Annotated in this window: 39 protein-coding genes and 2 pseudogenes; 12 read left to right on the top strand and 29 right to left on the bottom strand. The window is 71.9% G+C overall.

What is annotated here, in order from left to right; all coding sequences use genetic code 11:
* Positions 1 to 161: 161 nt before the first annotated feature.
* The 5 genes from ACWDAK_RS32575 to ACWDAK_RS32595 all read right to left on the bottom strand — a co-directional run bounded on the left by ACWDAK_RS32575 (position 162) and on the right by ACWDAK_RS32595 (position 3,906).
* Entirely contained in the window at positions 162 to 713 is a 552-nt protein-coding gene (locus ACWDAK_RS32575; RefSeq protein WP_344640414.1) for a YciI family protein, read from the bottom strand.
* Positions 714 to 1,090: 377 nt separating this feature from the next.
* The gene (locus ACWDAK_RS32580; protein ID WP_344640416.1) at positions 1,091 to 1,723 is read right to left on the bottom strand and encodes a hypothetical protein; all 633 of its coding nucleotides are present in this window, start codon (positions 1,721 to 1,723) and stop codon (positions 1,091 to 1,093) included.
* A gap of 345 nt (positions 1,724 to 2,068) precedes the next feature.
* Positions 2,069 to 2,434 (bottom strand): hypothetical protein, encoded by a 366-nt coding sequence (locus ACWDAK_RS32585; RefSeq protein ID WP_344640417.1) that lies wholly within the window; start codon positions 2,432 to 2,434, stop codon positions 2,069 to 2,071.
* A gap of 372 nt (positions 2,435 to 2,806) precedes the next feature.
* Positions 2,807 to 3,565: an MBL fold metallo-hydrolase gene (locus tag ACWDAK_RS32590; protein ID WP_427395545.1), complete on the bottom strand. Its 759-nt coding sequence runs from the start codon at positions 3,563 to 3,565 to the stop codon at positions 2,807 to 2,809.
* A 5-nt stretch (positions 3,566 to 3,570) separates the two neighbouring features.
* Positions 3,571 to 3,906 (bottom strand): hypothetical protein, encoded by a 336-nt coding sequence (locus ACWDAK_RS32595; protein WP_449806525.1) that lies wholly within the window; start codon positions 3,904 to 3,906, stop codon positions 3,571 to 3,573.
* On the opposite strand from ACWDAK_RS32595, the gene ACWDAK_RS32600 reads away from it, so the two are divergent.
* Positions 3,790 to 4,158 carry a TetR family transcriptional regulator C-terminal domain-containing protein gene (locus tag ACWDAK_RS32600; protein WP_449806522.1) on the top strand — a complete coding sequence of 123 codons (369 nt, stop codon included), beginning with the start codon at positions 3,790 to 3,792 and terminating at the stop codon, positions 4,156 to 4,158. The genes ACWDAK_RS32595 and ACWDAK_RS32600 overlap by 117 nt on opposite strands.
* Positions 4,159 to 4,703: 545 nt before the next feature.
* On the opposite strand, the gene ACWDAK_RS32605 is transcribed toward ACWDAK_RS32600, so the two are convergent.
* The 5 genes from ACWDAK_RS32605 to ACWDAK_RS32625 form a co-directional block, all read right to left on the bottom strand.
* Positions 4,704 to 6,185, bottom strand: a complete 1,482-nt coding sequence (locus ACWDAK_RS32605; RefSeq protein WP_427395544.1) for a cytochrome P450 — start codon at positions 6,183 to 6,185, stop codon at positions 4,704 to 4,706.
* A 172-nt stretch (positions 6,186 to 6,357) separates the two neighbouring features.
* Positions 6,358 to 6,975, bottom strand: a complete 618-nt coding sequence (locus ACWDAK_RS32610) for a GTP-binding protein (RefSeq protein WP_344640426.1) — start codon at positions 6,973 to 6,975, stop codon at positions 6,358 to 6,360.
* A complete protein-coding gene (locus ACWDAK_RS32615) occupies positions 6,956 to 7,315 on the bottom strand; it encodes a DUF742 domain-containing protein (RefSeq protein ID WP_344640427.1) in 360 nt (119 codons plus the stop codon). Before ACWDAK_RS32615 ends, ACWDAK_RS32610 begins: the two co-directional genes overlap by 20 nt.
* Positions 7,316 to 7,442: 127 nt before the next feature.
* The gene (locus ACWDAK_RS32620) at positions 7,443 to 7,850 is read right to left on the bottom strand and encodes a roadblock/LC7 domain-containing protein (protein ID WP_344640428.1); all 408 of its coding nucleotides are present in this window, start codon (positions 7,848 to 7,850) and stop codon (positions 7,443 to 7,445) included.
* A complete protein-coding gene (locus ACWDAK_RS32625; protein ID WP_344640458.1) occupies positions 7,847 to 9,406 on the bottom strand; it encodes a sensor histidine kinase in 1,560 nt (519 codons plus the stop codon). Before ACWDAK_RS32625 ends, ACWDAK_RS32620 begins: the two co-directional genes overlap by 4 nt.
* Before the next feature lie 983 nt (positions 9,407 to 10,389).
* Here ACWDAK_RS32625 and ACWDAK_RS32630 point away from each other — a divergent pair.
* Positions 10,390 to 13,158 (top strand): helix-turn-helix transcriptional regulator, encoded by a 2,769-nt coding sequence (locus ACWDAK_RS32630; protein WP_427395543.1) that lies wholly within the window; start codon positions 10,390 to 10,392, stop codon positions 13,156 to 13,158.
* An 11-nt stretch (positions 13,159 to 13,169) separates the two neighbouring features.
* Here ACWDAK_RS32630 and ACWDAK_RS32635 read toward each other — a convergent pair whose 3' ends face one another.
* From ACWDAK_RS32635 to ACWDAK_RS32670, 8 genes are all read right to left on the bottom strand, one after another.
* Positions 13,170 to 14,339 carry a thiopeptide maturation pyridine synthase gene (locus tag ACWDAK_RS32635; RefSeq protein WP_427395542.1) on the bottom strand — a complete coding sequence of 390 codons (1,170 nt, stop codon included), beginning with the start codon at positions 14,337 to 14,339 and terminating at the stop codon, positions 13,170 to 13,172.
* Positions 14,336 to 15,352, bottom strand: a complete 1,017-nt coding sequence (locus ACWDAK_RS32640; protein ID WP_427395541.1) for a lantibiotic dehydratase C-terminal domain-containing protein — start codon at positions 15,350 to 15,352, stop codon at positions 14,336 to 14,338. The genes ACWDAK_RS32635 and ACWDAK_RS32640 overlap by 4 nt, the downstream gene beginning before the upstream one ends.
* Complete coding sequence (locus tag ACWDAK_RS32645) at positions 15,339 to 17,957, bottom strand: lantibiotic dehydratase (RefSeq protein ID WP_427395540.1); 2,619 nt, start codon at positions 17,955 to 17,957, stop codon at positions 15,339 to 15,341. The genes ACWDAK_RS32640 and ACWDAK_RS32645 overlap by 14 nt, the downstream gene beginning before the upstream one ends.
* Before the next feature lie 12 nt (positions 17,958 to 17,969).
* Positions 17,970 to 19,913 (bottom strand): TOMM precursor leader peptide-binding protein, encoded by a 1,944-nt coding sequence (locus ACWDAK_RS32650; protein ID WP_344640433.1) that lies wholly within the window; start codon positions 19,911 to 19,913, stop codon positions 17,970 to 17,972.
* 78 nt (positions 19,914 to 19,991) lie between these two features.
* The gene (locus tag ACWDAK_RS32655; protein ID WP_344640434.1) at positions 19,992 to 20,174 is read right to left on the bottom strand and encodes a hypothetical protein; all 183 of its coding nucleotides are present in this window, start codon (positions 20,172 to 20,174) and stop codon (positions 19,992 to 19,994) included.
* 145 nt (positions 20,175 to 20,319) lie between these two features.
* Positions 20,320 to 21,954, bottom strand: coding sequence for a SagB family peptide dehydrogenase (locus tag ACWDAK_RS32660; protein WP_427395539.1), 1,635 nt, complete (start codon positions 21,952 to 21,954; stop codon positions 20,320 to 20,322).
* A 26-nt stretch (positions 21,955 to 21,980) separates the two neighbouring features.
* Positions 21,981 to 23,912, bottom strand: a complete 1,932-nt coding sequence (locus ACWDAK_RS32665) for a hypothetical protein (RefSeq protein WP_427395538.1) — start codon at positions 23,910 to 23,912, stop codon at positions 21,981 to 21,983.
* Between the two features lie 264 nt (positions 23,913 to 24,176).
* The gene (locus ACWDAK_RS32670) at positions 24,177 to 25,394 is read right to left on the bottom strand and encodes an MFS transporter (protein ID WP_344640437.1); all 1,218 of its coding nucleotides are present in this window, start codon (positions 25,392 to 25,394) and stop codon (positions 24,177 to 24,179) included.
* Positions 25,395 to 25,939: 545 nt separating this feature from the next.
* Between ACWDAK_RS32670 and ACWDAK_RS32675 the strand changes: the two genes are divergently transcribed.
* Together ACWDAK_RS32675 and ACWDAK_RS32680 are read left to right on the top strand one after the other, a co-directional pair.
* Positions 25,940 to 27,337, top strand: a complete 1,398-nt coding sequence (locus ACWDAK_RS32675) for a hypothetical protein (protein ID WP_427395537.1) — start codon at positions 25,940 to 25,942, stop codon at positions 27,335 to 27,337.
* Positions 27,338 to 27,395: 58 nt separating this feature from the next.
* A pseudogene (locus ACWDAK_RS32680) lies at positions 27,396 to 27,782 on the top strand (AAA family ATPase); the annotation flags it as partial.
* A 286-nt stretch (positions 27,783 to 28,068) separates the two neighbouring features.
* On the opposite strand, the gene ACWDAK_RS32685 reads toward ACWDAK_RS32680, so the two are convergent.
* On the bottom strand, positions 28,069 to 28,896 hold the full coding sequence (locus tag ACWDAK_RS32685; protein WP_427395536.1) for an MOSC domain-containing protein: 828 nt from the start codon (positions 28,894 to 28,896) through the stop codon (positions 28,069 to 28,071).
* Between the two features lie 331 nt (positions 28,897 to 29,227).
* Here ACWDAK_RS32685 and ACWDAK_RS32690 point away from each other — a divergent pair, with 331 nt between their 5' ends.
* Entirely contained in the window at positions 29,228 to 29,959 is a 732-nt protein-coding gene (locus ACWDAK_RS32690) for a class I SAM-dependent methyltransferase (protein ID WP_344640440.1), read from the top strand.
* Positions 29,960 to 30,289: 330 nt separating this feature from the next.
* On the opposite strand, the gene ACWDAK_RS32695 is transcribed toward ACWDAK_RS32690, so the two are convergent.
* Complete coding sequence (locus ACWDAK_RS32695) at positions 30,290 to 31,864, bottom strand: phytoene desaturase family protein (RefSeq protein WP_427395535.1); 1,575 nt, start codon at positions 31,862 to 31,864, stop codon at positions 30,290 to 30,292.
* Between the two features lie 263 nt (positions 31,865 to 32,127).
* On the opposite strand from ACWDAK_RS32695, the gene ACWDAK_RS32700 reads away from it, so the two are divergent.
* Both ACWDAK_RS32700 and ACWDAK_RS32705 read left to right on the top strand, forming a co-directional pair.
* Positions 32,128 to 32,817 carry a hypothetical protein gene (locus tag ACWDAK_RS32700; protein WP_427395534.1) on the top strand — a complete coding sequence of 230 codons (690 nt, stop codon included), beginning with the start codon at positions 32,128 to 32,130 and terminating at the stop codon, positions 32,815 to 32,817.
* A gap of 12 nt (positions 32,818 to 32,829) precedes the next feature.
* Positions 32,830 to 34,125 carry a nucleotidyl transferase AbiEii/AbiGii toxin family protein gene (locus tag ACWDAK_RS32705; RefSeq protein ID WP_344640443.1) on the top strand — a complete coding sequence of 432 codons (1,296 nt, stop codon included), beginning with the start codon at positions 32,830 to 32,832 and terminating at the stop codon, positions 34,123 to 34,125.
* Positions 34,126 to 34,292: 167 nt separating this feature from the next.
* On the opposite strand, the gene ACWDAK_RS32710 is transcribed toward ACWDAK_RS32705, so the two are convergent.
* The 8 genes from ACWDAK_RS32710 to ACWDAK_RS32745 form a co-directional block, all read right to left on the bottom strand.
* Positions 34,293 to 34,580, bottom strand: coding sequence for a hypothetical protein (locus tag ACWDAK_RS32710; protein ID WP_344640444.1), 288 nt, complete (start codon positions 34,578 to 34,580; stop codon positions 34,293 to 34,295).
* Positions 34,577 to 35,626 carry a protein kinase domain-containing protein gene (locus tag ACWDAK_RS32715; RefSeq protein ID WP_427395533.1) on the bottom strand — a complete coding sequence of 350 codons (1,050 nt, stop codon included), beginning with the start codon at positions 35,624 to 35,626 and terminating at the stop codon, positions 34,577 to 34,579. The genes ACWDAK_RS32710 and ACWDAK_RS32715 overlap by 4 nt, the downstream gene beginning before the upstream one ends.
* Positions 35,627 to 35,813: 187 nt before the next feature.
* The gene (locus tag ACWDAK_RS32720; protein ID WP_344640446.1) at positions 35,814 to 36,014 is read right to left on the bottom strand and encodes a hypothetical protein; all 201 of its coding nucleotides are present in this window, start codon (positions 36,012 to 36,014) and stop codon (positions 35,814 to 35,816) included.
* 289 nt (positions 36,015 to 36,303) lie between these two features.
* Entirely contained in the window at positions 36,304 to 36,627 is a 324-nt protein-coding gene (locus tag ACWDAK_RS32725; protein WP_344640447.1) for a hypothetical protein, read from the bottom strand.
* Between the two features lie 385 nt (positions 36,628 to 37,012).
* The gene (locus ACWDAK_RS32730; protein ID WP_427395532.1) at positions 37,013 to 37,648 is read right to left on the bottom strand and encodes a DUF7003 family protein; all 636 of its coding nucleotides are present in this window, start codon (positions 37,646 to 37,648) and stop codon (positions 37,013 to 37,015) included.
* On the bottom strand, positions 37,648 to 38,877 hold the full coding sequence (locus ACWDAK_RS32735; RefSeq protein WP_344640449.1) for a GDSL-type esterase/lipase family protein: 1,230 nt from the start codon (positions 38,875 to 38,877) through the stop codon (positions 37,648 to 37,650). The genes ACWDAK_RS32730 and ACWDAK_RS32735 overlap by 1 nt, the downstream gene beginning before the upstream one ends.
* A gap of 73 nt (positions 38,878 to 38,950) precedes the next feature.
* Positions 38,951 to 39,520 (bottom strand): TetR/AcrR family transcriptional regulator, encoded by a 570-nt coding sequence (locus tag ACWDAK_RS32740; RefSeq protein ID WP_344640450.1) that lies wholly within the window; start codon positions 39,518 to 39,520, stop codon positions 38,951 to 38,953.
* A gap of 168 nt (positions 39,521 to 39,688) precedes the next feature.
* A complete protein-coding gene (locus ACWDAK_RS32745; RefSeq protein ID WP_427395531.1) occupies positions 39,689 to 39,955 on the bottom strand; it encodes a hypothetical protein in 267 nt (88 codons plus the stop codon).
* A gap of 573 nt (positions 39,956 to 40,528) precedes the next feature.
* Here ACWDAK_RS32745 and ACWDAK_RS32750 point away from each other — a divergent pair.
* The 5 genes and pseudogenes from ACWDAK_RS32750 to ACWDAK_RS32770 all read left to right on the top strand — a co-directional run.
* Positions 40,529 to 40,684, top strand: a pseudogene (locus ACWDAK_RS32750) (S1 RNA-binding domain-containing protein); the annotation flags it as partial.
* Positions 40,685 to 41,068: 384 nt separating this feature from the next.
* Entirely contained in the window at positions 41,069 to 41,515 is a 447-nt protein-coding gene (locus ACWDAK_RS32755; RefSeq protein ID WP_344640459.1) for a cupredoxin domain-containing protein, read from the top strand.
* A gap of 5 nt (positions 41,516 to 41,520) precedes the next feature.
* Complete coding sequence (locus ACWDAK_RS32760) at positions 41,521 to 41,967, top strand: hypothetical protein (protein ID WP_344640452.1); 447 nt, start codon at positions 41,521 to 41,523, stop codon at positions 41,965 to 41,967.
* Positions 41,968 to 42,532: 565 nt separating this feature from the next.
* Entirely contained in the window at positions 42,533 to 43,741 is a 1,209-nt protein-coding gene (locus tag ACWDAK_RS32765) for a hypothetical protein (protein ID WP_449806523.1), read from the top strand.
* A 346-nt stretch (positions 43,742 to 44,087) separates the two neighbouring features.
* Positions 44,088 to 44,684, top strand: a complete 597-nt coding sequence (locus tag ACWDAK_RS32770) for a class I SAM-dependent methyltransferase (protein ID WP_427395528.1) — start codon at positions 44,088 to 44,090, stop codon at positions 44,682 to 44,684.
* Here ACWDAK_RS32770 and ACWDAK_RS32775 read toward each other — a convergent pair.
* Positions 44,681 to 44,931: hypothetical protein (locus tag ACWDAK_RS32775; protein ID WP_449806524.1), on the bottom strand; the 251-nt coding region annotated here is incomplete at its 5' end. The two genes, ACWDAK_RS32770 and ACWDAK_RS32775, sit on opposite strands and share 4 nt — an antisense overlap.

Raw genomic sequence — 44,931 nt, forward strand, 5'->3', positions numbered from 1 at the left:
GGGCGACGTCGTGGGTGAGCACCACCCGCGAACCCTGGCCGATCCGGGACAGGACGGTCAGCAGGACGTTCCGCTGCCTCCGACACGGCGGCACCCGGTGCGCCGATCCGCCCGAGCGATCCCAGGGGCTCCGGCGGTTACCTCGGCCGGACCTCCTCGGGTTATGACGGCCGCCCGCCGAACTGCCAGTTGTGCACCTCGATCTCGGCGTACCGATCCGGAGTCAGGATGGCGCGTGCCGTTTCCTGGTCCGACGCCCGGACGAACACCGCCGTGCCCAGCCAGGTGGTGCCGTCGTCGGACAGCAGCGGCCCGTAGGCGATCAGCTCGTCCCGGTCGGGCGGCACGGCGAGGTCGGCGGCCCGTCCCGAACCGAGGCCGAGCACCAGGTACCGGTTGCCGCCGGTTCGGCCACCGGGGAAGTCCCACATGGTGCGCCCCAGTAGGTTGCGCCACCGCCGCAGCAGCACGTCCCGGTACACGCCGGCCTGGTAGCCGGGCTCGTCGAAGGCGAACGCGCGGGCGGCGGCGGGATCGGGCAGGTCGACGATGTGCACGCTTCCGGTGGGTGTGTCGCCGTCGTCGGCGAGGGTCGGTCCCCGGGCGATCATCTCCTTCGCGTACCGGTCCATATAGGACCAGTGCTCCTCCAGTAGCTCGTCGCGCAGCGGCAGGGAGCCGGGCCGGTCGCGGTGGTAGCAGAGGAATTCCATACCTGAGGATCTCTCCAGGGAGGCCCCCAGGTCGAGCGGGTTTCACGGCGACGGCTGCTCGGCAGCCTCGTCCAGGAGCGCACGTGCCGACTCCGCGTAGTGGGCGTGCTTGGAGCCGCGCGGGCGGTTCGTCGACCGGGCACTTGACGACCCGCCCGGTCATCCGGTGGATCTCGACCTTGCGCCGCAGTTCCAGGAAGAGGAAGTACCTGCTCAGCACCTTCGAGCGGGCCGCGGATCCCTCGAACCGGCTGGCAATGCTTCAGGAATGCCGAAGCTGCGCACGGGCGACCAGAGCACCCGAAGGGGGAGGAAGTCCCCGGCCGCGGCGCTGGGCACCCAGTGGGGCTCAGGAGTGCTCGCGGGATGTCGCAGAATCAGGCTGGGACGGCGGACTCGCCCTGCTCCAGGGCTACCGGGATGCCGTCTCCCGCCGCCCGGGCCAGCCGGTCGTGCAGTGCCTGCGAGGCTGCCCCCTGCGCGGTGGAGACCACCTGGATGCCGGAGGCGTCTGTGACGGGTGAGTAGGTGTAGAGCGGGAAGCCGAGCACCGTGGGCCCGAGCGCGCTGATCCGCCTGATCGCGCCGTCCAACGTTTGCCGGGAGTACCGGCACCGGTAGAGGTCGAGCCGGTTGAGGTCGATCTTCGGGTCGGCCTTCTTGGCGGCAGCCGCCAGCGCCCGGCCCCGGGTCAGGTCCGTGACGCACAGGGCGACGCGCCCCACCGGGTAGTCGGTGATCAGCGAGCCCCACACGTCCACGAAGGCGCTACGCCCCTGCGCGCCGACCGCCTGGGACAGCTCCTCGGCCTCGGGGGTGTTCGCCGGTGTCCCTTGGTAGCCGGTCGGCGGCGTGGTGGGTTGTGAGTGCTGCCACTGCGCCTGCGTCGGGCACGGGCGCACGCCCGCGCTCTGCGGGGACTGCTGCTGCCTGGCCGCCGTCGAACTTCCGCACCCCGTAAGGGCGGTGGCGGCAAGTATGAGGACGGTGACACGGAGAGGCCGGGGCATGTCGACTCCAGGGACTATTGGTTCCGGTGTGCGATCGTCCCTGTGACGTGCCTGCACGCAGGGCGGTTCCCTCAGCACCGTCCAGGGCGAGAACAGGCCGGACCGTACTCCGAGTTGCTCCCGTCACCTGTGTCGGATTGTTGACGATCCACCCGTCGGCCGGTCGGCAGCGAGGTCGCCTCGGCCGGGCGAGGGTCGCCGCCCACCGGACAGCGCCTGAGTCTCCCGCGTCCGACGAGGCGACGCCGGAGGAGCGGGCACTCAGAGACGAGCCGGCACTCCGCGGAAAAGGCTTCGTCTCCGCTGGCGGCACGGTCACGTGGGCCACGCGAGAGGGCCGTGGGCTCAGCGCATCGCCGGGGCGATCCAGCAGAAGTACTCGATCGCCGTGCCGAGCAGCAGACCGCAGCAGTGCAGTGCGAAGAGCGCGGCCCGGTTCCCCCGGCGCACCGCCGGCGACAGCAGCATCAGGGCCGGGAGGGCCAGGCCCAGCGCCGGGCCCGAGACGAGCAGCAGTGCCAGCAGGACCACCGCACCCACGGTTCCGCCGGAGGCGAGCCCCATCACACCGGCCACCAGGCCGCCGCCCAGGATCATCGTGAGCATCGGGGTGGCGGCGAGCAGCTGCAGCAGCCCCAACAGCACCCAAGGCCAAGTCAGTTCGTCACCCTGACGGGCCCGGGACGGCTCGTTGGCGTAGGTGTCCGCCATGCTGCTCACTTCCTCGCAGACGTGTCTCGCTGTGCTTGCCGATCCATTCTCGAGATCACGCGAGGCTGCGGCCTGAGTACCCGTACTCAAAGGAACCTGGGCACACTTGGCGGGTAGCCACCCCAACTCCCGAATCCCGTACCGCCCGCGCCGACTCACCGGCCGGGGTTGTGCACAGCTGCGCCGGCACGATGCCCCGGCAGCCATGGACCGGCTGTGTCCGAGCACCGCCGGTCGGGCAGTAGCCGCGGTGGCCCGGCAGATGGAGCCCCGCCAGGGGCCGGAGCCCCGCGCGTCGGGAGCGCCGTCGCGCGATGCGTGAGCACGTCGTCGCCCGCCGCGCCGGCCGCGCCTGCTCCGCCGCCTCGGTGTTCAACGGATTCCGTTGGACACCGCCTGCCGTGCGGCCATCGCCAGACCGTCCGTCCATGGTTCTCCGTGGCCCGGCAGGACAAGATCGATATCGTGCTCAGCGATCTTGTCCAGTGAGGCCAGCGCGGACCGGCTGTCCTGGGTGAAGGCCCGGCAGATGACGCACGGTCCGATCCGTCCGGCGACCGCGTCGTGGGTGACCAGGGCGTCGCCGGTGAAGGCGATGGAGGCGTCCGGAAAGAGGTAGCTGGTGCTGCCGTGCGTGTGGCCCGGGGTGAGTACGGCCAACGGGCTTCCGGGGACGGTGAGTTGGCAATCGTCCGAGAAGGTGCGAAGTTCCCGGACGGCCGGCGTGCGCAGCGCGCCGCCGCGAGCCAGGTGCAGTGGTGCCCGCAGGCCGCTCGGGCGGCGGACCGCGTAGCCGAGCAGCGACCGCTCCGGATGCCAGACTTTGTTGAGCTGCCGCGGTTCCGCGAGGATCGGTGCGTCGGACTCGTGTACCCACACCTCGGCGCCGGAGGCAGCGCGGACCCGCTCGGCGAGGCCCACGTGGTCGGGGTGGCCATGGGTGATCAGTACTGCCGCGATGTCGGTGACCGGTCGGCCGAGGTCGCGCAGCGTGCCGAGGAGGCCGTCCCAGTGCGCGGGCAGTCCGGCGTCGACCAGTACCAGGGCCGGCCCGGTGTCGACGAGGTAGAAGTTGACCAGGTGGTCGCCCAGCCGGTGGACGGTGGGCGTCGAGGTGGAGGGAGCAGCCATCGGGATCACCGGCCCAGCTCGATGGTGGTGCCGGGAAGGGCCGCGACCCGCTCGGCGCCGAGCAGCCCTGCCGCCGTCCAGGCGCCGGGTGGTGGGCCGTCGAGCAGCCTGGAGGCGGTCTCGGCGGCCAGCGCTGCGGTGAAAGCGAAGCCTTCGCCCGTGCTCAGCTCGGTGACGTGCAACTGCCCGTCTGCGTCGGCGAGTTCAGCGTAGCCGTGGGAGCGGTGCTCCGTCTCGCCGCTGCCGCGCGGCACGGCGTACGCGGTGACGTCGGGCGCGCCGCTGGCCTGCCGTGCCGCCTCCAGATCGCCCGTCGGCACCGGGATCACCGCACGCGTCATGCCGCCGAAGGTGAGCGTGGTGGCGCCCGCTCCGCCGTCCGGGGCGGCTTCCGGCGGTGGACCTCGCGCATCCAGCAAGTGCTCACCGAAGCCAAGGAAACAGGTGAACTCGACGCCGCTCTCGACGTGGAGGCGGCCGCGCTGTTCATCCTCAGCGCCTGGGAGGGCACGCTGATCGCGGCCCGGGCCGACAAGTCCTCCGCACCCCTCGACGCCTTCTTCCGCATGGTCTTCGACGTCGTCCTGCGCTGATCGCGGCTACCCGCAGGAGGCCCGCCGGCCCCACTCACCCTTGCGCTGGCCGCACGCGCGGACGCCCGCCCGATACCGCTTCCGCCGCCGGTGACCAGCGCTGGCGTGCCTGCGAACTGCCGGGGCGTGGCTGTCTTCTCTCTTGTTGCTGCGTTTTCGTGGAGTGGTGGGAAGAATGCGGCGTACCGATGACGGCTCGGCGTCCGGAGCCGCCATCGGTACGTCTGACGGCCCGGCGTTCGCAGCCGCCGGGCGTGTCGTGCGTCAGCGGCGGCGCAGGCGCTTGTCGGTGATGGGCGGGGTGGGGTCGATGTGTGCTTGCGCTCGAAGACAAACACAGCCGTCGGCCGAGGTGGGAGGCATGCTTCGACAGGGGGTCCAGCTAGGCCCCCTTCGCGGTGGTCCGCGGCGGGGTCCCCGGATTTACCGTGGTGCCATGGGTCAGGAGCCGAATGCGGAGTTGCAGCAATTCCTGCGCTCCCGCCGCGCGAAGATCGCCCCCGAGGGGGGTGGGCCTGCCGCCGCACTTGCCGCTGCCGCTGGCGTCAGCGCCGGAACATCCCGGTCAGGACGCTCCACCAGCTGCGGCGCTGGCGAGGGACGGCGGCTGGAACGGGAGGTTCCGGCGCTGACGGCTGGGCGGTGGGTGGCGCGGGCGGCGTCGCCGACTTGGTCGACGCGGTCGGCTGGGTGGGCTGGGTCGGCGCGGTGGTGGGCGCAGTTGTGGGTGCGGTGAGTCCGTCGGCCGTAGCCTCCCCGTCGGCCGTCCGCGGGGTGAAGCGCACTGGCAGGCCGACCAGGTGGCGGGACAGCCAGGCCGATGTCCAGGTCAACTCATCTTCAAAAACGCCCAGTTGGAGGTCGGGCAGGCGGGTGAGCAGGATGTCGATGCCAGTCTCCGCGATGGCCCGGCCGATGTCCTGGCCGGGGCACTCGTGCGGGCCGCTGCCGAAGGACAGGTGCGAGCGGTTGCCGGAGAGTGGTTTCGACAGGTCGGGGCGGACGGCCGGATCGACGTTGCCGGCCGCGAGACCGAGCAGGAGCATGTCGCCGGCCTTGATCTGGCGACCGCCGAGTTCGGTGTCGCCGGTCGCCCAGCGGCCCGCTACCAGGACCATCGGCGGGGAGTCCCAGAGGACCTGGTCCAGGGCGTCGGGCAGCGTCATGTGGCCGCCGGACAGGTGGGCGCGGAACCGCCGGTCGGTGAGGACGAGCTTCAGGGTGTCCGCGATCAGGTTGACGGTCGTCTCGTTCGCGGCGAGCAGCACCACCCGCAGGTGCTCCAGCACCTCGTCGTCGGTGAGCCCGGCATCGTGCTGCATCAGCCATGTCACGAGGTCGGGTCCAGGTGCCGCCCGCTTGCGGTCCATCATCCGGCGGAGCGTCTCCACCACGTAGTCGTTGCTCGCGATGGCCGTCTCGGTACCCTTCATCAGGTCCCGGGTGGCATCGACCAGCCGTGGCCCGTACTCCTCGGGCATCCCGAGGAGTTGCGTCATGACCAGCATCGGCAGGTGCTCGGCGAACTGGGCCACCAGATCGGCCTGGCCGGTCGGGCCGAAGTCCTGGATCAGCTGGTCGGCGAAGCGGGTGACGTAGCGGCGGACCCCGCGCCGGTCGAAGCGGTTCAGACTGTCGGTGACCGCGCCGCGCAGGCGCTTGTGCTCCTCGCCGTCAGCGAAGACGCACATCGGCTGCCAGGCGATCACCGGCATCAGCGGGGAGTCCGGTGTGACCAGCCCGTTCCGGAACGCAGTCCAGCGGCGGGAGTCCCTGGAGAACCGGGAGGGCGTGCGCATGGCGGCGAGGTTCGCCGCGTGGCCGAGGACCAGCCACGCCGGGAGGTCGCCGTGGAGTAACACGGGTGCCACCTCGCCGTGTTCCGCGCGCAGTTTCTCGTACAGGCCAGCCGGGTCGGCCTCGGCCTCCGGTCCGTAGAGGCGCCGCAGGCCGTTGGTGCCGAGCTGGTGGGCGGGGCACCCGGGCGGCGGGGTGGGGGAGGCGTCGGCAGGGAACGGGGTGGTCACGGTATCTCCGGAGTCAGCACGGGAGGGTCATCGGGAAATGCAGTCATCGAGGGGAGTGAACGGGCCGTCGTCACGCGGCAGTTGGCAGGGGGCCGACGGGGCGAGCGTCTTTGGTGCGCCGACCGGGAGACGGACAGGTGGCCGACGGGCGGCGGCCAGGGGCGGAGTGCGGTCACCGCACGGCCGGGGCCGCGAGGTTGTACAGGTAGCGCAGCAGAGCCAGCAGGACGTCCCGGCTGGATTCGCGTGTCCGGGCGTCGCACGCGACGATCGGTACCTCGGGCGGCAGGTCCAGGGCGGTCCGCAGCTCCTCGGTCGGGTAGGTCGGGGACTCGGGGAAGGCGTTGGTCGCGATGACGAACGGCACGCCGCGGTCCTCCAACCGCCCGATCACGTCGAAGCTGACCTCTAGCCGGCGGGTGTCGACCAGCACCACCGCGCCGAGGGCTCCCTCGAACAGGCCGTTCCAGAGGAACCAGAACCGCTCCTGCCCCGGGGTGCCGAACACGTAGAGGACCAGTTCGTCGCTGATGCTGATCCGGCCGAAGTCCATCGCGACCGTGGTGGAGGTCTTGCGCTCGACCCCGGCGGTGTCGTCGATGCCCGCCCCGGCCTGAGTCATGGTCTCCTCGGTGGTCAGTGGGCGGATCTCGCTCACCGAGCCGACCAGGGTCGTCTTGCCGACGCCGAAGCCGCCCACGATCACCACCTTGACGGCGGTGCTGGCCGAGGCCGGGAGCAGGTCCGAGCTCTGCGGCCCCACTACGGTGTCAGAGCTTCTGAAGTCCATGGATCACCGCCTCCAACAAGGCACGGTCGGGAAGGGACGCCTTCGGGATGGGGGCGCGGGCCTCGATCCGTCCCTCGACGAGAAGGTCCGCCAGCAGCACGGTGACCACGCTCGCCGGCAGTCGCAGATAGGCGGAGATCTCGGCCACGGACAGTGGCGAGCCGCAGATGCGCAGGATCGCCGCGTGCTCCGGCTGCATCATGGGCGTCGGTTCGGAACGGGAAACGACCAGTGTGACCAGGTCGAACGTGGTGTGCTCGGGCAGACCGCTGCGGCCGCGCGTGATCACATAGAGCCGCTCGGGGTTGCCTTCGTCCCAGTCCCGGCCGGCTGTGCTCATGTGCTCGCCTCCCCTCCGGGCCCGGGCCGTTGCGGCCCCGTCCGCTGGGAGGCCACTTTGCGTGACGCGCGCCTTCCGACGACTCCCGCCGAGCCTGCGACCAGGGGGAGCTCCGTGCCGCGCCCGCTCATGCGACCTGACCGCCGTTGCGCGGAGGTGTGCTGAGGTGCTCGCCGATCCGTGCGACCAGGTCCCGCATCCGCTGGCCCACCAGCCCGGCGTCGACGCCCTCCTCGGCCAGCACCGCGAGGTAGGCCCGGGAGCCGGCCGCCATCAGGTAGAAGAAGCCGCCGCCCACCTCGATCACCACCAGTCGCATCCGGCCGTCGCCTTGCGGGAACTCGTGTCCCACAGCGGTGGCCAGACTCTGCAGGCCGGCGCAGGCGGCGGCGAGGCGGTCGGCGGTGTCGGGGTCGGTGCCGTACTGGGCCATCCGCAGTCCGTCGGCGGAGAGCACAACGATGTGGCGGGTGTGCGGGACGCCGTCCGCCAACTCCTTGAGCATCCAGTCCATGTTGGTCCGCTGCTGAATCACTGCTCGCCCTTCCCTGCCGACTCTTCATTGGTGTGGCCGGCCGAACCGGTGGACGGCGCATGGCCGTTCACCCCCTCGTGGAAGGCGGCCAGCCACATTCCGGGCTGTACCGGCTCCTGGGCCGGCTCGGGGACCCTGGCGGCCTCGGGAGTACCCGTCCACGGGGCCGCGGCGCGGCGGCGGCGCTGCGGCAGACCGTTCGGGGTCCGCTCGCCGACCACCGGAAACCCGCCGTCCGCCGGGCCCGAACCCGCGAGGGATTCCAGGGAGGAGCCGAACGACGGCTCCGGATAAGAAGGTTGTGCCGTCATCGACCCGCGGCGCCGCGGCCCGGCCGCCGGCCGGGTACGGGCGGGCGGGATCGGACGGGGGCCGGAGGCGACGCCGATGCCGTGTGCCCGGGCGGTGGCGGGTGCCGTGGTGATGAGCTCCTGCGGCACGATCAGGACGGCGCGTACACCGCCGTAGGCGGAGGGCCGCAACGAGACCTGGAACCCGTACGCCTGCGCGAGGCGGCCGACCACGGCCAGGCCGAGCCTGGGGGTCTCGCCGAGGTCGTTGAGGTCGATTCCGGACTGCGCCTCCCTGAGCATCCGCTCGGCGCGGGCGCGGCCCTCCTCGCTCAGGCTGAGGCCGCCGTCCTCGATCTCGATCGCTATGCCGGTCTGCACCTCGACGGCGGTCAGATGCACTCTGGTCTGCGGCGGGGAGTACCGGGTGGCATTGTCCAGCAGCTCGGCGACCGCGTGGATGAGCGGCTCGACGGCCGGTCCGACCACGGCTACCTCGGACACCGGGTGCAGGTCCACCCGCTGGTAGTCCAGGATGCGCGAGATGCCGCCGCGGAGCACGCTGTACAGCGGCACCGACCTGCGCCACTGCCGGCCGGGGCGGGCGCCGCCGAGGACGGCGATGCTGTCCGCGAGGCGGCCGATCAGCGCGTTGCCGTGGTCCAGGCGCAGCAGGTCGTCGAAGACAGCCGGGTCGTTGCCGTGCCGGTCCTCCATCTCGCGCAGGTCCTGGGCCTGCCGGTGGACGATCGCCTGCACGCGGCGGGCGATGTTGACGAACGCCCGCTGGGTGGACTCCCGCATGCCCTCCTCGTTGTCGACGGCCTCCAGGACGGTGCGCAGCACGTACTGCAGGGCGGCCTGGAAGTCCTGGTCCGCGCCGGGGTCGTGGGACTCGTAGGCCTTCAGCAGGTCCTCGCGGAACTCGCCGCGCTGCAGCCGGGCGACCGCCTCGGGCAGAGCGGACTTCGCCAGCTCGACCGTCTCGGCCTCCTGCCGGGCCAGCCGACGGCGCAGCTCGTCCTCCCGCTGGGCGTACCGCTCGCGCAGGATCGCCACCGCACGTCCCCGGCGCGCCGCCTCGGCGGCCACCACGGCCACCGCCGCGGTGCCTGCCACCCCGCACCACACGACTCCCGCGCGGGCGCCGGCGGGGACCACCGACACCGCCAGGAGAGCGGCGGCGGCCGTCACGACCGTGGGCAGGAGCCACACGAGTACGGGAGCGGAGAACCGGCTTCCGGGGGACGATCCAGCACGAAGCATCAGCATCCTCAAACGATCGAAAGGCTACGGGGGGAAGGACGGCGGCGGCCGACTCCGGAGGCGTGGGGCAGCGTTCGGCGTTCGGCGTGCGGCCCGATGCCCACGCCGATCCGCGGGACCTGGTGCGACGGCGGTGCGGCGGGCTGGGCCGGAAGTAGCATAGCCGGGTTCATGACATGTCTGGCACAAACCCAAAAACGCTGCCACACAACCGATTTGATGCCTCTAGCCGGACATGCCACGTATGTCGCATGGCGGTGGGAGGTGTCCAGACAAGGCTCTTGCTCCATCGGTCGGGCCTGGTGCTGGCACCAGGCTTGCCCAATCGGGGGCGTTCCACCGGCGCCCGGGGTCGGATTCGCCCAAGAGGCGGGTTGCTTCGGGAAACGACTGCGCAGTCAACGGTGTCCGTGCTATGGCGCAGGGACCATCTGCCCGGCAGTGGGCCGCGCAGATGGCTCGGGCCGTTGTGGAGGATCGAGGCCGACGGGTGATCGCCCACCGGCAAAATGCTCGCGAAGGCGCGTCACATGCGAACCAGGCACTGTGTGAGAAAACATGTCTGGAGGACATCGCTTTCGGGCACACCCCAGCCGGCGGTCGATGGTTCAGGCTGCCCTGATCGGGCATTGGTTGATCACTGCGGAGCGGGCAGGTGCGGTGCGCTCCGCGGGCGGAGAGCACCGCGCGGGGTGGTCAACCGGCCTTGGAGCAGCGGGAGTCGAGGCCGGCCCTAGTCATTCCCGGTGCCGGCGAAGGCGCTGCCCCGGGCGCGGTGATGGCTGAGAAGCCGTTGCCGCGGCATCGCTCGGACCGGCATCGGCGGCCGACCGGGGAGATTTCCTCGCAACCTGGTCGTACACCATCTGGTTGCCATAAAGTTGCTGCGGATCAAAAGGATTGAGTGTCCGTCACAGGAACCCGTGTCGTCCGGAGTCCGTGCGATGACGGGTGTGGGGCAGGTTCGTGCGGGGGAGGGAACGATGGCCTGGATCGGGGCGCAGGGGCGTGGGCCCGAGCTGGCGCGGCTGAGTGGTGTGGTCGACAGAGCCCGCGCCGGCCGGCCGACCACCGTGTTGATCCAGGGGGAGCCGGGGAGCGGGAAGTCGGAGGCGGTGGCGGCACTGGCCGCGCTCGCCGCCGACGCGGGGTTCCAGGTGGCCGTCGCCAACGCGCGGAGCCTGCCCGACGTGCCGTTCGCGGCCGCCGACCAGGTGCTCGCCCGGCTGTCGCCGGCGGGCACGCGGGTGGCGGACCGCGCGTCCTCGCCCTCGACGGAGGTGCTGCGCGATCTCGTCGAACTGGTCCGTGCGCAGGCCCGCCGTGCGCCGGTGGCCGTCTGCCTGGACGACGCCGCCTGTCTCGAACCGTGGTCGCTGCGCTGGCTGTCGGAGCTGTCGGCGTCCGCGTTCCCGCACCGGCTGGTGGTCGCGTTGTCCGCCGGGCACTTCGGAGGCGGCGGCGAGCCCGAGTTGACGACCGGACTCGCCGCGCTTGCCGAACACATCACCCTCACCGGTCTGCCGGCGGCCGCACTCGCCGACTTCGCGGCCGCCCGCTGCGGGGTCCGGCTCGACGAGGACGCCGCGGCGGCCTGCTACGAGCTGACCGGTGGCAACCCCGGTCTGCTACAGGCCCTGCTGTCCGAGCACAGCGGTGCTGCTCCCAGCGCCGAGAAGCTGCGGGCCGGCACCGGTTCGAGGGCGCTCCCCGGTATCGAGCGCTGGCTGGGCGGCATCGGTGAACCGGCGCTCGCGCTGGCGCGGGCGGTCGCCGTACTCGGTGTCGACGCGGAGATCGCGCAGGCCGCGGAACTCGCGCGGCTGACCGTGGGGGAGGCCCTGACCGCGGTCGACGAGCTGGTCGACCGGTGCCTGCTGGCCAACCGCACGCCGCTGGCGTTCTGCCACCCGCTGCTCGGCTCGATGGTCATCGGTGCGGTACCGGTCGGCACGCGGGCCGCCCTGCACCTGCGGGCGGCCGAGATCCTGCGCGACGGGCACTTCGACGTGACCGGGGTGGCGCGGCAGCTGGTCGCGGCCGGTCCGCTCGGCCAGGAATGGACGGTACGGCCGCTGCGGATCGCGGCCCGCAGGCTGGCACAGGAGGGCAGGGCCGAGGACGCCGCCCGGCACCTGCGCGGTCTGCTGCGGGAGCAGTTGGGGCCGCAGGTCAGGGCGGCCGTGCGGTGCGAGCTCGCCGCACTGGACGCATTCGTCGATCCGGAGCTCACGGTGCGCCAGCTGGACGCGGCGCGGCAGGAGGCCGAGGACCCCTTTGCCATGGTGGACCACACGCTGGCCCTCGCCGGTCTGCTGACCGAGTGCGGGCGGCCCGCGGACGCCGTGGCGGTCCTCGACGACACGGCCGAGCGGCTCGGCCCGGCCTCGGCCGCGTACGTCTGGCGGCTGCGGCTGCACAAGGCGCTCAGCTGGCGAGGTGGTCCCGCCTGGCTGGTCAGGTCCGGCGAGGGGCTGGACGACCTGGCCGCAGAGGCTCCGGAACCAGGCGGCGGTTGTTGGGAACTGGCCGCACTGCGAGCCGCCGAGGCGGTCGACGCCGGAGCGGACAGGGGGGCGGCCGTGCGCCATGCCCGGCAGGCGCTGGCCGGTGGCAGCGACAGTCTGGGCAGGGGCCTGTGGCACGGCTGCGGCGCGCTGATCCGGGCCGACGAGTTGACCGAGGCATGGACGCACTGCAGCCGGACCCGGCTGGCCGGCGGGGTACCGCCCGGGCGGTGGGACCACGTCGCCGCCGAGCTGCTGCGCGCCGCGATCCGCCGGGTCCGCGGTGACCTGGGCGGTGTGGCCGAGGCGCTGACGCCCATGGCGGACCGGCTCTGCGGGCTGGTGCCCACGGGCCACCGGCTGGCCGCGCTGGCCGTGTCGGCCCTGGTCGAGGCGCGCGCCCTGATGGGCGACACCGACACCGCCCGCACCCTGCTCACCGGCTGCGGCCTGGACCGGGAACTGCCGCCGTGGCAGGACACCCCGGCCGTACTCGCCGCGCGTGCCGCCCTGTGGGAGCAGACCGGCGAACCACTGCGCGCGGTCGAGGACTACCTGGCCGCCGGCCGGCTGCTGACCGACTGCCAGGTGCGGAACCCGGCCGTGCTGCCGTGGCGGTCGCGCGCCGCGCAGCTGCTCGTCGCGGCGGGTGAGGTGGCCGAGGCGGCCAGGCTGGCCGGCGCCGAGCTGGAGGACGCACGCCGGTGGGGAACACCGCGCACGATCGGGGCCGCCGAACACGCGGTCGCCATGACCGAGACCGGCACGCGCCGCATCAGCCTGCTCTCCGGGGCCGTCGGCACACTGACCCGTTCACCGGCCAGACTGGAGCTGGCGACCGCCCGGTTCGACCTGGCCACCGCGCTGAGCGTGGCCGGCCGGCCGCACGAGGCGCACACCGAGCTCGTCGCCGCGCTGTCCACGGCCTGGTCCTGCTCCGCCCGGCCGCTGGTGAGCCGGATCACCGCGGCGCAGCAGGCGAGCTTCCCGGTGGACACCGACGAACCGCCGAATCCGGCGTTGATCGGCCTGACCCCGCAGGAACTGAAGATCCTCTGCCTCGCCCGGGACGGCCACACCAACCGGGCCATCGCCGGGAAGCTGTTCGTCACCGTGCGGACGGTGGAGTTCCACCTCTCCGGCGCCTACCGCAAACTCGGCATCTCCGGACGCCAGCAACTCGCCGAGATCATCCCGGCGAGGACGACGGCGGACACGGTGAGAGCGCTGCCGGTGGACGGGTAGCACCACGCACCTCAGGCCATCCCGTCCGCCCACTGCGCGCCGAGCCGGACCCACTCGGGAGGGCCGGCGGCGGACCCGGAGACCACGTACCGCTGGAAGCTGCCGGTCGCCGAGACGCCGTGTAGCGATTCGACGGTGTTCGCCGCCAGGTGGCACAGCAGCCCCCGGTCCGCCGGCCCCAGCCCGAGGCGGCCCAGGTGGACGTACAGGTAGTTCACCACCAGCCGGAAGGAGGCGAACCAGTGGTCGCTCCACAGGAAGTCCGCGTGGCCGTGGCCGCTCTGCAGGAGTTGGTGGAACTCGCTGACCTGCTGGGTCGGCATCCGCGGCGCCCGGCCGGCCCCGCGCAGCGACACCTCGCCCGAGGCCAGCAGCGGGTACGCGATCCGCTGGTACCGGCGCACCACCTCGCCCCACTCCCGGACGAACGGTGGCTCACCCCCGCCGCCGGCCAACGCGGACTCCACCGCGCGCAGGCGCCTCGACAGGGCGTCCGCCTGGCGACGGTAGCGCTCGTCGAAGGTCGCCCGGTACCCGGTCGGGTCCCGCGTGCGCGACAGGAAGGCGTCGGCATGCGACCGCAGGGACAGGATGCCGCGTTCGATCGGTGCGCCACCCGCCTCGAACGGGATGGCGGCGACCGCCGTGGTGGTCCACATCAGGTCCAGCGCCAGCGTCGGCAACGCGCCGCCGGAGGACAGGTGGTCGTACATCCGGAACACCAGGTCGGTGGTGTCGCTGAGGAAGCCGGCGAGCAGTTCGCTGGCCCGCATCGACCCGAGTACCTGCAACCGGTGGTCGTAAGGCTGTTCGAGTACGACGTTGTCGGGCAGCCAGGGGTGCAGCGGCCCGGTCTCCATCTCCAGCTCCGCCAACCGCTGGTGCACCGGGGCCAGCGCGGCCTCGTCCGGCCCGGCCGTCGAGGGGTGGGCGCGCAAGTACTCGGAGACCAGCGCGATGACCGTCGGCCGCACCTCGGCGTCCCAACTCCAATCGGACGTGAGGAAGTTCAATCGCAGGTGCGGACCGCGCCGCCAGTGCCGACCGAACCAGGCGCCGCCGACCGAGCCGCGCACGGCCTCGAAGGCAGGCCGGACGGCGTGCCGGACGAGCGCGGACTCGGCACTCCCGTCATGGTGGTGGACGTGGATGCTGTGCCAGCGGACGGCCGAGTCGCTCATGACGCCGTCAACGCCTCGGGCAGTTCCGCGAGGATGCGGCCGACCAAGAAGCGCAGCTGGTTCTCCTGCCACAGGGTCAGTCCTAGCCGGTTGTTGACCAGGTGCGCGCAGCGGAGCAGTACCAGACTGGTGGCCGGGTGGGTGGTGGCGGCCAGGTCGAGCGGGCCGGCCAATGGGGAGGCGGCCCACTCGGTGGCGAAACCGCCCCGGTCCTCCAGGCCGTGCAGTTCGTCCCGCAGCCGGCGTACCGACGCCAGCCAGTACGCTCGCTGGTCCGTGCCGTCCGGTCGGGCCGCCATCCGCCAGGTGTCCAGTGCCCGTTCCCGGAGCCGCTCGCGCTGGGCCCGGTAGCGGGCCACCGTCTCCGGGGCCTCGGGGCCGCTGCCGAACGGCAGCGGCGGGCCGCCATGGCGCCGCCACTGGTCGCGTACCTCCTCGCTCAGCGCGAACACTCCCACGACCAGGTCGAAGGCCAGCAGGGCGCGCTGCTCCAGCGTCGCCCCGGCGGCCACCACCGAGAGCGCCAGCCGGCTGGATTCGAAGAAGTGCCGCTCGATGGCGGCGATGGCCGGTCCGTACCCGTAGTCCGCGTGCTCGCGCTCGTAGGGGAGGAACTCCACCGTGTTGTTCGGCCGCACCACCTGGTCGTGGCCCGCCCGGCCCTCCAGACCGGCCAGGTCCGCGGCCACCTGGGCGAAGCGCGAGCGGTCCACGACGTCCCGGGCCGGGCGGCCTGCCAGGAACGCGCGGATCCGCGTCTCTGTGAGCCGCTCGACCTCGGCCCGGTCGGCGGCGAGGGCGGGCAGCAGCCGGAGCCGGACGTGCGGGCCGCCCTCCCAGTACCGCAGGAAGAAGTACCGCTGCACCAGGCCGTCGGCGAGGAGCGCCCCGGCCAGCGGCCGGACGCAGTCGGCCAGCAGCCCGTCCTGGTCGGTGTCGTAGAAGACGTGCGCGCACACCCAGTCCGTAGCCCGCGCCGTGTCGGGTTCCAGCCGGTCGCTAGCGGTCGGCATCCTGTCCTCCGTTGATCTCGACGAGGTATTCGGTCACCCGGGATCCATGGGCCCCGTAGTGCGGTGCGTCGGCCGGGTCGGGCAGCGCCTCCTGGAGGAACAGCACCTGTTCCCCTCCGGCCAGCATCCGTTCGAAGAGGCCCACCAGTAGCAGGTTCGCGAAGTCGATGTGCAGCGGCTTGCGGGACTTGATCCGCCATACGCTGCCGCCGACCACCGAGGCGGGGTCGAGGGCCCGGACGAAGCAGCGGACGGGCATGCCGTGCTCGCGCAGCCAGGCGGCCAGCCGCAGCAGGTAGCGGCGGTCGCTCTCGCCCTTGCCGCGGACGGGCACCGCGCTCACCGGGAACACCCACTGGCGGCGGCTCACGGTGGTGCGGCCGATGACCACCGCAGGCTCGGCCCGCAGCTGGTCGACCCCGTCGAGCGAGGTGTCCCCGAACATCCGCCGGCCCGGGATGAGCAGGTTCGGCGTGGCGCCGAACGCCTGCATCACAAGCCGGATCGCGGGCGGCAACCACAGCTCCGCGATGAGGTTGGGGTGTACCGGGCGGACCTCGCTCCCGCGATCGCGCGAGTGCAGGGTGAGCAGCTCCAGGGCGGGATCGTGGCGCACCACGAGGTCGCCGATCGGAATGCGCCGGTCGGCCCCGCGCCGGCTGAGGCCCCCGGGGTAGTCGATCTCCTCCGCCACCGCCGAGAAGCGCAGACCGACATTGGCACCGTAATGGCGGCAGGTGTCGGCGACCAGCACACCGCCCGGCGGTGCTGCAGTGTCGACCTCCACGGCGACCCCGGCCTGGGCGAGCAGCCGGCGGATGCGGTCACGGCCGCGGCCGTGACCGGAGTTGACGGCGTTTATCACGAACCGGGGGTCGTCGGGCTCACCGTAGGGCTGCCCGTAGAAGGCCACCGAGTCCGGCGGTCGCATCCACACCGGCCAGCGGTCGGCCAACGCCGACAGCCGCTCGACGGACGGCCGCAGCACGCCGTCCTCCGTCAACGGCCCGCCCAGTGCCTCGGCGCACAACTGCGCCCGCAGCTCGGCGAGTTCACGGATCCTCGGCAGCCGGTGATCCTCCAGGGCCCGGTACCCGTGCGTGGCGATGGACAGCACGCCCGGCAGCTCGCCGTCCTCACGCAACCACTCCTGCACCGCCCGGTGGAAGGTGAGGAACGGCACCTCGGCGCCCGGGCCGATCTGCTCGGCGAACGCCTCGGCGAGCGCGACCCGGCCCGGCAGGGCGGGGTCAAGTACGGCGTAGCAGCGGCGTACGGCGTCCAGATCCCGCAGCACCGGCGCCCAGTCGCGCGCATCGGGCCCGGTCTCCACCGTGACCAGCAACGCGTTCTCGATGATGCTGTTCTTGGCCGGAAGCTCGATCCGCTCTGGTCCGACCAGTGAGCGGATCCGGTGCAGGGCCGCCTCGACGTCCCGGGTGCGCCGAAGCCGGTCCGCCGCGTCCGTGAGTGCCGGGTAGCCGGCCAACCGGTCCGCCAGCCCGTCCAGTTCACCGACGACCTCGGCCAGGGGCGGGCCCGCGCCGGCCACCCAGGAGCGCAGTTCGGCGAGCGGGTCCAGCGCCTGGTCGGCGAACGGCCGCTCGGCCTCCAGCAGCCCGAGGTCGACCAGCCGGCCCAGATAGGCGTCGGCGGTGGCCGGGGTGCTCCCGGTGCGGACCGCCACCTGCCCGGCGGCCTCCGCGCGCGTCCGCCCGGCCTCGGTCACCACCTCCACGCAGAGCTGGATCTGCGCACTCGCCGCCAGGCTGCGCAGCGGCTCATCGGAGCCCGGGCCGAGGAACTCCCAGCGCTCCCCGGTCAACAGGGCGCTCGGGTTCAGCCGCAGCCGCAGGCGCGCCGCGAGGACGGGATGCCGGCTCAGCTCCCGGACCAGCTGCTGGATCAGCCACAGGTTGGGCTCGACGACGGTCCGTACGGTGAAGTCCCTGTGCTCACTCGCCTCCTCGGACCCGCCTGAAGCCCGGTCGCGCCAGCGGCCGAGGCCGTTGATCGTGAAGGTGCTGAACGGGGTGGTCTTCGTGGTGATCCGGGCGAGGTACTTGGCCAGCCGGAGTGCCAGCCGGCGGTCCGGTGGGGTCTGCTCCGGCCGGGCCAGCCAGGTGCGCAGCCGGTCGTGGAGCACGGGGCTGCTCAGAACCAGCCCGTACTGGAAGGCCGGATCGCCGACCGCCTTCCGCAGCAGCGCGTGCTGGGCCCCGGTGTGCCGGCCGACCAACTCGTCCAGCAACGCCAGGTCGCGCTGGTGCGCGGCCAGCAGCTCCAGCCAGGACCGCACCCCGTCGGCCAGGCCGGTCGGCAGGACCGCGCGGACGTCGTCGTTCCAGTACCGGGCCGGCGGCCGACGGTTGTGGATGGACCGGCGCAGTGCGACCAGCAGCGGCTTGCCGGCCGGCTCGCGTCCGATCAGCTCGAACAGCTCGTCGGAGAGTTCCGCGGCGACGGCGGTCAGCCGGTCCTCACCGGCCAGCACCGCCTCGATCTGCCGCCACAGTTCCGGCGATCGCAGGTCGTCCAACGTCGACACCGGCATCCCGCCGATCCGCACGCCGAAGGTGTCCGGGGTTGAGAAACCCTGAGTCATCGTCAACTCCAGTCACGGGAAGGGGTGGGGATGCGGGTTGACCTCCGACGGGTCCAGCGGGCCGTGCCGGTAGCCGAGTTCGGCGGGCAGGCGGAGCAGCCTGGGCAGGCCGTGGGTGCGGCGCATCCGGTGTCCGAAGGTCATCGGCAGCAGCCCGGGAACGATCACCTTCGCGCAGGCCAGGCCGCCGGCCCGGTGCTCGTCCGTGGTCTGGTCCACCACGATGACGTCCTGTCCCCGGCCGGTGAACCGGGCGATGACCTCGGCCAGATCGGTGCGCAGGTCCTCGCCGCGTGGCCGGCAGGTGGCCCGCGCGAACGCCGCGGCCACCGGCAGGCCGGCGTCTTCACCCGGTAGGAAGCCGAACCGGTCGAACGCCGCCGGGTGGCAGTACAGCAGGGCGTGGTCGCGCATCTCCCGCACCAGGTCGGGATCGGCGACCATCGCCGCGATCCTGGCCGCCTCCTCACGGTGCGCGACCCGGTTCCAGCCCAGGTTCGCGGTGAGCTCCAACAGCCCGTTGAGCAGCGCCCGTTCCGGATCGAAGTGCGCGCCCGCCGCGCAGATCGCCGCGGGCTCCGCGCCGGACGCGGGGTGCACCGCCATCACCCAGGCGGTGGGTATGCCGTGCTCCGTGGTGGTGGCGAAGGCCGCCACCCGGTGGCCGCTGTCCTGCCGGATCCGCTCCGCCAGCATCCCGATCCGCGGGTCGGCCACCGTGGCCAGGTCCACCCTTGGCACCGGCAGCCGGGCGTACCAGGTGAGCAGGAAGGCGTCCCGTTCCGCCAGCTCCACGATGCCGTGCAGCGCAGCCTCCTCCAGGCAGCCGCCCAGGGCGCACCCGTTGGACACCTCGTACGCCAGCGGCCGGGCGAGCGAACTGCCGTGCCGGGTGCGGTAGTAGGCGTAGTCCTCGGGTACCAGCACCGGTGCGTCGCGGCCGAAGGAGTGGCCCCAGACCCAGTTCAGCTCCAGGTCCGGATCGAAGGGCGGGTAGGGGAACCCGGGCTGTGCGTACCGCTCCGGCGGGTACAGGCCGAGCTCGGTCGGGCAGACCGCCTGCTCGGCCACGCTGCGGTAGCTCGCCCGGACCGTCGTACGCCGACCGCCGGGGCGGGCGCCGCCGAGCCGTTCCAGCGCCTCCGCCAGCGCGGTGCGCGCGCAACTGGCGTAGTCCAGGTCCCGGCCGAACCCGGCCTCCTGCTCGCCGCCGGGCAGGTGCAGTGGCGCGGACACCATCGGGTAGCGGTAGTCGGTCCGTACGTCGAGCTGGCGGATCACCCCGGTGTGCCCGTCCACGTAGGTCCGTACCAAGATGTCCCAGTCGGTGGCGAGATCGCGGACCCGATAGGTGTCCCGGTCGGGTTTCGGGCGGGCCGTGTCCATCAGGGAGGGCGGGTGGTCGGCCGGCAGGCCGCCGCATCCGGGGCAGTCGGGATCGGGCAGGAACGGGTGCGTGTCGACGGCCAGGCCCGTCAGCGAGAGGATCACGATGGCATCGGTCGTCCACCGGCCCGGCGTCTCGGCGAGCTCCGCCGAGACGAGGTCGCCGACCGCGTCGCACGCCCAGCTGGACAGCAACGGGTTGGCGCGGTCGGCCAGTTCGGTGCCGAACCGGCGTACCAGCTCGGCCCTGGGGCTGTCCGGGCCGAGCGCGCGCTCCCGCCGGGTCCGGGCACAGCGCGCGCAACCCGCCCGGCCCGGTGCGACGTAGGGGCCGATGACGACGTTGCCCAACTCGACCCGTACCGGCAACCACCCGGTGCCGGGCCGCTCCGGTGCGACGGCGCCGTTCCACCCGTCGCTCGCGGTGACGATCGCGGTGCAGCCGTCGTCGGTGTCCGTGACCAGCCGGTGCGTTCGGGAGACGGCGGTCCGGATCGCGGTGGCGAGCAGGCCCTTGCCCAGTACCGCGACACCGGCCGGGCGGGTGGCTACTGTCAGGGCGTCGGTCAACGTCTCTTCTCTCGTGGGTAGTTGCGGTGCCGTGCCCGGCGCACTGGTTGTGCGCCGGGCACGGCAGTGCCTGCCGCGTCAGCAGCAGCAGCACGAACAGCAGCTCGCGGGCGTGCCCCGCGAGGTGCAGTTGGACGCGCCGATCTCGACCATTGCGTGGCCGACATTGATCGACTCCAGGCTGGCGCCCGGTGCGGTGGGCAGGATGTCGAGCTCGTCCACGCTGAGATCGGCGAGGTCCAGGACGAGGTCCTTCTCCATGGCTGTCCTCCTCTCTTCGTCGTCGGTTCCGGGGGACCAGAACCGGTCCACGCCCAGGTTCGGACGGGAAGCGGGCTGCGGTCTTCACGGGTGCGGCCGAAGGCCGACCGTAGGATCGCGCGCGGCGCCGTTTCGGTGGCGCGCGTCACCAGGTCAGCGGGACCTCGTACTGCGCGCTGGCCCGGCGGCGGCCGATGACGAGGGTGAAGACCGGTACGTGCGCCGCACCGGCGCCGATCAGGGCGCGGACCAGGCCGTCGTGGTAGCCGTTGGTGACCCGCGCGGACAGCCCGGCGGCCGCCGCGAGCACGCTGATCCGCTGCGCGACGATCCCGGCCTCCTGGTGCAGGATCCGGTACCCGCGGTCACCGAACCAACGGTCGCCCGCGATCCGGTTCGCGCTCAGGAACACGATCGCGTTGGCCTTCGCCGAGTTAACCGAGGGCGTCCGGTCGCAGAGCATCGACACCACACCGCGCCAGTCCCGGCCAGGAAGGGCGACCAACTCGGGTGCGGCACCCAGCCGGTAGAGGCCGGTGGCAGCGCCGACGGCGTTGAGCACCAGCACGTGGCAGTCGACCAGCGGGCGGCAGGCCGCCTCGGTGTGGTCGGACGGCACCGGTTCGAGGGCGTGCCGGAGGAGACCGGCCAGTTGCCGGGCGGGCAGCGGCCTGCCGTCGGGCAGGAACATCCGGCCACCCGAGTCGCGCGCCCGTAGGGCCTCGGCCAGTTCGACGTGTTCGGGTTCCGCGGCGGTCAGCGGCACCCGGCCCGTGGTGGTGGGACCGTCGGCCGAGTGCTCGGGACCGTCGGCCGGGAGGTGGAAGGCGTCCCGGTCCACCGGTGCCTCCCAGCCGGCGCCGGTCAGCCGGCTGGCGCGGTCCAGTGCGGCCAGGCCCGACCAGGTGGCCGGATCGGCCGTGTTGGTGCGCACGTGCCGCGGACGGATAGCGGGCAGCGGCGCACCGGGCTCCTCGTCACATGGCGCCGGAGCCGTCCCGGACGGCCGCCAGGGGGAGAGGTCGAGCACCGCGAAGGCGGTCTCCTCGTCTCCGTCCAGGCCCAGCGCGCGGTTGACGACGGCGTCGTCGAACCGGTGGTGCACGCGGGCCCGCAGCCCCAGCGCGCCTCCCACCAGCAGCGCGTTCCCGACGGTCATACCGACCTCCTGGGCGCAGAGCCGGTAGGCGTAGTCGCGGTAGCGGAAGGCCGTCTTGCGGAAGCACACGGCCGCGACCAGCAGGGCGAGAGTGCCCTCGCGCCCCGTTCCGGTGGCAGTCCGCAGTTCGCGGGGGATGCCGCCGGACCGCAGTCCGGTCAGCACGTGGTGCGCCGGGTCGTAGTGGTAGCACCCCGCAGGCAGATCCCCAGCCCCTTCGGCCGGCCAGAGATACAGCTCCACCGGGTAGAAGCACCGCGCGGAGGCCACCATCCGGTGGTAGGGCCAGACCGCATGCGGCCCCGACTCCATCCGTCCGAGCCCGTAGGTGTAGTGCAGCAGTGCCGACAGGGCCGGCTCGTCCAGGACGTCGCGGCTGGGACCGTCCTTCGGGTGGGCCCGCCGGAAGTCGGCGAAGGACCAGCGCGCGTCGCCGATCCGCCGGGCCGGTGGGCTCAGCACGTGCCGTGGCAGGCCCCGGTAGGTCTTGGTCGGCAGGGGGTCTTCCGGCCCGCCCTCCTCGCCGTGCCCCTCCGCGAACAGTTCCTGGACCCCTTCGAAGGTGCGCCACCAGAACCGGAGCCCGGCCGGATCGGCGGCCCCGGCCGCTGACTCACCCATTGAGGACTCACCCATCGGGGACTCGCTCATCGAGCACTCGACTCATCGACCAGCACGATGCGGAGCACGGTCGGGAGCAGCTCGTGGACCGCGGGATCGTGGTCGAGCGGCACCACGACCGGACGCAGCCCGCGGAGCCGCAGGGCGCCGACCAGCTCCACCAGGTCCGCTTCGCGCGGCCGGCGCACACCGGACGCCAGGGTGGGCAACCGGTCGAGCCCGTCGATCCGAGTCGGCGCGTACTGCGGCTCACGGGCCAGGGCGGCCTGACGGTCCAGCACCACCTGCTCCAGACCGTCCGCCACCGCGTTCGGACCGCAGGTCACCGCGACCGGTCGGCCCTCCTGCCACCACGCGAGCACCGGGGTTCCGAGCTCGCCGCCGATGTCGGCGGCCTGGACGGAACCCCGGGCCGAGCGCAGCAGGTCGAGATGGCACCGGGCCCTCGCGTCCAGGGCCGTCCCGGCCAACTCCAGGGCCACCGGATTCGTCCGGCGGGCTGAGACGTCGGCCACCGCCAGGCGGGCGCAGTGCTGGGCGATGCCGTCGGTCACGGCGTCGCCCCAGCTCAACCGCGCGGCCAGGCCCGTCCCGACGGTGAACGCCTCGGCCGCCGGTACGGCCCTGGCCCGCTGACCGACGAGGTCCCAGCCCCACACGGTGCCGCCGGGGGAGAACCTGCGCGGATCGGCCGCGCCCGCGGCGTACACCGCGAGGCCGCGCAGCGCGGCCCGCTGCCGGGCCTCGACGAAGCCCAGACCCGAGCCGAACACCCGGGGCGTGCCGTCGGAGTGCGGCGGCACGGCCTCGGTCACGTTCAAGTGCGGTACCGCCTCGGTCACGTTCAGCGGCAGCTGGGTGAAGGCCCCTTCGTCGAGGCTGCGCAGGATGCCGGTGTGGGGGTCGAAGCAGCGCGCGGCCCGGGCGGAGAAGTCCTGCTCGGTGACCGGGTCGGCGTTGCTCAGCCGGGTGATCCGGTCGGCGAACCGGGCCTCGGCCTCCGGCCGGGCCGGCCGAGCGGTCGGATGCGGCAGGAACGAGTGGACCGAGGTGCGCAGGGTTTCCAGGTCGATCCTGGTCAGGTTGGTGTCATCGGGCGTGGTCACGCCCGTCACCGCCCGGAACGCCGCGAGCCCGAGGTGCCCGGCGACCACCGCCGCGGCCGGGCCGGTGAGGAACTCGCTCTCCCGGAACGGGCCGTGCGCGCCCAGCCGCAGCCAGGCCGACTCCCACGCCGAACCGGCCGGACCCAGCCAGGCGACGTCGTCGAGCACCAGCCCCTGCACCAGTAGGGTGTCCGAGGTCCGGCACAGCCCGGCCAGGCGGACCGCGCGGTCCACCTCCTGAGCCGAGGCCACGTGCAGCACCACGTCCGCGCGGGCGAGCGCGGCCTCCTCCGCGTCGGACAGCGGGACCTGGACCAGTGTCTGGTCCGGATCGCGCCGGGCCGCCTCGACGGCCGACTCGGCCAGTCGGGCCGTGTCCGTCGTGTTCTCGGGGGTCCGCACCGCGCGGAGCCGGCGGACCCCGCAGTGCAGCGCCGAGCAGACCAGCGCGGTGAACGCCGGACCCGAACCCAGCACCACCACCGTGCTGTTGCGCCACGACTCGAACCGCTGCGCGGCCGAGTCCCGGTGGTACTCGACGAAGGCGATGTCGGCCGCGTACGTCTCCAACTCCCGTGCGGTCAGGCCGTGCGGCAGGTCCTCGGTGGCGTCCACGAGGCAGCCGGCCGCGTGCAGCCGGCGCACCAGCGCCTCCACCACAGCGCGTTTGTCGTCGGGGAGATCACGGACGAGGTCGTCGAACTCCCGCGAACCGTCGAGATACGGCGCGATCCGGTCCAACCACTGGTAGGCGGACCGGCCGCGCAGCGCGACATCGGCTCCGGCGCCGAACACGTGCACCCCGTCACCGGTGGGCACGTACAGCACGTCGGACTTCAGTTTGGGTCGCATCGCCAGCCCTCTGATCGGTGATCACCCGAGTATCGGGGCACCGCGCGACGCAGTCCCGACGGCACTACCACAGACCCGGCCACAGGGTTTTCCGCCACGGTCTGTGGCCCGTCCGGAATCCGTGCCGCCGGGGGCGACCTCGCCGCAGGTCCAGCCGTGACGCGGACAGCGTGCGACTCGCCGAGGTGCTCCCAGCCCTGGCCTGGTCAACCAAGAGCCTGAACTCACGTCACGACTGCCGCAGTTGAAGCACTAGTTGAAGCACTAACCGGCGACGGTGCTGACGGAGCGCCGGGGCGCGGTCAGCGCCGCCAACCGCCGCAGGCTGGCCCGCCGCTGCAGCAGGCTCAGCCCGGTGACCGCCGCGCCGAGCGCCAGCCAGCCCGCCGGGCCGGCCGTCATCACCGCGCCGGTCAGCAGCAGCGGGCCCACCGACTTCTGCACCGACTGGGACATCCCGGCCACCCCCAGGTAGGAAGCCTGGGCCCGTGGTGGCGCGAGGCTGACCGCCAGCTCCCAGGAACTCACCGAACGCATCAGCTCGGCCAGGGTGACCAGCATCGCGGCGGCCAGCATGGCGAGCGAGGCCGACCACGCCCCGCCGCCGGTGACGGTCGCCAGTACCAGGCAGCAGGCGAGCAGGGTCGTCCCGTACCAGCCCACCGCCGCGGCCGCCCGCCTCGGACCCTCGGCCCGGGCGGAGACGCGGAGTTGCAGGATCACCACGAGCACGGTGTTGATCACGAGGAAGGCGGGGGCGACGGCGTGCGGCGCCCTGGTGTGGTCCACGAGCCACAGCGGCAGACCGACGTTGAGTACCGAGTCGTCCAGGTTCATCGGGATGTCGAGCAGTACGAAGAGCAGGTAGCCGCGGTCCCGCCAGGGGCTGGGAGCGGGGGACGGGTCCTCGGCCGGCTCGCCGTCGCCGGGTGCCGCCACCAGTCCGCGGCCGGCCGGCTCCCGGGTCCGCCAGACCAGGGCGGCGGCCAGTGCGTAGGAGAGCGCGTTGGCCAGGATCAGCGCGTGGTAGGCGTTCGTGGTGCCCACCGCGAGGCCGAGCGCGGCGATCCCCGCGCCGAGCGCGTACCCGGCGTTTGCCACACTGCGGAACAGCGCCTGGTAGACACCTCGCCGCTCACCCGCGATCCGAGTGGCGAAGAGCATCTCCAGCGTCTTGGCCGCTCGTTCTCCCAGGCAGGTGAGGGCCACCACGGGCAGCAGCGCGGCGAAGCCGTCGGCGACCAGCAGCAGGCACATGGTCCCCAGTCGCAGCAGATGACAGCCGATCAACAGGCCGCGCACGGTGAACCGTTCGGCCGCCCGCCCCGCCAGCGGCGAGCCGGCGATCCCCGCGACCGCCCCCACACCCAGCAGCAGCCCGAGCTGGCGCGCGTCCAGCCGGCTCACGAAGGTGAAGTACAGGACCGAAGCCGCCGCCCACACCCCCGTCCCGGTCCGGTCCACGCACTGTGCGAGCAGCATGATCCGCGCATCCCGCCCACCCGGCGGCCGCCTCAGCTGCGCCACCAGTCCGCCCCCGTCCCACCGCATGTTCCAGGCTCCGTTCCACGCTCGGCATCTATCTCGGCATCAATCTCGACATCAAGATACTTGATATCGACAGATCCTGTGACTGATGGTGAAGGCGGAAATGTGAAGCTGCCGTTCAAAGACGCGACGGATCGTCAGGTATCGAGGTGGAACGGCCGCCGATCAGACCGTCGACGGCCACGGGACTTCTCGGCGCATCCTCCGTGGGATGAAGGGGAGTTTCGGCGTGGCCGGACAAGTGGCCGAGCCGTCAGCCACGAAGGCCGCCGACCGGCACCGCTGGACGGCCGATCAACTGGTCCGACCTGCCCTCGCGATCGACTCGCAGCCCGTGCCCGCCGCATCCGCAGTCAGGACCGGGGATGGCTCCCGTTGGAAATCTCGTGGCAGGCCGGGGCGGGGAGCGATATGCTCCCCGCGATGATGACTCGACCTCTCAACAGATCGGGGGTCCCGTCCGCGCAAGGTGAGTGCTGATGCTCACTCAGACCGCGAACGGGGATTCCCGCCTCTCACTCTGGCTGCGCGTGCGCGAGTTCGCCGTGCCGCCCTCCATGATCGAGACTGCGACCGCCCGGCGTCATGCCGGGGACTGGGCCGGAGCGTGTACCGCCGCAGCTGTCGATGTCGACCTCAACCTGCGCTCCCTGGCACGCACTCACGGTCGGGAGCTCGCGGGCCTGGTTCGGGCCGATCTCCGCCGGTTGGCTCCTGATCTGCTGCGCTGGCACATGCCGAGAATCGCCCCGGACGGGCTGCTGCGCCCGAGCCTGACCATCGCCCTGGTCCGGTACGACGCTGCGGGGCGTGACGGGGCCGGCCCCGTGCACCTCGTGGTCCGGACTCCGCCGGCATGGGCGGACGCCGGTCAGCGGATCAGCCTCGCACTGTGGGACGGACTCCGCTCCGAGAGCGGTGCCCGCCTGCATCCGCACCCCAACCCGCGGTTCCGCCTCGACCTGCACCGCCATCTGTGGGACGCGCACAGGAGCGATCAACTGCGGAGCCGGTCCGGGGCCGATCTGCCGCCCGCCGACCGTCATCCCGGGATCGATCCGGACCGGCTGGGGGCGCCACCGCAGGGGTACCGCTGCGCCGTGGACCGGTGGGGCGCCGAGGCGGGGATTCTGCTCCGCGCCGAGGGCCGGCCGACCGGCCCCGTCACGGTGCGCCTCGGAGCCCGGCATCGGCTGGTCCTGGAACCGGTCGAGGACCGGGACGGCTTCGAGCCACCGAGACCGCGGATCGCGGCGGTCACGGAGGACGCGGGTGCCTCCGCGCTGCCCGTCCTGCCCGACGCGGCGACCTGGGCGCTCCCCGACCTTGACCTGCTCCGCACCGGTCTGATCGACGCCGATCGGTTGCACCCGCTGGTCGCCTCGGCGCTGGTGCCGGACCACTCGCCGGCCGCCCCGCCCCGGACGCCGGAGCGGACAGGACAACCGCGCCTCGTGGAGTGCCGGGGAGCCCGGCACCGGATCGGCCTGGTCAACGGCGTACTGGCCGCGCTGGACCACGACCCGGCCGAGATCCGCCGGGAGGAGCTGTTGGCGGCCCTGACCGGTACTCCGCTGCCCTGCCTGCAGGCCATCGACGAGGCGCACCGTCGTCCGGAGTGCCTCACCGGTGTCCGCGAACGTCTGGACCATGGCGACGCCGCCGGTGCGTTGGCCGTCGTCGAGGGTCTGCTGGGCCCCGACGCGCTGATGCGCAGCGGCGAACTGCGGGACGAACTGGAGGCGGCCGCACAGCGGCGAATCGCCTACGGGATGTTCCGGGCAGGACTGGTCGAACCCGGTCCCGGCCGGATCCGACCGGGCAGCCGCCGTCCCCGTGACCACCGCTCGCACCCACGCCACACGACATTCCGCTGACCCGGGGGCCTCCCCCTCGCACTCCCACGACTCGTTACGAACCCATAGGTGATCAGACATGCCCGCATACACTCCCCTCGCCGCTACCGGCGCCCCCTCCGGCTCCGCCCGCACCTCCCAACTCGACGTCGCCAGCGAGTTGCTGGCCCTGCTGCGCGACGCAACCACCGAACCGCGCCCCGACACGCAACTGGAGGCCCTGACGCTGGCCGTGGCTGCCGACCTGCCGGTGCTCCTGTGGGGTGAGCCGGGGATCGGCAAGACCGCCGCCCTGACCCAGCTCGCCGCGGCTCTGGACCTTCCGCTCACCACCGTGATCGCCAGCGTGCACGAGCCGTCCGACTTCTCGGGGCTGCCCATCGTCGGAGACGATCCCGCGACACACGGCGTTCCGATGGCCCCGCCGGACCGGGCTGTGCGACTGGTACGGGCCGGCCGCGGGCTGCCCGCCCGATTGGGCACGCGTGGTCGTCATCGGACCGGCTCCCGCTGCTCGGTGAGGCCTCGCAGGATGGGATCGCACCCGCCCGAAGGCCACGTACGAGGTCAGGGCCTCCCGCGCGGCTCGTGGGTGCCGGATCGATGCGAGCGTCCGGAGGCCCCGGTGCGGAGATCGTCCGTGAGATGGTCGCTGACTCCAACTCGCCTTCTCTTCAGGTGACTTCCTCACTCAGGTGGATGGCATCGTGGGCGATCTTCCATGCACCATCCCCGTGTGGCCGACCGGCGGCCTACAGCTCGGTCTCGCCCCACAGGCTGACCTGTACGTCGTCGCCGACCGCGATCTTGCCAGGCCGCAGCACGGCGTACTTGGAACCGAACGCGACGCCGCCCTGTGCCGCCCGGCGGTAGGTGGCGAGCGTGCGGAGCGGTTCCGGGCCCGTTTTCGCCGCGGAGTCCTGGTCGACCATGACGACGGCACAGCGGATGGCGAGCTTCGCGTAGCCCAGCTCGGTTTCGCCGATCGTCATGCGGTGGGCGCGGTCCTCGGTGTGGGGTCCGTCCCAGCCGTCGAGCACGATGTTGGGGCGGAAGCGGCTCATGGGCAGTGGGTGGCTGCCGCCTTCGGCCATCCGCTCGTTGAGCAGGCGCAGGGTGGCGCGCGATATGACGTGCACGGCGCAGCTGTCGGCGTAGCCGGAAGTACCGGGTGTTCTGCCGTCGGTCACGCGAGCGTGCTCCGGCGGCACGCGCACGAGTCTGCTGCCTGCGCCGAGCACCTTCGACAGCCAGGCGGCAGCCGTCTCGCCCTGGTCGATGCCCCTGTAGGAGGCCCCGAACAGGTTCACCTGCCGTCGGGGGCCGGAGGTGTCCACATCGATGCCCACCGGGTCGGAGTCCGGAGCGCGGAGCGTCAATCGCTCGCCGTCAGCACTGATCTCGGGCTGGATGAGGGCCAGCCGTGGGTCCCGCCGCTGTGTCCGGAACACACCGTCCTCGCTGATGACCATGAAGCTGCGGTCGTGCGCGAGACCGGCAGGCGTCATCATCGCCTCGCGTGCGGACGTCCCGGCGCATCCCTTGACGGGGTAGTACGACAACTCGACGACGCTGGCCATGTCTTGCCCTGTCTGCGATGAGTTACGGGTGAGCAGAGGAGGAGAGGCCCACGTGGACGAGGGCCGTCGGTGATCTTACCTACCCGATGCCACAGGTGAGTTGGGGGTGCGCCGAGGCAAGTGGCTGACGGCGTGGTTGCGCTCGCGGAGGTCGGACCTGACCGATCCATAGGGCTCATGACGCTCCATCAGCAGTGAGCAGTGAGCAGTGAGCAGCAGGAGCGGACCGGCAGCGAAACGCCACGGCAAGGGCCATCCCCGCAACCGTTCAGCAAACGCCTTGCCGCAATAACCAGTTGATGACGGCCGCAGGACCGCGGACACTGTCGCCGTGTACTCGGACGCTGACGCCGCCGCGCTGTATGACCTGCTGAACCCGTGGGACCCTGAGCGGTGGCCCGCAGACGCGTTCTACACCCAGCTGGTCATGGCCGCGGGCTCGGTACTGGACGTCGGCTGCGGCACCGGCTCGATGCTGCACTGGTCGCGTGAGCACGGCCATGCCGGGCGTCTCGTGGGCCTCGAACCGGACCACGCCGCCCTGGGCCGTGCCCGGCGCCGGGGCGACGTCGAATGGGTCGAAGGCACGGCGGCGACCATGGGGTGGGAGTCCAGGTTCGACCTCGCGACGATGACCAGCCATGCGTTCCAGTGCCTGGTCACCGACGACGATGTCCGCGCGTCGTTGGCCGCGATCCGTGCCTCGCTGCGCGTCGGCGGGAGGTTCGCGTTCGAGACCCGCCATCCGCAGGCGCGTGCCTGGGAGGGCTGGAACCCGTCGAACGCCTCGGACGTCACCGACGCGGCCGGCCGCGCGTTGCGGGTCTGGCACGAGGTCGAAGCCGTCACCGACGACGTCGTCACGTTCAGCGAGACGACGGCCGAGCCCGACGGCACCGTGCTGCGCCTCGACCGCACGAGCCTGCGCTTTCCGGACGTGGTGGCGCTCGACGCGTTCCTCGCCGAGGCGGGCTTCGAGATCGAGGCCCGGTACGGCGACTGGCGCCGCGGTCCCGTCTCCCCGGCGAGCCGGGAGATCATCACGATCGCCCGCCGGCCGTAGGCAGGCCGGACGGCCGTCCAGGCCGCCCGCTATGGCGCCCGCTCCGTGGGGAAGAGGCGGGCCGGCGGAGCTCGTCGCGCGGACGATGGAACCGTCCGGTTAACACCGGGGGGTCGCCGGGCCGCGGGTCGACCGGCCGGATCACCGCCGACGATCACTGGCCACCGGGAGCCAGTCCGCCGTGGGATGATCTTCGAGCGGAACCCGCATCCGGTACGGTCACCGCCCCACCGCCACCACCCCACCCGCCACATCACCGGTAGGCATGACCGGGTTCGCCGGCAGGGCCTTTGTGGCCGGGGTTCGGACAGCGGCACCTGGGTCAGGACCTCAGCGTCCGAGGGCCGCCATGGCGGCGTTGTGGCCGGGGATGCCGCTGACACCCCCGCCGCGAACGGCGCCGGCGCCGCAGAGCAGGATGTTGGGCTGCTCGGTGGCCACGCCCCAGCGGTTCTCGGCCGGATCGCCGTACGGGAAGGCGAGGTCCCGGTGGAAGATGTTTCCGCCGGGCAGGCCGAGATCGCGTTCCAGGTCGGCTGGGGTCTTCACCTCCAGGCAGGGGCGGCCTCGTTCGTCCACGGCCAGGCAGTCCGCGAGCGGCTCGGCCAGGCAGGCGTCCAGCGGTTCGAGGACGGCCTTGAGTGCGGCCTCGCGTGCTGCTTCGCCGTGCTGGGTGAAGAGGCGGGCGGGGAGTTGGAGGCCGAACAGGGTCAGGGTCTGGTACCCCTGGGCCGCGAGTTCGGGGCTCAGGACCGACGGGTCGGTCAGCGAGTGGCAGTAGATCTCGGAGGGAGCGGCGGAGGGAACCCGGCCCGCCTCGGCCAGCCGGTAGGCCGTCTCCAATTCGGTGTACGACTCGGCGATGTGGAAGGTCCCGGCGAAGGCATCCCGAGGGTCGACGGCGGTGTCGCGCAGCCGGGGCAGCCGGCGCAGCAACATGTTCACCTTCAGCTGCGCGCCCTCCGGCCCGGGCTGTTCGGCGGGTCGGCCGAGCAGCCGGTCCAGTGTGGCGGGTGCCGCCCCGCACAGCACCTGGCGGGCGCCGACCCGGCGCTCGGTGTCACCGGCGCGGTAGGTCACTTCGGCGGTCGTACCATCGGTGGCCAGAGCGGTGACCTCGCAGCCGGTCCGCAGCTCCGCGCCAGCGGCTGCGGCCGCATCGACCAGCGCGTCGGTGAACGCGCCCATGCCGCCCACCGGGACGTGCCACTCGCCGGTACCGCCACCGATCACGTGGTAGAGGAAGCAACGGTTCTGACGGAGCGACGGATCGTGGGCGTTGGTGAAGGTGCCGATGAGCGCGTCCGTCAGGACCACGCCGCGGACCAGGTCGTCAGCGAAGGTCTGCTCCAGGGTCTCGCCGAGGGGCTGCTCGAACAGGGCGGCCCAGGCCACCGGGTCGTCCACCCGGCGGCGCAGTTCCTCGCGGGTGGGCAGCGGCTCGGTGAGGGAGGGGAAGACCCGCTCGGCCACCCGGGAGGTCATCGCGTAGAACTCCTGCCAGGCGGTGAACTCCCTCTCCGATCCCGTGAGTTCACGGAACCGTGCGGCGGTGCGGGCCGGATCGGCGGCGTCCACCAGCAGCCCGGTCGGCCGCCCGCCGCGCACGGTGGGGGTGTACGAGGAGATCCGCCGGCGGCGGACCGTGAAGCGCAGGCCCAGATCGTCGACGATCTTCTGCGGCAGCAGGCTCACCAGGTAGGAGTACCGCGACAGCCGGGCCGGCACACCCGGGAACGCCGGGGCGGAGACGGCGGCGCCGCCGGTGTGGTCCAGTCGCTCCAGTACCAGGACGCTGCGTCCGGCCCGCGCCAGGTACGCCGCGGCGACCAGTCCGTTGTGTCCGCCGCCGACGATCACGGCGTCGTAGGAGGAGCGGGCGGGAACCTCCGGCGCGGGCTGCATGAGGCTGTCCTACCAACACCGGGCGTCCGTGGCCAGTAGTCGCGCGGGACGGATCGTCATCGGAGGCCCACCGGTGCGGCCGTTCCGTGGAAGGCCGGGGCACTCGCCGAGGCGAGCGGACCGACCGGAACGCAGCGCCGGCAGGCCGTCGGAGGCCCGCGCTCCGCTCCGAGAGTGCCGGCTTGACCTTCGCCGAAGTCTCCGCGGCCTGGGCCGTGCCCCCCCGGAGCCGCGCTGTCAGAGGGGCCTGTCACGATGCTCCCATGCTCGCCACCTGTTCTGACCTGGGCCGTACCGGCCAGCCGGACCCACCCTCGCTGTGCGGGGACTTCGAAGTGCATCTGACGGTCGCGCCGGCTGCCGCCGACGCGCTGGCCGGATGGGCCGCCGACCACGGCCTGAAGTTCACCCACATCCTGTTGGCCCAGGGCGCCGCGATGTCCCAGCCGATGCTCACCCTGCGCGCCTCCGGCACCATCGACGAGGCCGCGGCGGCGACCGCTCGGACGGTGGATCGGATGGCACAGGCCGGGTTCACCGTACTGCGGCTGAAGATCGAGGCCACACCATGGGCGGAGGGCGTCCCGGCGTCGGACGGCGATGCGGCCCAGCACGGGGCGCACAGGTACTTCGAACACCACGTCAAACTGCTGCTGTCCGGTTCCGAGGACCCCGACGGTCTTGCAGAGCTGGCCGCCCGGCACAGCGCGCACCTGTCGCGCAATGCTCGCCGGGTACGTGCGGACGGCCTGCGCGAGCGGTTCGTGACCCAGCGGTGCCGCCTGGTGGGGCTGGCCACCGCCGGTCGAAGACTGGACGCGCTGCTCGCCGAGCTGACCGCCGATGGCCACCGAATCGCCTCGGTGGAACGCGAGTTCGTCGCGCTGGACAGCGACGAGACGCTGGACGCGGGCTGGATAGCCGAGAACCACACCGCCAAGCACCACGGATAGGGGACGCCGAGAATGACCAACGACCAAACCGACCGGGCCATCGAGTGGAAGGGCCTGGACTACGGGCCGTGGGAGGCGGTGCTGCTGCCGAAGCAGCCTCCGACGGAGGAGATCCGCGAGAAGCTCGACCTGCCCAGGAGCGTCCGCCCGATCGACGACGAGGTGGTGACCCAGCAGCCGGTCTTCGACCCAGCGCTGGCCGGGTACACCCGGGCCCTGCGGCCGAGTGAGCCCGTCTTCGCGGACCCGGAGCTCGCCGGGCGCTGGCAGGCCGCCCGCCGTGAGGCGCTGAACACCGTGCTGTCCGCCGTCGCCCGGTCCGAGTGGGCCGACCACCTGGTGCTGCGCGGCAGTGTGCTGCTGCGCGCCTGGTACGGCGAGGCCGCCCGGGAGCCGGGCGATCTGGACTTCGTGGTGCGGCCGGAGGACTGGGAGCTGGAGGACGAGCGCACCGACCGCATGATCGGCCAGCTCGCCGCCGACGCCGAGCGGCTGTCCGGCCGGGTGCGGTTGCACGCCGACCAGGCGGTCGCCGACGAGATCTGGACCTACAGCCGCGTCCCCGGCCGGCGCCTGGTGCTGCCGTGGACGGCGCCGGGCCTTCCGGGCGGCATGGTCCAGCTGGACTTCGTCTTCACCGAGCACTTGCCGGCTGCCCCGCAGACCTCCGAACTCCCTGGTGTTGAGGGGGAGTTGCTCACCGCCACGCCGGAGCTCTCACTGGCCTGGAAGATCCTCTGGCTGATCTCCGACAACCACCCGCAGGGCAAGGACCTCTACGACGCGGTGCTGCTCGCGCGCTCCGCCGAGGTGTCGTACGAGCTGCTACGACAGGTGTTCACCCAGTCCGACGAGGGCTGGGCGCGCTGGCCCGTGGTGCCCGACCAGATCGCCGAACTCGACGTGGACTGGGACGAGTTCGCCAAGGACTATCCGCAGCTCGCCGAACCGTGGGAGGAGTATCCGGCGGAGCTGCTAGCCGGGCTCGCCGCGACCTTCGGCGGCCGGAGCGAGTACGCGCTGCGCGCGTCCTGGCTCGCCCCGCTGGTGGAGGAGTACCGCGAGGTGCTGGCGCGGGACGGCATGGACGAGGTGCAGCAGCGGATGTCCGGGTGCCACATGCGGACGGACAACTCCCTCGTGGTCACCGGCGAGTTGCTGGGCGGCGACCTCGAACAGGCGCACCGGATCGTGGCCGGGCATCTCGGAGGCGAGTCGGACTGGCGTACCAGGGGGCTGAGGACAGCTCTCGACCGCTACACGGCGGAGCCCGCCACCGAGCAGCCGGCGGCCGACGGCGAGGGCTGACGACGGCGTGCGCCCGGTGGTCCCGAGGGTGCGCGCAGAGCGGCGGCCGCCATGAGGGGGTCGGGTTCGGTGGTGTCCTCGCCGGCCCGCGCTTGCTGTCGGAGGGGTCGGCTTGCCTGCGGTGGGCGCGATCGTCTTCACCGGAGCCGAAGGCGAGACCGACGGGGTCAGGTGGCAGGCCAGGCGACGCTGGTGCTGACGTCAGTGCTGCTGTAGTAGCCGGTTTCGCTGGTTCCGCTCCGGACGGTCTCGCTGCTGCTGCCTGGCGTGTGGCTTCCGCCGGAGCTGATGCTCCGGCTGACGCTGCTGCTGTCGTCGCGTCGGAGGCTGGGTCTGGTGGCGCCGGTGACGTGGGTGGTCGTGGTGGCTTCCACGGCGTTGGTGGTGGTGCCCGAGTCGATGAGGAGGAGGGCGGCGGTGGCGAGGAGGAAGGTGCGGCGAGCGGGTTGGCTCATGGGGTTGCTCCGGAGCGGGCGAGGGCGAGGGCCGCGCGGAGATGGCTGGTGAAGTCGCCGGTGGTCGGGTGGCGGTGTTCCGAGTCGGGGTGGAGGGCTTGGTGGAGGACGGCTGCCAGACCGGGCCAGGTGGTGGCGGGCCAGCCGGTGAGGAGCCGTGGCGGGCGGGTGAGCTGGAACTCGCGGACGGTGGTGCGTCTGGTTGCGTGGGGGAGGTGGTGGCGCTGCTGGAGGACGCGGTACAGGATCGCGGCGGTGCTGTACTGATCGGCGGTCGGGCCGGGGACGGGGCGGGGCCGGGGGGCGAGGCACTCGGGTGCGGCGTACATGATGGTGGCGCCGCGCCGTAGGGCGGGGTCGGGATCGCCGGTGCGGGCGCAGCTGTCGAGGTCGATCAGGGTGATCGTGGTGCCGTGGCCGGCGAGGATGTTGCGGGGGCTGAGGTCGCCGTGGACGACGCCGTGGTGGTGGAGGCCGTCTAGGGCGTGGCACAGGGCGAGGGCGAGGCGGGTGAAGACCTCGGCGCCGGTGGGTGACCAGGCGGTCATGGAGCGGTCGAGGTGTTCGAGGAGTTGGTGGAGGCTGACACCGCGCTGCCAGGCGGTGGCGAGGTAGTGCAGGCCGTCGTGGTTGCCGTGGCCGACGAGATCGGCGACCAGGGGGTGGGTGGCGGTCTGCCTCAGGCCGAGGACTTCGTTGCGGGCCCGGGCGAGGGCGTTCGGATCGGCGTCGAGGCAGGTTGTCTTCAGTGCCGCGTGTCCACCGCCGGGGGTTTTGGCTCGGTAGACGTTCTGGCAGCCCCGGCGGCGTAGCACTTCGAGGGGGGTGTAGCCGGCTACGGGGACACCGAGGAGGTCGTCTGCGGTTCGGCCGTGCGGGCAGCCGCGGCGCCGTCGGATCGCGGGGCCCTCGGGTGAGGTGACGCGGGAGGTGGTGGGGCCGTGCTGGGCAGGCGCGGTTGGCTGGTGCCGGCCGCCGGGGCGGTTCTGGAGGGGCAGCGCCGTGGTCGTGGCGGGCGGTGCGGCTGTCGGGAGGTGCGGTGGCATGGTGCCTCAAGAAGGAGGAGGTGGGCCCGACGGCGGCCTGCCGTCGGTGATGGAGGAGGCGCCACGGGTGGGGCCTGCACCCGGCACGCAGCCGTGCGGGATGAAGGGACGTGGCAGCGCCGTCGTGACGCCGGGGGTTGACAGAGCCTCCGCCCGGTGGGGCGCGGAGAGACCTCGGCTGCCTGAGTCAGGTGCGGCTGATGGTGAAGGGAATGCGCTTGGTGATGTCCTGGACACGGACTCCACCGGTGATCGTGGTGGCGCGGGCGGTGCCGGTGGCGCGGACGGGGTCCTCGCTGACGGCGTGTCCGGCGTAGGAGGGGAAGGCGGCATCGGGAATTGCTGAAATAAGTATGCATATGTGCTTATTGTTCGGTATGTGTGACACGCGCTCTCGGTCGAGGAATCTCCATGCGGCTGCTCGACGGAGCGGACCACCGAACTGCCGACACGGCTGACCCCGCCGCGACGTTACGAGAAGGCGGGGAACGGTTGCCACTGGGCGGTGATGCACCGGCACAAACCTGCGACGGCGCGATGAGCGTCGGGCCGATGCCAACCGAGAACGGCGGCCTGAGCGGCAGAACAGCCACCCAGGCCGCATGTGTCACCTGGTTCCGGGGGGATTCGATATCGGCTACCTGCCGAACGCGTCCTCGCCTCGCCCGCCGGCCTGTCTACCGCGCCTGACCGTCGTGGAGTTCCATCCGCCGCGCCTCGAGTGCTCTGGCGAGCACCTTCGCCCGGAACGGATTGGCGGTGTCGAGGGATGTCGCCACCTCCACCGCCTCCTCGAGCAACTCCAGCCTCCTCTCGGGCAGTTCCCGCACCAGATGCGAGCGGCTGGCCTCCATCAGTACGTGGGCGAGCTTCGACCCGTATGCCTCCCGGTTCACCTCTGTCAGCACCCGGTAGACCCATATCGCGTCCGGCCCGTGAAGCACCCGCCGATCGGTGCTGAGCAGCTTCATCCTGGCGCGCAGGACCACATCCTGATTCATCGTTCCCCCTTCATCGCGTCTTCGGCCGCCCCGCTGAGTGGCGGGACAGCACGACGTACGTGTCGGCGGCCGATGGCAGGCGCCGACACGTGCGTCGGAGAGTGGATGACGTCGAGTCTGCGGGGTCACGACTGGACGCGGCAAGACTGAACGGGCGTGCTCTGCCTCCTACCGCTATGCCCTTTGACCAGGCATGATGGACCTGACACTCTGGCGACGGGTAGCGACGGCTCACGACTGCTCGGGCCAGGGGGCGTTCACGAGTGGGGGCGGCCGGTGTGAGCCTGGACAGGGCACTACAGCCACTTGGCCAACTCGACCTCGACCGGCGACGATGCGATGGGTGACGTCCGGGCTGTCGAAGCGGGGTTGCGGCAACAGCGCTCTACAGGGTTCCTGCCTCGGGCCAGTGGGACCAGTGGGTGTTGGCGGGCAGGGTCGGCCGGTAGCGGGCCGGGTCCCCGGAGTCCAGAACCTCCGCGATCATCTGGAAGGTCTCGTGCTCGCTGGGCGCGGTCTCCCCGAAGTCGTCGGGCTGGTGCCACTCGTCGAGCCGCAGCAGTACCGGCAGGTCGGCGGGGACGTCGGCTCGCAGTTCCGCCTCGTCGGCGAGCAGGAGCCCCCGGTGCTCCGGAACCAGCCGGCGGAAGACGTCCGCCAATGGCGTGCCGGCCTCGGCGTCGACCGCCAGGGCGGTGCCACGGACGACCACCGGAACTCCGCCGGCGTAGGCCTCGGCGTAGTTGGGAGCGATCTCCTCCATGTTGTCCACCCGGTCGAGGAACTCGCCGAAGCCGGGCTTTCCTTGCGCGAGACAGTTGCCGAAGCGGTGCACGACGTTGATGAGATTCCTGGCGCGCGGGTTGTAGCCCAGAAGTTCGGCGGCCAGAGCCCAGCGTGTGTTGTCGCCGAACAGGTGCATCCGCACGTCAACCGGGTAGTAGTAGCCGTTGTCCAAGTCCGGGAACTCTGCGTTGTCCGCGCAGAGGTCGAACTGCCCGAGGATCGACGAGACTGTCATCATGGGATCAAGGTTTCGGATTCCACGGCTCCACTTCGCGGGGGAGCTGATGAGTCGGGCCCGGTGGGGGCGAAGGGGCCGCCGTCGCCGAATGCCAGACGGGCGAAGTTCTCGGCGATGCGGCGGTGTCCCGCGGGGTCGGGGTGGATCTCGTCGGGCAGCGGGTGCTCGTCGTAGTCGGGTTCGCCGTAGAGGCAACGGCCGTCCAGGTAGTGCAGGTTGGGGTCGTCGGCGGCCCGTTGTGCGACGATCCTGGCGAGCTGGTCGCGGATGACGGTGAGGGTCAGGCGTCCGGCGGCGCGTTCGGCTGGGTCGCCGGTGGCCTTGAAGCGCAGCGTCCCGCCGGTGAAGTCGGGCGCGAGCGGGCCGGGGGTGTGCTCCTGGACCGGGCAGAGAACGGGGGAGACGACCAGCAGCGGCGCGGTCGGGTGGCCCTCGCGGATGGTGTCCAGGAAGCCGTGGACGGCCGGGACGAAGGCGCGCAGGCGCATCGCGTCGGTGTTGACGATATTGATGCCGATCTTGAGGCTGATCAGCTCGGCAGGGGTGTCGCGCATCGCGCGGGCGGTGAACGGGTCGAGCAGGGCGCTGCCGCCGAACCCCAGGTTGACCAGCTCGACTTGGCCGCTGGCGGCGGCCAGCGCCGGCCAGATCGCGGTCGGGTGGGCGGCGTTGGAACCGTGGCTGATGGAACTGCCGTGGTGCAGCCACCGCCTGCGCCCGCGGTCGGGTGCGGGTGTGACGGGGGCGTTCGTGCGCAGGGTGATCAGCTCGGTGGTCTCCGTGTGCGGAAGCCAGATTTCGACGTCCTTGTCGTGCGGTGGCAGGTCGGTGAAGCGGGCGGTGCCGGGCCGGCCTCGGTGCAGTTCGACGGACTGGGTGGCCATGTCGATCGTGCGGAGGTTGCCGCCGGTCACCGTGGCCTGGGCCGCCAGGCGGCCGTCGACGAGCAGGTCGTACACCCCGTCCGCCGGAGCCGGGAGGCCGCGGTAGGCCCGCTTGGTGGGCAGGGCGTGCAGTTCGATGGCGGTGGCCCGGGTGCGGAACGCAAGACGCACGCCGGAGGGCTGGGCCTCGGCCATGGCGAGCTGTTCGTCGGGGATCTGACGGCGGGCCCGGGCGGGCAGCCGGTGCGGCTGCAGGCCGTGCGCCGTGCGTTCCGTGTCGAGGTGGCCGCGCAGCATGGCCGCGGTGACGGGTGTGGTGATCCAGGGATGTTCGGCGTTCATGGGGCCAGCCTGTCGGTCGGGATTCTCGGGCGGTCCGCAGGTGCTGGGCTGGCGGACGGTGCGGGCCGCGAGGTCAGGATGCGGTCCGGTTCTGCAGCAGGGCGTCGAGGGAGTCGATGATCCAGGCCCAGGAGTCTTGCGGATCGACCGCGGTGTGGCTGAAGCCCCCGCTCGCCTCCAGACTGACGTAGCCGTGGAAGACGCTGCCCAGCATCCGCACCGCGTGCGTCTGGTCCGGCTCACCCAGGTCGTAGCCGCGCAGGATCGCCCGCGTCATATGCGCGTGCCGGACACCGGCGCTGGCAGCTGCCGTCTCGGGGTCGAGTCTGAGCTGCGCGGCGGCGTAGCGACCTGGATGCCGGCGGGCGTAGTCGCGGTAGGCGTTGGCGAAGGCGGCCAGGGCATCCTTGCCGGCGCGTCCGGCGAGGGCGTCGGCGACCTGGTCGGCGAGTTCCTCCAGGGCGAGCAGGGCGATCCTGGTCTTGAGGTCCTGGGAGCTCTTCACATGCGCGTACAGGCTCGCGACCTTGACGTCGAACCGCCGGGCGAGCGCCGAGGCGGTCACCTGGTCGAAACCGACTTCGTCGGCCAGCTCGGCACCGGCCCTGACCAGCCGCTCCGTGGTGAGCCCAACTCGAGCCATAACCTTCCTCCCATTGAACTCCACCCATTATGGAGTTGCCTAATGTCTTTAGGCAAGCGTCGGCAACCGTCGAGATCCGTGGCTGAGTGGAAACGTGCCCCGTCGGCGGAGCGGCAGGAACGCCCGCCGGCGGTGGCGCCGGGCCGAACAGCACCGGAGGCGCCTCCGCTAGCCCGTGAACGGGAAGATCGGGACGGTCCTGCACGCGGCATCCGACGGATCGCCCGGCTGCAACGGCGCCGGATGCACCATCCCGAGGACGTACAGCCAGGTCAGGACAGCGGCGACGGCAGCCATGGCAGGCCACAGATACCAGCGGCTTCCCGACAGAGGGTCGAGCAGTGCGGCAAGAACGAGCAGCACGGTCAGCATGACCACCCAGACCAGGGTCGGGGCCGTCAGCAGGTTCGGGTAGGGCTCGTGATCCTGGCTCATACAGCGGTGCCAAGCGGAGACGACCCGGGTGTGGCCGTAGAGCGTGCCCGCTGTGGCGAGGACCAGGGCCGCCAGGTCCCTCGCGCAGCCGCCCGTCGTCCTACCACCCTGTTTCGGTGTCACACCAACCCCCCAGTGATCATCACGGCCATCGACGCATTCGGCTGGCTTCCGGTTCCCAGGGGCATCGGTGTTCCTTGGCGACGGCGTGCAGACGGATGGTCCCGGTAGACCTCAGGACTCCGACGGAGTCGCTCGCCGGTCGCGGAGCGGCCGTCACTACCCGAGGAGTGAACGGGCGGCGCTGTCCGACCGGCAGACGGCCGCAACTGCACCGGCCGCCATGGGTCTTCCGGTAGCAGGCACCGACGCGGGTCAGATCCGGTCTGCGGTTTCGCCCAGCCGAAGGGACGCAGGCCCCGGCGCTGGCAGGATGGCCCGATGAGTGCTCCCTGCCGACGCCAGCAGCCCGTCCCGCACCCCGAAGCGGGCGCGGATGGCCTGGGGCGCCACCGGGATGCGGTCTCCTCCTTGGCCGCTGTGGGGCAGTGACGTGCTGCCCTACGTCTACCGGATCACCAAGTCAACATTTCCGAACTGTCCTGGCGCCCCGTCAACCATCCCTCCGACGTCGTCGCGGTCGGTCGACGGATCACGGCGGAAGTCCTTGACGTCGACATGGTGCGAGAACGGGCACTGCTGTCCCTCAAAGCGCTGCAGGACGACCCAGGGGCGGGTGTGGGGGATAGCCGCCCCTCGGGATCCGGTGAAGTGCACGCCGCGGAGCTGTGAGGAGCGGCCACCGCCCGCCGTCGTGGTCGGCCCCGTCAGCCCCTCCGGGGGTGCGATCGCCGTGTTCTCGGCTCTGACGAGCCGGGAGAGCCCGCCCGTCGGCCCGTCCTGATCTGACTGGGTGGATGGCCCGTCGGCGGAGAGTGTCGTCGTCCGGACAGCCGGGCACTTGGGTCAATCTCGTCCAGGAAGAGAGGCGGGAACATGGCCGTGCACCGTTTCGGATCGTCCGCTTGCAGCGCACCACGGGGTAACCGGAGCATGAGCAGCATCACGACATACCGGCGTTACCGGGCCCGGGGCCTGACACTCGGCAAGACGATGCTCCTGGCGGTCGCGGCGCTGACCGCTGCCACATCGTGCTCCAGCGGTCCGACCCCGGCTCCAACCGGAAGCGCGGCTGCGAGCGCGGGTGTGGCTCCGGGCGGGCAGGCATCCGCGACGATCACCGTTACGGAGAAGGAGTTCTCAGTGAGCCCTTCGCAGACCACGGTGGCCCCGGGTACGTACACGCTCGTCGTGGAGAACGCCGGGGCCGTGGCACACTCGCTGGCCGTCTCCGGGCCCGGGGTCTCCAACGCGAAGACCTCGACCATCCCGCCCGGCGGCCGGGAGCAGCTCACCGTCACGCTCCAGGCGGGGTCCTACGATCTGTGGTGTCCCATCGACAACCACCGGGCGCTGGGTATGGAGACCCACCTCCAGGTCGGCGGGAGCGGCCCGGCATCCCCGGCCCCCGGGAGCGCCACGGCAAGTCCGACCGGGTGAAAGCGATGGCTCCCCCTCCCACCGACCGCCGGCACCGGACCGCCTCCGGCCTGCGGACCTTCGCGCTGCGGATCCTCCAAGTGGCGACCGCCGCCGCGCTGGCCGCGGACGCCTACATCCACGCTGACCTCGCCCCCGCCTACGACCCGGTCGGGCAGCACATCAGCCAGGGCACGCTGTTCCGCGTCGAAGCGGCCGCGGCGTCGCTGGCGGCGCTCCTCGTGCTGCTCCTCGGCCGGCGGCGGCCGGTGTGGGCGTTCGCCTTCCTGGTGTCCCTCACCGCGCTGGTCTGCGTGGTGCTCTACCGGTACGTCGACGTGGGAGCGATCGGTCCGCTACCGAACATGTACGAGCCCACCTGGTTCCCGGAGAAGACCGCCTCCGCGGTCGCCGTAGCCGTCGGCACCGTGACCTCGTTCGCCGGGTTCCGGATCACCGGCCGACCGCGCTGAGCGCGGTGCCGCCGACGTTCGGCGTCGCAGCTGTCGAGGACAGCGGAGAGGTGCACCGCTGCGCCGCACGGCCCGCCCTTCGGTGTGGAGGGATGAGACACCTCACACAAACGGAAGTGCAACTTTCAACATATTTCGAGGTAGCGTCGTTCGTGTTGCATCGGTTCGGAGCGCCGCTCGGGGCCTGACCGAGAGGGGGGACGGGTCGAGCAGGAAGGAGAGCTCATGAATCAGCTGTTCGAACGACCAGTCGTGCCGCACTCGCCGTGCCGGCCTCGGTGACGAGCCCGCTCCTGGTGGTGAGCGGCGCGGCCGTGGCGGTGCCCAACCCGGCCGTCCACCGGACTGCGGCCGTCTCCCGGTACGGCGATGACCGAAGCGGCCGCCATCGCTACGGGCGCGCAATCCGGCCGGGACGGCCACCGTCTCCAGGAGCGCACCGACTGCCGGGTCATCGACGCCGCTGACCTGGACGAGTTCGATCCCATACCTTCCGCTGCCCCTCCGAAGGCAGGGGCTTCAGCGGCCCGTGCGGGTTGCACTGCCGCACTGAACGGAGCAGAACATGACACTCGCTGCTTTGCTGGGGCGCCCGGTCGGCGTCGCACGGTGGTCGGAATCGGCACGCCGGGCCCTGCGGTTGGCGAGCAGCTCCTGGGCAGCGCGCCCTGGGCGGGCGGCCACAGCGCTGACGCGGAGCGCCAAGGGACTGGTCGCAACCCTTCTGGCCTGGGAGATTTCCTCGTGGTGGCTCCCCGAAGCACAGCAGTACCTCGCCGTGGCGACTGCGCTGGCCATGGTCAACGCCTCGACCGTCTACCGCTCGGTGACGCAGGCCGTCCGCAGCGTGGCTGCCCGGGTAACGGGACTGTCGCTGGCCGTGGCGGTCGTGTGGTTGCTCGGCTCGGCCGCAGGAAGCGCCGCAGCGATCCTGGCCATCGCGCTGGTGACCGGCGGTCGCCGGGGCTCCGACAATCGGCTGCAGATCGCCTCGACGGCGATGCTCGCCCTGACGGCGGCGACGGCGGCTCCGATGGGACACGTGGTCACGCTGACCCTGGCGACCCTGATAGGTGCGGCGATCGGGATCGCGGTGAATGCCCTCATCCTGCCGCCGCTCCACCTGGCCGCCTCCGACGCCTCGGTTCGCGACCTCGCCGCAGCCATGGGGACGCTGCTCGGAGACATGGGCCGTGGACTGCGGGAACGGCAGCACGCCGACCGCGCACACGCGTGGCTCGAGCGGGGCAGGCACCTGGAGGAACTAGTGGTGCAGGCGCAGGAAGACGTCCGCCAGGGTCAGGAGAGCCTGCGCTGGAACACGCGGTGCGCGGTGCGCGGCAGGCACGAGCCGCTGCCCCACGGCGAGGCGCTGCGCGCCCTGCACCGGGTCTCCTTCCAGGTCCGCGGCATCGCCAGGACACTTGCCGACAACGTGGACGACCGGCACGCCGACCACCACCTGGGCCAGCTCTTCCTCGACCGGTACGCCACCACCTTGGAGGAGGCGGGGCAGGCGGTGGGATCATTCGCCGGCTCCGGGCAGGCCGCCGGCTCTGGCGGGAGCGATGCCCGCGGCGGGCTGCGCCGAGCCATCGACGAAGCCACGGACTGGCACAGGCTGATGACCGAACTGATCGAACGGGGCGCGCTGGTCAAGCCTGGCGCCTGGCACGTGTACGGATCGCTGATGACCGATGTCGAGCGTCTGCTCGCCGACCTCGACCATGCGGACCGGCTCACCGAAGCCATTCCGGCGCCCCGGCAGGCCTGATTCCGCAGCGAGTCGTCGTTTTCCCAGGCCCGCGGCGAGTGCAATCGCCGGATCGGTGGCCAGGGCGGACACACGATGTCGCCCATCGGCCCAGCGGTTCCGACTGGAAGAAGTGACGCAACGAGTGTTTCCGCAGTTCAGAGCCGTAGTTGGGCTGAGAGGCGGGCCCACGGACAGTGGAAGTCGGGATCTACGGTGCAGGTGCTGTCCGACCTGGCTCACGAACTCGGAGGCAGACGGCCCGGCAGTCCACAGAAGTAGGGTGCGTCTGGGCCAACTGCCGTGTGATGCTTGGCGGATGACAAGACCGCGAGATCATGCCAAGGTGCGTCGGAGCTATGACAGCGTGGCCTCGGAGTACTGGGGACGGATCGGCGACGAGCTCACGCACAAGCCGCTGGACCGGGCGCTGCTCACAGCGCTCCTGGAACAGACGGACGGCCTCGGGCCGGTCGCCGACCTGGGATGCGGGCCCGGACATGTGACCGGTTGGCTTGCGGACCATGGTGTCCGGTCGGTGGGGATCGATCTCTCGCCGGCGATGGTGGGGATCGCCCGCCGCGAACATCCTCGGGCGGAGTTCCGTGTCGGCGATCTCTTGCGCCTCCCTGCCGAGGACGGCGAGTTCGGGGCGGCCGTTGCGCTCTACTCGGTCATCCACCTCGAACCGTCCGAGATGCGAGCGGCCTTCGAGGAGATGCGGCGCGTGATGCGGCCTTCCGGCAGGGTCCTTGTCGCGTTCCACGTCGGCACCGAGGTAAGGCACCTGGCCGAGTGGTGGGGACTGGAGGTTGACGTGGACTTCCGCTTCTTCGAGACCGAGAGGGTCATCGGCTGGTTGAAGGACGTCGGTCTGACGGTGGAGGCGAGCCTCGAGCGGACCAGTCACCCGCGGGAGGCGGAGACCCGTCGCGCATACGTGATGGCTCGCCGCGCCGACTAGCCAGGGTCTGTTTGAAGGCGGACCCCGGCCAGAACCATTCGCTGCCGTAGCGACAGCGACCGGTCGGACATGCCGATCAACAACGCCGGCACGCCCGGACACGTCGTCGGGCCGGCGGACGTGACGGCCGCCGAGATCCACAGGACGCCCAGCCCGGGGTGCCCCGTGTGGCCCGCGAGCATGCCGGGCCCCTGCGGATCGGTCTCGCTGAGCGAGTCGAGCGCCGCCAGCAACCGGGCCGACCGCC

This window comes from Kitasatospora sp. NPDC001175 (assembly GCF_053598215.1).

What these genes read in the sequence shown, in the direction of transcription:
- ACWDAK_RS32635 (WP_427395542.1), bottom strand. Translation starts at nt 14,339, where the DNA reads ATGAGCGACTCGGCCGTCCGCTGGCACAGCATCCACGTCCACCACCAT.
- ACWDAK_RS32670 (WP_344640437.1), bottom strand. Translation starts at nt 25,394, where the DNA reads ATGCTGCTCGCACAGTGCGTGGACCGGACCGGGACGGGGGTGTGGGCG.
- ACWDAK_RS32625 (WP_344640458.1), bottom strand. Translation starts at nt 9,406, where the DNA reads ATGCTTCGTGCTGGATCGTCCCCCGGAAGCCGGTTCTCCGCTCCCGTA.
- ACWDAK_RS32765 (WP_449806523.1), top strand. Translation starts at nt 42,533, where the DNA reads ATGACACTCGCTGCTTTGCTGGGGCGCCCGGTCGGCGTCGCACGGTGG.
- ACWDAK_RS32730 (WP_427395532.1), bottom strand. Translation starts at nt 37,648, where the DNA reads ATGACAGTCTCGTCGATCCTCGGGCAGTTCGACCTCTGCGCGGACAAC.
- ACWDAK_RS32575 (WP_344640414.1), bottom strand. Translation starts at nt 713, where the DNA reads ATGGAATTCCTCTGCTACCACCGCGACCGGCCCGGCTCCCTGCCGCTG.
- ACWDAK_RS32630 (WP_427395543.1), top strand. Translation starts at nt 10,390, where the DNA reads ATGGCCTGGATCGGGGCGCAGGGGCGTGGGCCCGAGCTGGCGCGGCTG.
- ACWDAK_RS32610 (WP_344640426.1), bottom strand. Translation starts at nt 6,975, where the DNA reads ATGGACTTCAGAAGCTCTGACACCGTAGTGGGGCCGCAGAGCTCGGAC.
- ACWDAK_RS32685 (WP_427395536.1), bottom strand. Translation starts at nt 28,896, where the DNA reads ATGGCCAGCGTCGTCGAGTTGTCGTACTACCCCGTCAAGGGATGCGCC.
- ACWDAK_RS32645 (WP_427395540.1), bottom strand. Translation starts at nt 17,957, where the DNA reads ATGACTCAGGGTTTCTCAACCCCGGACACCTTCGGCGTGCGGATCGGC.
- ACWDAK_RS32655 (WP_344640434.1), bottom strand. Translation starts at nt 20,174, where the DNA reads ATGGAGAAGGACCTCGTCCTGGACCTCGCCGATCTCAGCGTGGACGAG.
- ACWDAK_RS32760 (WP_344640452.1), top strand. Translation starts at nt 41,521, where the DNA reads ATGGCTCCCCCTCCCACCGACCGCCGGCACCGGACCGCCTCCGGCCTG.
- ACWDAK_RS32740 (WP_344640450.1), bottom strand. Translation starts at nt 39,520, where the DNA reads ATGGCTCGAGTTGGGCTCACCACGGAGCGGCTGGTCAGGGCCGGTGCC.
- ACWDAK_RS32700 (WP_427395534.1), top strand. Translation starts at nt 32,128, where the DNA reads ATGCTCGCCACCTGTTCTGACCTGGGCCGTACCGGCCAGCCGGACCCA.
- ACWDAK_RS32585 (WP_344640417.1), bottom strand. Translation starts at nt 2,434, where the DNA reads ATGGCGGACACCTACGCCAACGAGCCGTCCCGGGCCCGTCAGGGTGAC.
- ACWDAK_RS32705 (WP_344640443.1), top strand. Translation starts at nt 32,830, where the DNA reads ATGACCAACGACCAAACCGACCGGGCCATCGAGTGGAAGGGCCTGGAC.
- ACWDAK_RS32665 (WP_427395538.1), bottom strand. Translation starts at nt 23,912, where the DNA reads ATGCGACCCAAACTGAAGTCCGACGTGCTGTACGTGCCCACCGGTGAC.
- ACWDAK_RS32580 (WP_344640416.1), bottom strand. Translation starts at nt 1,723, where the DNA reads ATGCCCCGGCCTCTCCGTGTCACCGTCCTCATACTTGCCGCCACCGCC.
- ACWDAK_RS32640 (WP_427395541.1), bottom strand. Translation starts at nt 15,352, where the DNA reads ATGCCGACCGCTAGCGACCGGCTGGAACCCGACACGGCGCGGGCTACG.
- ACWDAK_RS32595 (WP_449806525.1), bottom strand. Translation starts at nt 3,906, where the DNA reads ATGACGCGTGCGGTGATCCCGGTGCCGACGGGCGATCTGGAGGCGGCA.
- ACWDAK_RS32675 (WP_427395537.1), top strand. Translation starts at nt 25,940, where the DNA reads ATGCTCACTCAGACCGCGAACGGGGATTCCCGCCTCTCACTCTGGCTG.
- ACWDAK_RS32710 (WP_344640444.1), bottom strand. Translation starts at nt 34,580, where the DNA reads ATGAGCCAACCCGCTCGCCGCACCTTCCTCCTCGCCACCGCCGCCCTC.
- ACWDAK_RS32715 (WP_427395533.1), bottom strand. Translation starts at nt 35,626, where the DNA reads ATGCCACCGCACCTCCCGACAGCCGCACCGCCCGCCACGACCACGGCG.
- ACWDAK_RS32725 (WP_344640447.1), bottom strand. Translation starts at nt 36,627, where the DNA reads ATGAATCAGGATGTGGTCCTGCGCGCCAGGATGAAGCTGCTCAGCACC.
- ACWDAK_RS32695 (WP_427395535.1), bottom strand. Translation starts at nt 31,864, where the DNA reads ATGCAGCCCGCGCCGGAGGTTCCCGCCCGCTCCTCCTACGACGCCGTG.
- ACWDAK_RS32660 (WP_427395539.1), bottom strand. Translation starts at nt 21,954, where the DNA reads ATGGGTGAGTCAGCGGCCGGGGCCGCCGATCCGGCCGGGCTCCGGTTC.
- ACWDAK_RS32590 (WP_427395545.1), bottom strand. Translation starts at nt 3,565, where the DNA reads ATGGCTGCTCCCTCCACCTCGACGCCCACCGTCCACCGGCTGGGCGAC.
- ACWDAK_RS32615 (WP_344640427.1), bottom strand. Translation starts at nt 7,315, where the DNA reads ATGAGCACAGCCGGCCGGGACTGGGACGAAGGCAACCCCGAGCGGCTC.
- ACWDAK_RS32745 (WP_427395531.1), bottom strand. Translation starts at nt 39,955, where the DNA reads ATGAGCCAGGATCACGAGCCCTACCCGAACCTGCTGACGGCCCCGACC.
- ACWDAK_RS32755 (WP_344640459.1), top strand. Translation starts at nt 41,069, where the DNA reads ATGCTCCTGGCGGTCGCGGCGCTGACCGCTGCCACATCGTGCTCCAGC.
- ACWDAK_RS32735 (WP_344640449.1), bottom strand. Translation starts at nt 38,877, where the DNA reads ATGAACGCCGAACATCCCTGGATCACCACACCCGTCACCGCGGCCATG.